Source organism: Rhodococcus sp. 1168, assembly GCF_002091955.1.
Taxonomy (GTDB): domain Bacteria; phylum Actinomycetota; class Actinomycetes; order Mycobacteriales; family Mycobacteriaceae; genus Rhodococcoides.
Genome location: NZ_MKKY01000018.1, coordinates 1 through 57,671 on the forward strand (window position 1 = coordinate 1; position 57,671 = coordinate 57,671).

Sequence of the window (57,671 nt, forward strand, 5' to 3'; positions counted from 1 at the left end):
GCCGATCTTCGACACCCACACCCTCCTTCAACTGCATTGTTGCGCTGACCCTTTGATTCTAAGAGTGTCTTTTTCACCATCTGGTCGTCACCGCCATGGTTTGCTGCCACGCACTCTCCATCTCCCGACGGTCTCATGCTTCGAGACGGTCGCGTAGGCGCTAGTCCGATTCGCCCGGCGGTGCGCTCCTGGGTTCGATCCCGCAAAAGCGGCTTGGGTCGTTCCTGTGGGTTTCGAATATGCCGTATAGCCTCTCGGCCGGAAGTGGATCGATGTGGCCAGTGAGGCGAGGAAGATTCGCTTCAGCGTAACCAGCGAGAATTCAGGACTCGCTGGTTCCCAGGGCGTTCGACAATTCCTGTAAGTGGGCACGAGTAAGCGACCGTGCCCTGTGCGCGTCACGCGCGGTTATCGCCTCGACGACCTTCGCGTGCGCGTCGTGGTCAGTGTCGTCGCCGAACTCGCCTGCAAGCTGCAGCATTTCGACCATCGCGTTCCGAAGCCGAGGAACCATGTGGTCGAAAAGGCCTAGTAGGACTTCGTTGTGCGAAGCAGCAACGATGCTCCGATGGAAAGTCATGTCCGAATCGACCAGTTCAGGAATCTGAGAACGCTGCTCGAAGCGTCGACTGAGCGCTCTACTGATCGCGTCGAGATCTGCGGGTGTTCGTCGCGTTGCCGCAAGTTCAGCCGCTTCCCCTTCGATAGCGAGGCGGGCTTCCAGAACTGCGTTGATGTGCGCCCGTCGGAGGATCAGGTCCCAATCCTCGCCGGCGTCATCGACAGCGCTGACGAAGACCCCAGACCCCTGGCGAGTTACCAGTACTCCACGGCCAGCGAGTTGCCGGATTGCTTCGCGCATCGTGGACCGGCCGACGCCGAGCTGAGGGGCCAAAGTGGTCTCACCAGGCAACTTGGCACCTATCGGCCACTCACCCGACCGTATTCGGGCGAGCAGCAGTTCGGCCGCTTGGTCTGCCAGCGATACTCGATGCACTTCGTTCACCACCGTGACAATACTCCTCAGCTTGTCTGAGGAGTTGTGGTAGGTTGCCCAGGTGCAGGCAGCTCGTGGCCAAGGCCCTCAGCGGCTATGGCGGGGCTGACAAAGCAGGAGCCCTCCAATGGGGCTCGAAGCCAGCTTGCCTACACTCGAACCGTCGACGAGAAGGTGTGCATCCTCGATGCCCGTATTTCCGATCATTGCTACCCCGGCCGGTCCCGTTTCCTCCGATGCGCCTGCTTGGAACCGACAACGTCGATCTCAGATGCCGTCGCACCGTTATCGCAACGTGTTCGACAAGGTCGACGTCCCCCTCGCCGAGCGCACTTGGCCCGACCGAAAGTTGACCGAGGCGCCCTTGTGGGTGCCGGTGGATCTACGTGACGGCAACCAGGCACTTCCAGAACCCATGGATCCTGCACGTAAAAAGCGGTTTTTCGAACTGATGGTTGCGATGGGTTACAAAGAGATCGAGGTCGGGTACCCGTCCGCTTCGCAGACCGATTTCGACTTCGTGCGAGTCCTCGCGCACACGGATCTCGCACCCGACGATGTCACCATCGTGGTGTTCACCCCCGCACGTCGCGACCTCATCGAGCGGACAATCGAGTCCATACGTGGGATTACCAACGACGTCGTAGTGCACATGTATACGGCCACTGCGCCGATATGGCGCGATGTAGTGCTCGGTCGGGATTCGGACAATGTCCGAGCGCTGATTCTCGCAGGTGCCACCGACGTCCTCGAATTGGCCGGCGATCTAGCGAATGTGCGGTTCGAGTTCTCGCCCGAAGTCTTCAACCTGACCGAGCCTGATTACGTCCTCGACGTGTGCGATGCCGTCACCACGCTGTGGGACGCGACGCGGCAGCGGCCCGTCATCTTAAATCTTCCGGCAACTGTCGAGGTGGCCACACCGAACGTGTATGCCGACCAGATCGAATACATGCACCACAACATTGCACGCCGCGATTGTGTGATTTTGTCTGTGCACCCGCATAACGATCGCGGCACCGGAATTGCCTGTGCAGAACTTGCCGTGCTTGCCGGTGCGCAGCGGGTCGAGGGTTGCATCTTTGGCAACGGCGAGCGCACCGGGAACGTCGATATCGCTACTCTCGCACTCAACTTGCACGCTCAGGGTATCGATCCGATGATCGACTTCTCAGATATCGACGAGATTCGCCGCACCGTCGAGTACTGCAATCAGCTCGAGATGCACCCGCGACATCCCTACGTCGGCGACCTGGTTCACACCGCGTTCAGTGGCACGCACCAAGACGCAATCAAGAAGGGATTCGTTGAGCATCATGCCCGGGCAGCGAAGGAGAGCCTGCCGGCCACCGCCGTCGAGTGGCGTGTGCCTTACCTGCCTATCGACCCCGCCGATATAGGACGTTCTTACGATGCCGTCATCCGAGTGAACTCGCAATCGGGCAAAGGAGGGATTGCCTACCTCCTCGAAACTGGCTTCGGCGTCGAACTCCCTCGGCGACTCCAGATCGACCTCGCCAGGCACGTGCAGCGCCGGACGGACCTGGATGGCACTGAACTCTCAGCCGACCAGCTCTGGCGGATCTTTCACGAGGTCTATGTCGGCGGAAAGGACGCCGCAGACGTCGCCTTGATCAGCTTCGATTCGCACGATGAGCATGAGCGGACAACAACGCGTGTCACGTTGGAGATCGAAGGGCAGCAGAGCAACAGCACGCACGAAGGCGTCGGTCCGGTCGAGGCGCTCATCGAGGCGTTGACCGTTCACAATCGTCACATCGAGATCCTCAGCCTGACACAGACCAGCGTGCGTGCCGGCAACGACAGTGACGCCCTCACCATGGTGGAATATCGCACGGTCGATGGGTCTGGCTGGGTTGCGGGAGTCGATCGCTCTGTCTTGACCGCAACGCTCAATGCTGTAGTTCGGGCCGTCAATTCGGCGGGGCACACCATTGCCGCCCGATGACGGCGCATTGACCTCGAAGCATATTTCGTGCTTCTTGTCAGAACTGCTTTCGCAGCCGCATCCCGAAAGGGCGACCGTCCGGATCGACGAACAACCTGTATGCCAACGATGCGAGTCGTTGCTGCCATTCCGGTGGCACGTCGATGTTGTGTGCGCGCAACCTTCCTGCCGGCCGTGGCGTCGCCCCCGGTGCGCGATGCCAGGCATCGAGACGATCGGCACTCGCACGGACAACGTCGAAAAACGAGCCGGGATCGAGAAGATCCGAGTCGTCCCCAGGCGCACGATCGAGGTGCTCACGCATCAACTCGAGGCGTAGTGAACGTGCGAATACCCGGGCATGATCGCCTTGACCACCCGGATCGACCGGATCTCGTCGATCGATATCTTCGTCGACGATCGCGGCCGTCAACTCCGAATCGTGCGTCCACGAGCGGCGATTGAAGTTGTCCGAACCGACGGCCGCCCACACGTCGTCGATGATGCAGACCTTGGAATGCACGTACACCGGTATGCCGCGGTCGTTTTCGATATCCAGCACCAGCACTCTCTCGCCACCCGCGTCACGAATGACATCGAGCGCCGCCGAGTGACCGAGCAGCGCCGACGGGATGGTGATCGCGCTGTCGTCGTCGAGATGTTTCGGTACGACGATGACGAGCCGAAGGTCGGGTGAACGCCGTAGGGCAGCGGCGAAGACGCGCGCGACGTCGACGGACCACAAGTACTGATCTTCCACGTACACCAGCTGGCGAGCGCGGCGAAGGGCTTTCGCATACGCGCGAGCGGCGCTGCGCTCACCCTTGGTGGCGAATGGATATGCCGGTCGACGGCGCGGGTACGTTCGGAGTAGCTGCACCGAGCACGAGCCCAGCGGCTCGGGTCCGGCCGGTGACTCCGGGAGCTCCGAAGGCTCGCGCGTCACTCCCCGAAGAATGTCCGGAAGTGCATGCCAGGGGAGACGCGACAACGCAGCGGGGTCCTCCCAGCGTTCTCGAAACACATCCTCGACGTCGCGGACTGCGGGGCCCTCGAGCTGTACCTGCATGTCGTGCCACGCGGGAGTCTCGCCGTACTCCGGGGGGAAGGGCCGACTGACCGGGTCGCCGAAGTGATCGGCGTCGTCCCGGCGGGCGCGTGCGAGATCGATGCCCCCGACGAACGCGACGTCCTCGCGGTCTTTGTCGACGTAGCGAATGACGACGAACTTCTGATGGTGGCTTCCCAACATCAGAACTCGTTGGTCGAGGACGACCTCGCCGCCCGACTCTTCCAGTCGCTCGGCGAGCTTACGGTTCTTACGTCCCGCGAACCCGAGAGTCTCGATGTGCGAGCGCCACACCATGCCTTTGACGACTCCGCCGCGCTCGGCGACGCCCGACAGTGCATCGTCTACTGTTTCGCCGTCGTCGGTGAGAAGCTGATCCGGATCGCCGCGCCAATCGGTGAAGAAGACCAGGTCGTCACGCCCCGCTTCGGACAAGGCCTCAGCGAGCCGCGCGAAGTACTTCTTCCCATGCACCAGCGACGTGACACTATTGCCCTCGGTCCACGCCGCGATCCGGGTATCGGGATTGTCGCGTTCCTCGGCGCTCAGAAACCACGGATGGGCCGAATCGAAGTCGCGAACCTCGTCGTCGAGGGCGGTGATACTGCGTCCGAGTCGCTTCGCCACCACGTCGATCATGCGGCGTGCTCGTTGCGTCATCACCCACGAGATTCTGTCAGAATCCGCCGCGAGATGCCGCATCCGGTGTGCGCGGTCATTCCCACGGCAGGCGCTGTCGACTGACTCAGTTCAGCGAGGTGATGTGTTCCCGGGCGAACGGGATGCGGTCGTCGAGACGTCCCTGCTGAACCTTGTTCACCCATTCGGGGTCGGACAGCAATGCCCTGCCGACGGCGACGATGTCGAACTCTCCACGCTCGAACTGCGCGAGCAGTGGGTCGAGACTGGTTGTTGCTGCGGTGGAATTTTTGCCCCACGCACCGGTGAATACCTGGTCGAGGCCGACCGAACCGACCGTGATGGTCGGCAATCCGGTGATCGACTTCGTCCAACCGGCAAGTCCACGTTCACCTTCCACTCCGGAAAGCTCAGGGAAGGCGGGCTCCCAGTGACGTCGCGTCGAGGGGTGCAGGACATCGACACCCGCGTGGACCAGCGGAGCGAGGATGCCTTCGAGTTGCTGCGGAGTCTGGGCCAGGCGGGCGTCGTAGTGGCCCGATTTCCACTGCGAGAAGCGGTAGACGATCGCAAACTCCGGTCCGACGGCAGCGCGAATGGCTGCGACCACCTCGGCAGGGAATCGGGTACGGGCCTCCAGTGAACCGCCGTATCCGTCTTCGCGAGTGTTGGTCTGCTCCCACAGGAACTCATCGAGCAGATATCCGTGTGCACCGTGTAGTTCGACGCCGTCGAATCCGGTCTTCTTTGCGTTGACTGCGGCATCGACCCAGTATTGCTTCTGCTCTTCCAGATCGGCGTCGGTGAACGCTCGGCCGACCGGCGAGCCGTCGAGAGCGATTCCCGACGGGCTGACGGTGACGACATCGGGGTTGAACCTCGGCGTGGCGCCTCGTTCGACACCGAGATGCCATAGCTGAGGAATGATCGCGCTGCCCTCGGCGTGTACTGCGTCGACGACGCCCTTCCAGCCCTCGAGGCTTTCGTCGCCGTGGATGCGGGGGACTCGGGAGTCCGGGCCCGCGGCCGGGTCGGGAATCAGTGTGCCCTCGGTGATGATCAGCGAGGTTCCCCCGGCGGCGCGCTTGCGGTAGTACTCGGCGACGTTTTCGCGGGGCACTCCGCCTGGAGAGAATGCGCGAGTCATCGGTGCCATTGCGAAACGATTGCGCATCTTCAACGACTTCACCTCGATGGGGGTGAAGAGTCCTGCTGCGTCTAGGTCTGGGTCGAGGTTGCTCACTGCGGGTTGGGTCACGTAGCGGTCCAACCGGTAGGACGTGGCCGCTATTCCTTCGAGCGGCAATGTGCGACGGGGGGCGTGCTATACCTGGGTGATGAAGGTTGCAGGAAAGGTCGCGATCGTTACCGGTGGTGGCGGAGGAATCGGTGGAGCGCTTGCCGAGCGAATGGTCGCCGGGGGTGCCCGCGTGGTCGTGTCCGATCTGGACGCAACGGCTGCTTCGGAGGTTGTCTCCCGAATCGAGCAGACAAACCCTGGAGCGGCGGTATCCCTCGGCGGGGACGCGTCCGTAGTCGAGGACATCACTGCACTCATTGCGCTTGCCGAGGATACTTTCGGACCGGTAGACCTCTATTTCGCGAACGCCGGGATCGGTGGCGCGCCGGGATTGGATGCCAGCGAGGCCGACTGGAATCTATCCATCGACGTCAATCTTCGTGCGCACATCAGAGCTGCGCAGCTGCTGGTGCCCAAGTGGATCGAACGCGGTGAGGGATACTTCGTCAGTACTGCCTCCGCTGCAGGGTTGCTTACTCAAATCGGTTCTGCCACATACTCGGTCACCAAGCATGCGGCCGTAGGCTTCTCGGAGTGGCTCAACATCACGTACGGCGATCGTGGTATCAGAGTCAGCTGCCTGTGCCCAATGGGCGTCAATACCAAGCTGCTGTACGAGGGGCAGGAGTCCGGAAGTGCATTGGGTTCCGCCGCGACCAAAGCAGTGTTGGCTGCCGGCGACGTCCTCGAGCCGGCCGATGTCGCCGAGGTCGTGCTCGCGGCGATGGACGCCGAACAATTCCTGATTCTCCCGCACGCCACCGTGCTGGATATGTACCGCAACAAAGGATCCGATTACGACCGGTGGCTTCGCGGAATGCGTCGCTACCAAACCGCCCTCATGGGCGAAAACAACTGAGGGGAAACACGTGTCGTTCTTCGAAACAACCGACCGGGCCAAGAAGTACGAAACCGACCTGCTCGAGTTCATGGACTCGCATATCTACCCGGCCGAGGCCGTGTACAGCGAACAGATGCGAGAACTCGGCGATCCGCACGGTCAACCCCAGATCATCGAGGACCTCAAGAAGGAAGCCAGGTCACGGGGTCTCTGGAATCTCTTCCACCCGCACCCCGAATGGGGGCCAGGGCTCACCAACCTCGAATATGCACCGCTCGCCGAGATCATGGGTCGAAGTCTGCTTGCACCGGAGGCATGCAACTGCAACGCCCCCGACACCGGAAACATGGAGGTGCTCACGCTTTTCGGAACCGAAGAGCACAAGGAAAAGTACCTGAAGCCCTTGCTGGACGGCACAATTCGATCCGCATTCGCTATGACCGAGCCTGCAGTTGCCAGTTCCGATGCCACCAACATCGAGATGAGCATGGTGGAAGACGGTGACGACTACGTCCTCAACGGCCGCAAGTGGTGGACGTCCAACGCGATGCACAAGAACTGCAAGGTGCTCATCGTTATGGGCAAGACCGATCCGAGCGCGGCCACCCACCGTCAGCAGTCGATGTTGGTCGTCCCGATCGATGCTCCCGGAGTCACGGTAGTCCGCAATCTCCCGGTCTTCGGCTACATCGACCGAGAAGGTCATGCCGAGGTGCTCTTCGAGAATGTTCGAGTGCCGTCGAAGGACGTACTGAAAGGCCCGGGTGAAGGTTTCGCGATCAGTCAGGCGCGTCTCGGACCCGGTCGCATCCACCATGCGATGCGTACCATCGGCGTAGCTGAGCGGGCTCTCGAATTGCTTTGTCGCCGTGCAGTATCGCGAGTCACGTTCGGAAAGCCGATTGCGACGCGAGCCAACATTCAGGACTGGATAGCCGAGGCGCGCATCGATATCGAGATGACGCGACTTCTGACTTTGAAGGCCGCATACTTGATGGACACGGTCGGCAACAAGCAAGCGCGTACCGAGATCGCAGCCATCAAGGTTGCTGCGCCCGAGATGGCTCTGAAGATCATCGACCGCGCCATCCAGGTCCACGGCGGTGGCGGCGTTAGCGACGACTTCCCGCTGGCCATGATGTACGCCCATATTCGGACGCTGCGACTCGCCGACGGTCCCGACGAGGTGCACAAGATGTCCATCGCGAAGATGGAGTTACGCAAATACATGTGAACTTTCATCCGGGTACTGACGCACGGAAGCGGAAATACGTCCTGGGGGAGGTATTTCCGCTCACGTGCTTCGGGTGCCTAGAAGTGGATGACACCTCGCATATTCTTGCCGTCGCGTAGGTCCTGGTATCCCTCGTTGACCTGCTCGAGGCTGTACGTCGTGGTGATCAACTCGTCCAGTTTCAGCTGCCCTGCGTCGTAGAGGCGCAGTAATCGAACGATGTCGTACTGCGGGTTCGCCGACCCGAACAAAGTGCCCTTGATCGTCTTCTGGTTGAGCGTCAGATCGGTACCCGACACATGCACGGTCAGGGCCGCAGGATCGGCAAGACCGGTGATGACGACGGTTCCGCCCTTACCGATCGCGGCGGTCGCAGCCTGGACGACCTCTTCGTCGACGGTTCCGACGAGGATCAGCGCTTGATCGGCACCCTGTCCCCAGGTGAGCTCGGTGAGCTTCTCCTGAGCTGATGCATAGTCTGCGAAAGCATGTGTGGCACCGAATTTCAGTGCTTGATTGCGTTTGAATTCGAGTGGGTCGACGACGATGACGTGCTTCGCGCCGGAGTGGACGGCGCCTTGCACGGCGTTGATGCCGAGGCCACCGATGCCGTAGATGATGACCGAATCACCCGCTCGGACTCCGCCGGCGTAGACGGCGGTTCCCCAACCGGAGGGGACGCCGCAGCCGACGAGCACTGCGATTTCCAACGGCAGCCAGTCGTCGACCTTGACGACCGAGTGCTGGGAAATGGTGGCGCGATCGGCGAAGGTGCCGAGCATGCACATGGCGCCGAACTCGGTGCCCTTGCTGTCACGACGGCGGAAAGTGCCATCGGTCATGCTGCCTTCGAGAATGGTCGCGCCCATATCGCACAGGCTTTGTCGGCCGGTCGAACAGTAGCGGCAGGTGCCGCAGTTCGGGATGAACGAGCACACGACATGATCGCCTGGCTTGACCTTGGTGACGCCGGGCCCGACTTCTTCGATGATGCCGGAGCCTTCGTGCCCACCGACGATCGGGAAACGCGGGGGTAGGTCCCCGTCGAGGAGGTGCAGATCCGAATGGCACAGCCCGGCGGCGACATACTTGATGAGTACCTCACCGGGCCCGGGGCCGTCCATGTCGAGTTCGATGATCTCGAACGGCTTGTGGGGCTCGAACAGAACGGCTGCTTTGATCTTCACGAAAATCTCCTACCGGTTGATGGCGCTCGTAAACCATCGTGACCTGGATCACACGCGATGAGTGTTCAGATATTGGACATCTTTTTTCAGCCCACGATGCCCAGGTCTTTCATTCGCTTGTAGAGCGTGGTCCGGCTGATTCCCAGCTGCTCCGCGGTGGTTCGCTTGTTACCGCCGTGGCGTTCGAGTTCGCGAACGATCGCCTCGCGCATTGCGGCGTCGAGGGTGCCCAGACGAGCGGCAGGAGCTCCCGATCTCGGTCTGATCAGATCCCGCGCCGTGATGTCGCCGACCGAACGGGTGGCGGCGACCTCGGTCACCTCGCTCCGCAGTTCGGCCAGATTGCCAGGCCAGTCGTAGCCCATCAGCGCAGTCATCGCTGCTGCCGTCATGCGACGGTCGGATCCACCCGGCACCTGCGCGAGGAAGGTGCGCACGAAGGCGGGGATCTCGTGCTTACGTGTTCGAAGTGGTGACAGTTCGATCGTCGAACTACATGCGGTGAGGAGTTGTCGGTGCTCGGCGGACACCGCCGACGTGGAACTCGAAGACAGGGCAAACCACGCGGTCGCGCTCTGGAGCTGCACATAGAGACTTCGCGCGATCGTCGGCGGAAGCAGGTGAACATGCTCGATCACCACCGCACCGGCCGGATCGGCGAGAGTGGCACCCACGAGCGTCAGCCATTCGTGCGGATCACTCGTCACGAGATCGACAGCGTCGAAGAACTTCGCATCCCCGGCTAGCTCGGACAACACCGTGGTTCGCCCGGTGCCGGGTTCGCCGCTGACACTCACCGTGGCCACCCGCTTCTTCTCGGCGCGGATCAACGGTGCAGCCGGTCTGATGCACGACCCTTCGCGCAGCGGATCGATCTCGATCACGATGCCCGCACCGGAAGCCGGACGCTCCCATCGCACCGCGGCTCGCACCCCCGAACTCAACGTCATCGATCGGACGACGCCTTGGCGGTGCATCGGATCGTCGGTCAGTGCCCGCAAGGCGGCGTGATCGACAGCATCGAGGAGCGTCCCGGCGCTGGTGTTCTCCAGAAATATTTCGTCGGCTATCGCGATGGCCGGTGCGCCGCGTCTGCGTGCCGAGGTGCGCTGGAACGCTCCGAAGAGTAGCTGTTCGCTCCACCGGGTTTCCTCGAACAGTCGGTCCTGGATATCCGAGACGGCATTGCCGAGCATCGGCTCGAGCAACGGATTGTCGTCCGGCTCGAGGAAGGTGATGTCGAGTACGCCCTCCATCCGGCGGGTGATGGGGTGGACGATCGGATATCCATAGCAGCTGAAGATCTTCATCGATTCCATGTAATGCTCGTCGCCACGCACCGAGATCGGCTTTTTGAGCTCGTGCACCGTCGCGATCGAATTGGTGCCCGAGGTGTTCTCGGTGAAAGTCCGACCCACCACCGTGCCTGTCGACTCCACGAGAGTGCGGACGGCGTCGGTACCGAATCTGATGTCGACGAGCTTGGCGTCGCGGTCTGCGAGGATGACGCAATAGCGACTGCCGCGCAGGACGCTGTCCATACGGTCGAGGACGGGGTCGGCGGCGGAGAGCAAGCGTGAGCGTCGGTCTACCTCGGAGACGCTGAAGTCCTCCAACGTGTCCGACGGGTCGAGGCCGCTGAGCCGCGCTCGACTCCACGACTGTGCGATCTGTTCACGAACCAGTTCCACGGTGATCTCCACTCGGTGCACCCTCCCCTGACGGTATCGAAGCCATACGAGCTCGCGGGGGCTTCTGCACAAACTCGCTTCTTCCTGTACGCATCCGGGTTCGCGGGTAGCGTTTTTCTCATGGCATACAGATTTCTGGGCAACAGTGGATTGAAGGTTTCCGAGATCACCTACGGAAACTGGCTGACACACGGGTCGCAAGTGGAGAACGACGTCGCCACGAAGTGCGTGTACGCGGCTCTCGACGCCGGCATCACCACCTTCGACACCGCCGACGTCTACGCCAACGGCGCTGCAGAATCGGTACTCGGGGAGGCTCTGAAAGGGGTACGTCGGGAATCGCTCGAGATCTTCACCAAGGTCTACTTCCCGGTGGGACCGAAAGGCCCCAACGACACCGGATTGTCACGCAAGCACATCTTCGAGGGCATCGACGCGTCGTTGCGCAGGCTCAGCACCGACTACGTCGACCTTTACCAAGCGCATCGATACGACGTCGAGACCCCACTGGAGGAGACCATTGCCGCGTTCGGCGACATCGTCCGCCAGGGCAAGGCGCTGTACATCGGTGTCTCGGAGTGGGACGCCGATCAGCTGCGTCGAGGTCAGTCGCTGGCGAGAGAAAACGGATTTTCCATCGTCTCCAATCAACCTCAGTACTCGGCGTTGTGGCGGGTCATCGAGAAAGACGTGGTCCCGACGTCGAAAAAGCTCGGTATCTCGCAGATCGTCTGGTCACCCATCGCGCAGGGCGTGCTCACCGGCAAGTACTTGCCTGGGCAGCCGCTGCCGGAGGGCTCGCGAGCGACCGACGACAAGGGCGGTGACAAGATGATCTCCCGCTACCTCGAAGACGAGACGCTCACACGGGTGCAGAAACTCGCGCCGATCGCCGCAGACCTTGGCATCACCATGGCCCAGCTCGCCGTCGCCTGGGTCCTGGCCAACGACAACGTGGCCGCGGCACTGGTCGGCGCCTCGCGGCCGGAACAGATCGCGGAGAACGTCAAAGCCTCCGAAGTAGTCCTGGACGCGGAGGTGTTGGGGAAGATCGACGACGCCCTTGCCGGATCCATCGTCACCGATCCGAAACTGACGCGGTCTCCCGACGCGCGCCTCTGACCCGCAGTAAGGTGTCGTTCATGCGCACATTCGGTCGTGGCTCCCGAACGAAAACGCCGCTGCCCCTGGCTCCCGCGAGGATTGTCGTCGTCGGAGGTGGGTTCGGTGGATTTCACGCATTGCGGCGTTTGCAGAAGCTTCTCGAACCCGAACGAGTGAGCCTGACGCTCGTCGCACCGACCGACTATCTCCTCTACAGCCCACTCCTCCCCGAGGTCGCGACGGGCGTGCTGGACCCGCGTGACATCGCCGTCTCCATCAGACAGACGTTGCGACGCACTCGCACCGTTCTCGGTCATGTCTCCTCGATCGACTTCGGCGATCACACGCTGAGCGTCGAGGGCAGGGATGGGATCACCGAAATCGAGTGGGACAAGCTGATTCTCTCGCCGGGATCGGTCACCAGACAGTTCGACATACCGGGTGTCGCCGAGAATGCGCACGGACTCAAGACATTGAGTGAGGCAACGTTCATTCGCAACCACGTCCTCGCGCAACTCGACGTCGCCGATTCGCTGCCCGATACTCCGGCCGGTCGCGCAGAGCGGGTCGAGCGGCTCACCGTCGTAGCTGTCGGCGCGGGGTACACGGGTACGGAATTCGTTGCGCAGATGCAGAACTGGGTCAAAGGGGTAGCGGCCCGTTGGGCGAGTATCGACCCGAGTGATGTGCAATGGCTTCTCGTCGACCTGGCGCCTGCGGTCCTGCCGGAACTGGGGGAGAAGCTCGGCAAGGAAGCGATGGACGTCTTGACCGCACGAGGGGTCGAGATCCGGCTCGAGGTGTCGGTAGCTTCGGCCACTGCGACCTCGGTGACGTTGACCGACGGAACAGTCGTGCCTTCGAGGACTCTCGTGTGGGGTGCCGGGGTTGCACCGAGTCCGCTGATCGCCAAGCTGGACTTGCCGACCGAAAAGGGTCGCCTCGTCGTGGAACCCGACATGACAGTTCCAGGAGTGCCGAACGTCTGGGCTATCGGCGACGCGGCTGCCGTGCCCGATCTCGCGTTGGACGCGTCGAAACCGACACCGCCGACCGCTCAACATGCGCAGCGGCAGGGGGTGCAGGTTGCGAAGAACGTGGCGGCAAGCCTCGGCGTCGGAGAATCGAAGCCGTATTTCCACAAGGATCTCGGACTCGTTGCAGATTTGGGCGGATTCGACGGTGTTGCAAAGCCTTTGGGGATTCCGCTGAAGGGGCCGGTTGCAAAGTTCGTCGCCCGCAGCTATCACTTGTATGCGTTGCCGACCGCCGCGGCGCGAGTTCGGGTTGCCACCGATTGGTTGTATTCGACGGTCCTGCCGACTCGGGTGGTAAACCTCGACCAAGTGCGCGCCGAGGACGCCTTGATCGCGAAAGCGCAGGGCCAGTAGCTCGCGAAAGCGCAGGGCCAGTAGCTCGCGAAAGCGCAGGGCCAGTAGCTCGAACGGTCTTGTGCGCACCCGAAGGTGCGCACAAGACTGCTGAAAGATTACTTCAGGTGATGCACTTCCTGCAGGCCGAAGGTCGGGGTGTCGATGCCCTCGTAGCGCGCCTTGATCTGCAGTGCCAGGTACAGCGAATAGTGGCGTGACTGATGGAGATTGCCGCCATGGAACCATAGGTTCTTCTGCTGCGTCGGCTTCCACATGTTGCGTTGTTCTCCTTCCCACGGCCCGGGATCCTTGGTGGTGTCCGAGCCGAGGCCCCAGCACTTGCCGACCTTGTCCGCGGTCTCCTGATCGATCAGGTCGGTGACCCAGCCGTTCATCGACCCGTATCCGGTCGCGTAGACGATGAGGTCTGCGGGTAGTTCTTTTCCGTCGGCCAGCACCACCCCGGTCTTGCTGATCCGATCGACTTGTCCGGCAACGAGTTTGATCTTTCCGTCCGCGACGAGCTCCGAGGCGCCGACATCGATGTAATATCCCGAACCCCGACGTAGGTACTTCATGAACAGCCCTGAACCGTCGTCGCCGAAATCGTGCTGGAAGCCGGCCTTCTCCAGCCGATCGTAGAAGTCCTTGTCCTTCTCCGCTATCTGCTGGTACACCGGGATCTGGAACTCGTGCATGATCCGGTACGGCAGTGAAGCGAACGTCAGGTCGGCCTTCTGCGTCGTCATCCCGGATTCGACGGCACGCTCGGAATACAGGTCACCGAGCGCGATCTCGCACAGCGAGTCGGACTTGACGATGTGCGTGGACGATCGCTGCAGCATCGTCACCTCGACGCCTGTTTCGTACAGTGCCTTGCAGATGTCGTGCGCTGAATTGTTGGATCCGACGACGACGACCTTCTTGCCGACATACGCGTCGGGACCGGGGTGTTCGCTCGAATGGTGCTGCTCGCCTTCGAACTCGTCCATTCCTGGGAAGTTCGGGACGTTCTTCTTACCGGACATTCCGGTGGCCATCACCAACTGCTTGGGTCGCAGGATCACTTCCTCGCCGTCGCGGTCGAGGACGACGGTCCATTCTTCGGCGGCCTCGTCGTATGTCGCGGACTTCGCGGTGGTCCGGCTCCAGTACGGAACCTCCATGACCTTGGTGTACATCTCGAGCCAATCGCCGATCTTGTCCTTCGGGGCGAAGACCGGCCAGTTTGCAGGGAACGGCAAGTACGGCAGGTGATCGTACCAGACCGGATCGTGCAGGCACAGGGACTTGTAGCGTCCACGCCACTGATCCCCGGGCCGGTTCGCGCGATCGACAACGATGGCGGGCACACCCATCTGGCGGAATCGTGCGCCGAGTGCGATTCCGCCCTGGCCACCGCCGACGATCAATGCGTACGGCTGGACCGAGTAGCCGAGCTCCTTTTCCTCGGTCTCCTTCTTCTCCGCCCAGTTCTGGGTATCGGCGTTGGACCCGTGCACCGCGCCCTTGATCCGGGTGTGGCCCTGGCGCTCCTCGTAGCCTTTGAGTTCCTGCATCGTGGTGAGCAGCGTCCAGGCCGTGTCCTCCCCAGTCTCCGGATCGCTCTTCAATCGCAGATGCCCCTTGCCGCGGCTGGTCGCGGTTTCGAACTCGATCCATGCCGAGGTGACTCCATCGGCTTCGTCCGGCGTCTCGATCGTCCGAAAGTTCGACGGGTCGGTGTCGTCGAGACGGGCCTCCAGCATGGCCGCGATGCCGTCACGGCCCTCGACGGTCTTCAGGTTCCACGTGAACGTGACCAGGTCTCGCCAGAAGCTGTCTACGGTGAACTTGGCAGTGACCCGCTCTATGTCCCGGGCCGTCAGTGCCGCCTCGAAGTCGGCCAACCAGGCGTCGACGCGTTCCTGCGGGCTCTGAAACCGTGTCGCTTCTACCGGCTCGATGGTCTGGGTCATGCCAACTCCTTGTTGCTCTTGTGCGTGCTCTGTGATCCAGCACACACCGTCGGTGCATGCTGGTCGAGAGTTGCAATGGGTTGCACGCGGCAGAGCTCGAAAGGGTTGAACCTCTCCAGGACGCCCTCGGTGTGGAAGCGACTCAGGCAAGCAACTCGGTCAGGTCGGCCCACAGTTGGGTTCGGGCTTCGGTGGTGATCGTGAGGGAGGGAATGGTCAGAAAGCCGTGGAAGATGCCGTCGTAGCGGCGATGGGTGGTGGGCACTCCGGCGGCGCGGAGTTGTTCTGCGTAGGCGGTGCCTTCATGATCGAGTGGATCGCATCCTGCGGTGATGACGATGGCAGGCGGCAGGCCTGCGAGGGTGTCGGCTCGGGTGGGGGAGATGTGGTGGGGGTTGTCGGCGACGTGGACGCCGCCGGGTGCGTATTGCTGCCAATACCACTGCATCGCGTTCCGAGTGTTGAAGTAGCCCTCGGCGTATTCCAGGTACGAGGGGGTGTCGAAGTCGTCGTCGATCACCGGGTAGATGAGGACTTGGCCGGCGATTGCGGGCCATGCGGCGTCGCGGTCCATCAGGGTTGTCACTGCCGCCAAGTTTCCGCCTGCGCTGTCTCCGGCGACAATGACCCGCTCGAGGTCTGCGTTCAGCTCTCCGGCGTGCATGCGAGCCCACTCGAGCGCCGCGTGTACGTCCATGGCTGCAGCAGGCGCGGGATGTTCGGGAGCCAGTCGGTAGTCGACCGAGACAACCACTGCGTCAACGGCATTGGCCATGTTTCGGCAGAACTCATCGTGAGTGTCCAGGTCGCAGAATACGAAGCCGCCGCCGTGTGCGAAGACGACGACGGGCCGCGTTGTTGCTGCATGCGTAGCGCTGGAGAGAGGCTGATAGATGCGTAGCTGGAGCGGGCCACCGGGGCCTTCGATGACTGTATTGGTCACCGAGCCAACCGGTTCCGGGTTCGGGGCAATCTGCTTGCGAGCCAGTACCGCGGCGCGTGCGTCGGCGCCCGTCATCTCTTCCACACGTGGAAATCCGGTGTTCAGTATATCGAGCAGGGTTTGGACCTCGTCGGTGAGACGCATGATGCTCCGTTTCTCGGGGTACTTTTCAGCGGGTCGAGTGGGGAATTCGGTGAGCGCGAGTTCAGTGGTGGTGGTAAAGAGCGCGAATCGTGTCGGTCAGGGGCACGCCCAACTCCTCGCATCTGGCCGGAGTCAATCGTGATGCTGGGCCGCTGATCACTATTGCACCCATAGGTGTTCCCGCGGCATCGAGTATCGCCGCACCGATGCTGTTCGACCCTTCGAGAACTTCGCCTGCGCTCGAGGCCCAGCCCCGTTGACGAATCTCGTCGTACTCTGCCTCCGTCATCAATTTCTCCGGTACCTGGGCTCGCGCCATACGCTGCGCCGGGTTCAAGTGGGCGAGGATCGCTCGGCCCGCGGAGCTTGTTTCGAATGGGTGGAGTTGCCCGACCGGCAGGGCGGTCCGAAGCACCTGCATACCCTCTGCGACGTCGGCTACGACGAGGTTGGTGCTGGTGAGTAGCGCGAGATGGACCGTCTCGCGGGTCGCATCACGCAGTGGTCCGAGGAGTTGGCGTGCCCGACCTTGCAGGGACGACGACTGACGTGCCCGTCCGGAGACGACGATCGGCTTGGCGCCGAGTTCCCACTGCGGTGATGAACCAGGAGCGGGTTGGATCCAACCCGCCTCGTGCAGCGTGGCGAGTGTTCGCTGAAGTGCGCTCTTGTCCTCGCCTGTCGCCGTGCACAGCGCGGTGAGACCGATCGGTTGGCGGGCAGCGATCGCCTCGAGAATCTCGAGTCCGCGCGTAAGACTGCGGATCGTCTTGACTGTGATTTGAATCCCACCTATCCTTCAGTGAAAGTGATACTCGGTATCACGTTACGATACCACAGTGTTTTCAGCCACAGTTTTTCATCCACAGTGTCGACCATCGGAGCCTTCCGGTCGTGAAAGGCCCTCAGGGCCGGCCATGCCCGTCGATGGACATTCGACGTGAATCGAAAAGGAGCCATCGATGGGATTCATCCCGACCGCCGATCGACTGATGCCCGAGCTCACCCCAGCAGAAGAGATCGTCATGCTGGCTCGCACTCTGTGGGCCGAAGGCTACTGTGACCATCTCGCGGGGCACATCACCTACGCGGTCGGCGACGGCACTTTGCTCTGCAACCCATGGCTACTGACCTGGGAAGAATTCGGTCCCGAGGATGTCCTCCGCATTGACATGGATGGAAATCTGCTCGAGGGCAACTGGCCGGTACCGCTGGGAATCCCGCTGCACCTGGCCCTGCACAAGGCGCGCCCGGACGTCACGTTCGCGTTGCACAATCACTCGGAGTACGGGACTGTCTGGGCCGATCTCAAAGAGATTCCGCCGATGCACGATCAGAGTTCCAGCCTGGGCGGAGGCGAGCTCGTCCTCGTCGACGAGTACGACGGCGGAGTGGACAACATGACCGCAGCCGCGGCTGCGATCCAGGGCGTCGGCGATGCGGATGTCGCACTCCTCGGTGGCCACGGCGTTTTCGTTCTCGGCAGCACCGCCCGCGCGATCTACCTGCGCGCGGTGAGCCTCGAGATTCGCTGCAAGAATGCTTGGCTGACACGCGTCGCGGGTGGACCAGCGAAGACCTCGCTGCCCGACTGGTGGGTGAGCAATCAGGCTCGTAGCGATGGGAACGGCTACCACGGTTTCTGGGAGGCAGCAGTTCGTGCGGCGTTGCGTACCGAGCCCGAGCTGTTGGGGAAGATTGCCTCGGTGTCGGAGTGACAGCTGCGCCCCCGAGCGCAGTCGTAGTACTGGTGCCGGATCAGCGGGGGATCGAAGCTTTCGATGGCCTGCCCGGAATCGAACCGATTCTCTGGGACTTGTCGAGTCCGCGCCCGGCCGGGGCCGACCGGGCCCAGGTCCTCGTGAGCCGCGGAGTCGCACCGGAGTTCGCCGCGCAGATGCACACCGAACTGCCGAACCTACGAATGGTTCAGCTGTTCAGCGCCGGACGAGACGCCTGGACCGGCATCGTCCCGGCAGGCGTGGTGATTTCCGGGGCGGATCGGGCACATGGCGGCCCGGTCGCGGAATGGGTTGTGGCGCAACTGCTCAACCACTATCGCGACCTGGTGGGTTACCGCGCGAAACAGCGCGCGCAGACGTGGGAACGGCACCCCACCGGCACCCTTGCCGGTAAACGAGTACTCGTACTCGGAGCCGGCGACATCGGGTCGAACGTCCAACAGAGAACTGTGCCCTTCGGCGCCGACGTGACGTTGGCGGCTCGCACCGCGCGAGAGGGCGTCGTCGATCTTGCGCAAGCGCGGGAGATGCTGCCCGAGCAGGACGTCGTCGTCCTGGCGCTCCCTCTCACAGCGGACACCCATCACTTGGTCGACGCATCGTTCCTGGCGGCAATGCGCCGCGGGAGTGTGCTGGTCAACGCGGGCAGAGGACCGCTCGTCGACACCGATGCACTGCTCGCCGCGCTAGAGGATCAACGGCTTCACGCCATCCTCGACGTCACCGACCCGGAACCACTGCCGTCCGGGCATCCGCTGTGGACCGCCCCGGGCGTGGTGATCACACCGCACAGTGCGGCCATCACCGATGACACTGCCAACCGCTGCTGGGACGCCATCGTTCGAAACGTCAGTGAATTCGTAACTCGGTAAATGTTGTCCGAACTCCAAATCCAGTGTGAAGTTTTCTACGAGAGGTACTCCGTGAAGATTCGAAAGCAAGGTACGGCAAAGGTTGTGGGGGCATCCGCCGCCGCACTCATGTTGTTGTCAGCATGTGGTGGTGGGGCAACCGGGGGCAGTACGTCCAACTCGTCAGGCGAGATCGACCGGGACGCGGTCCTGCGGGTGACCACCGCGGCCCCTTCTCGAAACCTCGACCCATATCTGCAGACCAGCTACAGCGGGGTCAGCTACATGACGCCGATTTTCGATCGGCTGACGATGATCGACGGTGACGACAACGTGGTACCCGGCCTTGCCGCATCGTGGGAATTCGCTCCGGACGGTTCCTACTTGGAACTCGCACTGCGCGACGACGTCACCTTCAACGACGGCACGCCGTTCGACGCCGCAGCTGTGGCCGCGAACATCCAGCGCGGCAAGACCTTGCCCGGCAGCACAGTGGTGAAATCGCTCAGTGACATCACCACGGTCGACGTCGTCGATCCCACCACGGTGCGCCTCAACCTCGCTCCCGGCTCCGGCGTGGAACTGCCGAGTGTGTTCGGCACCAATGTGGGAATGATGATCAGTCCCAAGACGATCGAAGCCGGCACCGACATCCAGAACGACCCCGGCAAGTCGGGTTCCGGCCCGTACGTCGTCTCCGCTTACATTCCGCAGGAGTCGCTGACGCTGACCCGCGCGGACGAGGACTACTGGGACGAGAATGCCGGCCGTCTGAAGGGTATCGAGATCGTCGGAATGCCCGACGCATCGACGCGGCTCAACGGTGTGCGTACCGGTGCGACGGATCTGACCTGGGTCAGCTCGGCGAACGAGATCGTGGAAGCGCAGAGCCTTGCCAAGCAGAGTTCCTTGGGTGTCGAAGAAGTCGAGTTCCGAAATGTCCTCGGTCTGATGATGCGCGCGCAGGGTGACTTGACCGACCCGGCCGTTCGACAGGCCGCGGCGCGGGCGATCGATCCGGCAGCCATCAGTGCGCTGTTCTCCGATACCTGCACCCCGTACCAGCAGATGTACCCCGAGAGCAGCTGGCCCGCGGACGGCTCCTACGAATACCCCTTCACCTACGACGAGGCCGAGGCCAAGAAGCTCGCCGGTGGATCACCGACGATTGCCCTCACCTTCGCTGCAGGTACGAACACCGAGAAGCCTGCCAACGTGATCCAGTCGCAGCTTTCGCAGGTGGGATTCAACGCGACGCTGAACCCGGCCCCGATCACTCAGACGGAGCCACGATTCATCGCCGGTGATTTCGAGGCGATGGTCACCAACAGCTTCAGCCCGAAGATCGATCCGGAGGAGACGGTGGAAACCTACGTCACCGGCGCCTACGGCTTCGGTAACGGCAACGCCGAGATCGCCGCGAAGGCAAAGCAGGCTGCGGATCCGACACTGGCACAAGATGATCGCGCTGCGCTGTACAAGGAAATCTGGGCGATGGTGTTGAGCGAGGCACTGTTCGTTCCGATCTGCCACCAGATGAACGCGACCATCTACTCCGACAAGGTCGTCGACGCGGAAAACATGCCTTGGGCCAATACCGGCACCTTCGATATCCGCACGGTGGCAATGGTCAAGTAGCACCCGTCTCACCCCCGTCCGACTATCTCGACCCGAGAGGCAAGCCATGTTGCGATACGGAGGCCGGCGACTGCTGGCCGCAGTGCCGCTGCTGCTGATAGTGCCGTTTCTGATTTTCGTGCTGATCGACCTCACTCCGGGAGATCCCGCCGTCGTACTCGCCGGTGAGAACCCCACTCCCGAGCGGTTGGCGGCGATTCGCGAGAATCTGCGACTCGACGACAATGTGTTCGTTCGCTACGTGGACTGGGTCGGGGGGGTACTTCACGGCGACCTGGGCATGTCGTTCCTGTCGAATCAGTCGGTCACCGAGCTGATCAGCCGCCGGATGGCCACCACGATGTCGTTGGTTCTGTTCGCGATGGTCATCGCGGTGCTGGTCGGCGGGCTTCTCGGGATCGTCGCGGCTATCCGGCCGGGCGGAGTGATCGATCGAGCGGTCAACGTGGTGGCATCCATCGCCATTGCAATCCCCGCGTTCTGGTTCGGGCTGGTCCTGGTTTCACTGTTCGCAGTGAGCAACCAGATCTTTCCCGCGTTCGGCTACGTACCGTTGTCCGAGGGCGTGGTCCCGTGGCTGCAACATCTGGTGCTACCGGGCATAGCGTTGGCGCTACTGCCCGCCGCCGAAGTGACGTTGCAGCTGCGGTCCGCGCTCGGCAAGGTGCTCGAGAGCGATTACATTCTCAACGCCGAGGCCCGCGGGTTGTCCAAGACCAGCGTGATGTTCAAGCATGCACTCAAGAACGCATGCATCCCCGTGGTCACCGTTCTGGGCTTTCGAGTCTCCGAGGTGCTCGGCGGTGCCGTGACCATCGAGATCATCTACGGCATGCCGGGACTGGGCAGTCTCGCTGTCGACAGCGTGCAGAACCATGACATCCCGGTGCTGTTGGGCTTCGTCTTGTTCACCACGATCGTGGTGGTGCTGGTGAACCTTCTGGTAGATATCTCCTACGGCTACTTCAATCCGAAAGTTCGCTCATGACAACGCAGTCAGACGAAGAGTCGAAGACCGCGCCGCGGAAAACCGGTGGTGTGCTCAGCGGGATGCGCCGACGGCCGGCTGCCCTGATCGCTCTGGTGTTCGTAGTTGCCCTGGCATTGATGGCCATCTTCGCGCCATGGATCGCCCCGTACGACCCGTACACGCAAGACCTGCTCGACAGGCTCTCGCCGCCGAGTGCCGAGCACTGGCTGGGCACCGATGACTACGGACGGGATGCGTTGAGCCGGTTGATCTTCGGCGCTCGAATTTCGTTGACTGCTGCACTGCAGGCGGTGGGCCTTGCATTGGTCCTCGGCCTGCCGTTGGGCGTGATCGCCGGTTACGTCGGCGGTTGGATCGACACCGTGCTGACCAGAATCATGGATGCGCTGATGAGTGCACCCGCATTGGTTTTGGCAATCACCATCGTGGCGGTGCTCGGCTCCGGAATCACCAATGCGATGGTTGCCGTCGGATTGGTCATGACGCCGCGGTTCTTCCGTGTCTCGAGGGCCTCCACGATGGACGTGCGACATGAGACGTACATCGAATCCGCTGTGGCACTGGGATGTCGGCCGATCCGTGTGATCGTGCGGCACATTCTGCCGAATGTGATGCCGCCCGTGGTGCTGGTGATTTCGGTGTCTCTCGGTTCGGCCGTTGCCGCCGAGGCTTCGTTGAGCTTCTTGGGTCTCGGCGCAAAGGCACCGGCCGCGAGCTGGGGTTCCATGCTCAGCACCGCGGCATCGAATATGCAGCTCGCCCCGTATCTCGTGTGGCCGCCCGGGGTCATGATCTTCCTGGCAGTACTTGCTTTCACCTACCTCGGTGACGGTGTGCGACGAGCGATGGTGAGGAGCCGAAGTGGTAGCGAAGATGCTTGACAAGAACTCGATGGAAAGCTCCGCCCGGAAAGACTCACCGCTCCTGCAGGTCCAGGACCTCACGGTGCAATTCCCCGCGGGTCGCGGAAAGTGGCTGACCGCGGTGGACGGGGTCTCCTTCGACCTCGCCGCCGGTGAATCCGTCGGATTGGTCGGTGAATCCGGTTCGGGTAAGACCGTGACCTCGCTCGCACTGATGGGGTTGACCGGCAGAACAGGTGGCAGGCTCGCACCGGGCTCCAAGGTGGTGTTCGACGGCCAGGATTTGACTGCGGCACCTGACCGAGTCTGGCGGGACCTTCGCGGCGGCGGAATGGGAATGATCTTCCAGCAGCCGATTCGTAGCCTCAATCCGGCGTTCACCGTGGGTGACCAGATCGCCGAATCGGTCCGCCGACACCTCGGACTGGGACGCAAGGCCGCGATGGCGAAAGCCGTCGAAATGTTGGAACTGGTTCAGATCCCCCGGGCCGCAGACCGAGTCAAAGAATATCCGCATGCGTTCAGCGGCGGCATGTGCCAGCGGGTCATGATCGCGATGGTGATGGCCAGCAATCCTCGAATGCTCATCGCCGACGAGCCGACCACCGCACTGGATGTGACGGTGCAGGCGACAATCCTGTCCTTACTTCGAGATCTGCAGGAGCAGACGGGTGTCGCGATGCTGTTCGTCAGCCACGACCTCGCCGTCGTCGCCGAACTGTGCCAGAAGGTAATCGTCATGTACGCCGGCGAGAGCGCCGAGGAGGGCACGATCGACGACGTATTCTTCCGGCCGGCTCACCCGTACACCTCGGGCCTGCTTGCCTCTATCCCGCAGCCGAACTCCGGCACACGGCGTCGGCTCTCCGCCATTCCCGGTGGCATTCCCGCCGCCGCGGACTGGCCGTCGGGTTGCCGGTTCTTCGATCGCTGTGAGTACGCGAAGCCGGGCCTGTGCGATGCGGTGCATCCGTCGATGACTCAGGTGGACGGCACCAGCCATGCGCGTTGCGTGCGCGCCTCCGAACTGACACTTGCCGGGGTGACGATCTGATGAGCCTTCTCGAAGTATCGAACGTGTCCAAGACCTTCGACTCGGGACGAAACTGGTGGGGTCGGCCGAAACCGGGCGCCCCCTCGGTCAGCGACGTCAGTTTCACGCTCGAGGCTGGCGAATGTCTGGCCGTCGTCGGGGAATCCGGCGCGGGCAAGTCGACGGTCGGGCGCATCGTGCTGCGGTTGATCGAGCCCGATACCGGCACGATCATCTTCGACGGTGAAGATGTGCGTGCTGCCAAACCAGCAGCACTGCGTCAGATGCGACGTGGAATGCAGATGATCTTCCAGGATCCCCACAGTTGCCTGAACCCTCGGATGACCATCGGGGAAGCTGTCGCCGAGCCGTTGGTCGTGCACACCGATCTCGATCGGGCCGCGCGTGCGAAGGCGGTGCGCGAGCTGTTGAGCAAGGTGCACATCGGCTCTCGCTACCTCGACCGCTACCCATCGGAGCTGTCCGGCGGGCAACTCCAGCGTGTCGCGATCGCCAGGGCGCTGACGCTGAGCCCGAAGATGATCGTCTGTGACGAGCCGGTGGCTGCATTGGACGTCTCGGTGCGCGCGCAGGTGCTCAACCTGCTCCGCGACCTGCAGGACGAGCTGGGGTTGGCCTACCTGTTCATCGGCCACGACCTCGCTCTGATCGAAGTGATCGCAGACCGGGTACTGGTGATGGCTGCAGGCAAAATCGTGGAGTCGGGCGTGGTGGCGGACGTCTTCGCGAATCCGCAGGAGCAATACACCCGCACACTGCTCGACGCGATCCCCGTCCCGATCCCTCGACTGGCCAGGACCGTCGAAACCAGTTGATTTCTTATTTCGAGTTTCACCCTATCGAAAGCTGTGAACATGGATTTCCAGTTGGACGCAGACCAGAAGCGCTGGCTCGAGGAGGTACGCACGTTCCTCGCCGAGAATGTCACCCCCGCCCTGCGCGCCGAAATGGCAGAGCACGACATCGAGTTCCTCGGTGGCGAGGTCACTGCGTTCCGTAAGAAGATCGGCGACAAAGGCTGGTTCGGGCTGAACTGGCCCAAGGAGTTCGGTGGGCTTGGGCTGGGCGCGGTGTACCAGCACCTTCTGGTCAGTGAGTTCGAGTACTGGGGTGTACCCGGGCCGGACCTCACTGTCACCTCGGTAGCACCGATGATCATGCGAAATGGCACCGCTCGCAACCGGGAAGAGTTCCTGCCGCCGATCGCGCGTGGTGAGATGACCTGTGCGGTCGGCTATTCCGAGCCCGACGCCGGTACCGACCTCGCCAGCCTGCGGACTACCGCGGTGCTCGACGGTGACGAGTGGGTGATCAACGGATCCAAGATCTGGAACAGCATGGCGCAGCGCGTCACCCATGAGTGGCTGTGCGTGCGCACCGACAAGGACGTGCCCAAGCACAAGGGCATCTCGGTGATCATCGTGCCCATCGACGCACCCGGCATCACCATCCGTCCGATCATGGCGTGGTCGGACTACCGCACCAACGAGACGTTCTTCGACAACGTCCGAGTGCCGGTGACAAACCTGATCGGTGAGGTCAACCAGGGCTGGCGCTACATCATCGGCGCACTGGACCTCGAGCGCGGCGCATTGACCAACGTCGGCGACCTGCGCCGCTCGGTGGACGAGCTCATCGGCCTGGCCAAGGACGAGCGCGCGGACGGCCTTCGCCCGATCGACGACCCGGCGCTACGTCGCAAGATCGCACAGCTCGACGCCGAGGTGGAGGCTGCCCGACTGATGGGCTTCGAAGCATCGTCACTGCTCGAGGACGGCATCATTCCGTCGGTACTGGTCAGCGCCGAGAAGATCTACTCGAGTGAGCTGCGCCAGCGCATCGCCGACGTCGGTACCCAGGTACTCGGCATGGCGGGTGTTCTCGCGATCGGTACCGAGGGTGCCCCGCTCGACGGAAAGTTCGAACGGCTCTACCGAGCCGCACCGCTGCTGCGGTTCGGTGCAGGCGCCAACGAAGTGCTCAGAGACGTCATCGCCCAGCGTGGGCACGGCTTGCCGCGCGGCGGACGATGACATTGAGCTGCGTAGACAAGATCAAGAGGAGAAAGTCATGAGACTCGTTCCCACGGAGGAGCAGTCGGAACTGCGATCGGTTCTCCGTTCGCTGTTCGTCAAGGAATGCACGCCCGAGCTGGTGCGTAAGTGGAAAGCTGCCGGTTCCGAATCGGCCGGGACAGTGTTCCCGGACTCGCTCTGGCGCGCACTGACCGAGATGGGCGTCTTCGGTTTGGCGCTCGAAGAGGAGCTCGGCGGGGCGGGTGCCACGCTCAACGAGCTCGGCATCTTCTACTCCGAGGCCGGGCGGGCGCTGTGCCCGTCCATCGTCTACAGCACGCTGGCTTTCGGCATCGCGCTGGACCGACTGGCCGGTCAGGAGATGCGCGAGCAGTACCTTCCGCGTGTCGCGGCGGGCGAACTTCGGGCCGGGGTTGCCCTCTGGGACGCTGCCGACGCCCACAATGTGAAGCCCACTCTGACGGCGACGCGCGCAGACGGAGGCTGGACGCTCAGCGGACTCCTGCCGTTCGTGGAGAACGCCGAGCTGGCCGAACTTCTCCTCGTGACGGCCACCGCAACCGTGTTCGCGGAGCCGGACCGAGTGCTCGGCTTGCTCGTCGAGCCCGGCGGGCAGGGTTGGAGGAGTACGTGGCAGCCGACTATCGCAGGTGAGCACCAGTACCGCGTCGAGCTCGACGGGCTCTTCGTTCCGGACGAGCGGGTTCTCGCCGGCAATGCCGGGCTGGCGCTCGTCGACGTGCGGTGGGTGGCAGACGTCGTCACCGCTTTGCAGTGCGTGGAAATGTCCGGCGGCGGCGCTGCCGTGCTGGAGCGGACCGTCGATTACGTGCGCACCCGCGAGCAGTTCGGACGCCCGATCGGCATCTTTCAGGCGGTCCAGCACATCGTGGCCGACATTCACATCGCACTCGAGGCGTCGCGACTGTCCGCCGATTCGGCAGTCTGGTGGCTCGCACGCGGTGAGCAGGCAGGCCGCAACGTGGCGATTGCCAAGATGCACGCCAGCGAGGCCTACAAGTGGGCAACGCTCAACGCCCACCAGGTCCACGGCGGAATGGGGTACGTCCGAGAGACGGACCTGCATCTGTGGTCCGAGCGGGCCAAAGTATCCGAGATCCGCGGCGGTACGGCAGACGTGGCCGCACGCTGGCTAGAGGAGGAGATTGGTCTTGTCCATTGAGCCGCAAGCACTTTCAGGACTGCGTGTCATCGACCTGTCTCGCTGGGTGGCGGGTGAGTACGCGACCAAGCTGTTCGCCGACTTCGGCGCGGAGGTCATCAAGATCGAACGGCCCGGCGAAGGCAGCCTGACGCGTCGATGGGGTCCTTTCCCCGGTGACTTGCCGGACCCCGAGGCCAGTGCGCTGTTCCTGCACTTGAACACCAACAAGCAGTCGGTGGCACTCGATCTACACGACCCCGCAGATGTGGAGGTCCTGCTCACCTTGATCGAGACCGCCGACGCTGTGGTCGAGTCGTTCCGTCCGGGGCATCTCGAGAGCCTCGGTATCGGTCCAGACGTGCTGCGCGCACGGAACCCACGGCTTGTGGTGACCCGGATCAGTGCCTTCGGCCAGGACGGGCCCAACCGGGACCGCGAGGCCACTGGCATCACTCTGCAGGCAGCCGGCGGCCCGATGAACGCAACGGGCGCGGCCGACCGTGCTCCGCTGCGCAAGCCGGGTCTGCTCGAGCATTACACGATCGGGCGTTCGGCGGGTGAGGCCACGATGGCCGGCATCTTCCATGCCCGACGTACTGGCTCGGGTTCGGTGATCGATGTGTCCGGACAGGAAGTATTGCTCGCAGGGGCAGACCGCCGCGCGTCGTACCTGCTCTCGGCGGCCTACTCGGGAATGGTGGCACCGCGAGGGGTCCGTAGCCCGCACCGGCATGGGGCGACCTTCACCGGGCCATTCCGCACCAACGACGGCTTCGTGATGATCTACGTGACCAATCAAGCCTTCTGGAACCGATTGATCGACCTCGCCGGAAAAGATGATCCTTCCTTCCACGAACGCTTCCACGGCCGCCAAACGGTGACGGGCCAGGATCGCGAGGACTTCATCGCTTACATCAGCGACTGGTGCCTGGCGCACTCGAAGATCGACCTGATGGAGCGCTGCGAGGCAGCTCGTATCCCGGTCACCGCATTCATGGAGGTCTCGGAGTTGTTGGAGGCCGAGCACTTTCGTGGACGTGACGCCTTCGTCGAGGTCGAGCATCCCGTCGCAGGCACGTTGTCCTACACGGCTGCGCCGTGGCGGATGCGTGGCGGTCATGCGATCAAAACGGCCGCGCCGCTGCTCGATCAGCACGGTGCACGGATTCGGGAGCAGAACGAGCAGAAGGTGAGCCAGGCATGAGCTATCCACTCGAAGGTATCCGCGTTGTCGATCTGACGGTTGTGTGGTCCGGGCCGGGTGCGACGGCACTGCTGGGTGATCTCGGCGCCGAGGTCATTCGGCTCGAGGGCAACAACCGCGCCAGCAGGCAGGTGTCCGCGAAGACGACCAAGGAACTCATCGCTTCTACCGGCTACCACGGCGGCACGTACCCGGACAAGGATCCGGGCGAACGACCGTACGAGCGGACCGCGCTCTTCAATTGGCACTCACGGAACAAGCTGGCCGCGTGCGCGAACTTGGAGACCGAAGAAGGCCATGCCGCCGCTATCGAGTTGATCAAGATCAGTGATGTGCTGGTGGAGAACAACTCCAACGGCACGCTCGAGAAGCTGGGACTGGGCCACGAGGCGCTGCTGGCGATCAACCCACGCCTGGTGGTGGTACGGATGCCGCCGATGGGAATGAGCGGGCCCATGAGCGACTACCTCGGCTACGGGCCGAACTTCAACTCGCTCGTCGGCATCGCAGCAATGGACGGGTACGAGGGCGAAGAGCCCGATTCGGCAGGCGAGAACTACCACATGGACGAGGCGGCTCCCGCGGGCGTCGCGTTCGCGGTGATGGCAGCGCTATGGGATCGCGAACGCACCGGGCTCGGCGGCTTGGTGGAGTTCCCGCAGGCGGAAGCGGTCATGGCCGACATCGGCGAGTTCGTGCTGGACTGCCAGATGAACGCGCGCAACCCGCAGGTGCTCGGCAACACCGATCTGCACATGCTTCAGGACGTGTTCCTCTCGGCGGACGAGGACCGCTGGCTCGCGGTGTCGGTGCGCGACGACCGAGATTGGGCCGCGATCGCAGCACTCGTCGACCCCGAAGGACTGGCGGGGATGGGCGAGACCGCCGCGCTGCGCGCGGAGAACTCCGCCGCAATCCGGGCAGTGCTGGCGGGTTGGTGCCGCAAGCGGTCGGCTGAGCAGGCTGTTCGAGAATTGCAGGATGTCGGCGTGCCTGCCGGCGAGGTCATGAGCGAAACTCGATTGCTCGAGGATCCGCACCTGGCTGCACGCGGCTGGTTCCAGGAGCGCAGCCACCCGTCGGTGGGCACGCACCTCTACCCCGGCCACCCTTGGCGAGCAGAGGGTTTCGACCTGGCATTCGGACGGGCGGTTCCGGGCTTCGGCGAGGACAACGAGTACCTCTACAAGGAGTTGCTCGGCTACTCCGCCGAGCAGTACGACGACCAGGTGGCTCGTGGCTTGATCACCGACCATCAGATTGCTTGACAGAGATATGCATTCGAATACAACACAGTTAGGCGGGCAACCGATGCCAGAAACAGCAGAGTCGTTGATCCCGGACGAGGTCGCGGCCCGGGTCGGAACGGTCGTAGCGACCGCGACAGGTGCTGTCGTTCAGCGTGATTGGCAGCGTTGGGCTGTGTCCGTACGCGAGGACAACCCGCTGTACTTCGACGGGGACTACGCACGCGAACACGGTTACGCAGACGTCATCTGCCCTCCGCTCTACGTTCAGTATGCAATTCTCGGCGTCACCCCGATCGACACCCTGCGCGTCGACGGCTCCTCCGGTGCCGCGTCCGGGAACCTGACGTTTCCCAAGTGCCCCAAGCGGATGGCGGGCGGCGAGAGCACCACGTTCTTGCGCCCCTCGTACGACGGCGACGTGATCACTTCGGTGCGCACAGTCGAGTCGATCGTGGAGAAGCAAGGCCGATCAGGGCGTTTCGTGCTGGTGACGTGGAAGACCGCGTACACCAATCAGCGTCGCGAACTGGTTGCCGAAGCTACGACGTCGATGATCGCGCGGCCATGAGAGAAGGAAAAGAGTTGAGGGAGAACGCAATGGCGGACCAGCTGCACTTCGAAGACGTCACGGTAGGGGACCAGATCACCACCCTGCGCACGAGCGTCGACGAGATCCAGATGTTCTTGTTCAGTGCTGCGACGTACAACGCGCACCGGATCCATTACGACAAGTCCTGGGCAGTCGATGTCGAGGGTTACTCGGGGCCGCTGGTGCAGGGGCCATTACAGGCCGCACTACTGGCTCGTGCCGTCACCGATTGGATCGGCGGCGCCGGCACTTTGGTGACGTACTCGGCCCAGAACCGCGCCGTCGCCTTCGCCGGCCAGGAGCTGGACTTCGTGGGAACTGTGACGGCCAAGCGCGAGGAAGACGGACGCGCGTTGGTGGACTTGGAGATTCGCGGTGAGCGCGACGGCGAGCTGCTGATGCCGGGCACCGCCACCGTCACCCTGCCACGCCGGACCGAGGCTGCGTGATGAGCGGACTACGCGGCGAAGCGGCCATCCTCGGCTTCTGCGAGCTACCGTCCCAGCGCAAGCAGACTCGGCCGGAGCAGTTCACCATCGAGCAGTGGGCGACATTGTCGAAGATGGCGATCGACGACGCGGGCATCGACGCCTCCCAGGTCGACGGCATCGTCGCGCACGGCCTGGCGGAGTCGGACATGTTCGTTCCGGCCACACTGTCGGAGTACATGGGACTGCCATTGAACTTCGGCGAGCGAGTGGACCTCGGCGGCGCCACTGCAGCCGGCATGGTGTGGCGTGCGGCTGCTGCCGTGGAGCTGGGCCTGTGTGAATCCGTGCTCGTGGTCGTCCCGGGCTCGTACATGTTGCCGCGCTCGCAGCAACGCCCGGCCAAGGATCCCGGTTACTTCGGCGCGTCGAGCAACAACTTCGGCTCGCCCCAGGCGGAGTTCGAGATCCCCTACGGCAACCTCGGCCAGAATGCGCCGTACGCGCAGATCGCCCGGCGCTACGCAGCCGAGTTCGGCTACGACCCGGAGGCGACCGCAAAGATCGCTGTCGACCAACGGACGAACGCATGTGCCACCCCCGGTGCGGTGTTCCACGGTAAACCGATCACTCTCGACGACGTGCTCGCCAGCCCGATGATCGCGGACCCCATCCGGATGCTCGAGGTCGTCATGCGGGTGCAGGGCGGCGCGGGTGTGATCGTCGGTAACGCCGACGTGGCGCGCAAGTCGAAGAACCGTCCAGTGTGGGTCAAGGGCTTCGGCGAGCGTATCTCGTTCAAGACCCCCACCTACGCCGAGGACATGGTCCGCACCCCGATCAAGGCGGCCGCGGACAGAGCCTTCGCGATGGCGGGCGTCGAGCGCTCCGACATCGACGTGGCGTCGATCTACGACTGCTACACGATCACCGTGCTGATGAGCCTGGAAGACGCGGGGTTCTGTGAGAAGGGCACCGGTATGGAGTGGGTCAAACAGCGTGACCTCACCTTCCGCGGTGACTTCCCGCTGAACACTGCGGGTGGCCAGCTCTCCTTCGGGCAGGCAGGCATGGCAGGCGGCATGCACCACGTAGTCGACGGCGTCCGGCAACTGATGGGACGAGCAGGCGAGGCGCAGGTCGAGGACTGCAACACGGCGTTCGTCACCGGCAACGGCGGAATCATGAGCGAGCAGGTCGCTTTGATCCTGCAAGGAGAATGAGTATGAGCACCGCAGAAAAGCCGTTTCCCGAGCCCACCCCGGTCACCAAGCCGTTCTGGGACAGCCTTCGCGAGCACCGGATCGAGATCCAGTACTCGCCGTCCTCGGACGAGTACGTCTTCTACCCGCGGGTACTGGCACCGCGGACCCTGGCAGACGATCTCGAATGGCGCGAAATCACCGGGCTGGGCACGTTGTACACCTACACCGTGGCCGACCGCCCCACCGCGCCGCCATGGGCGGACTCGCTTCCGCAGATCCTGGCCGTCGTCCAGTGGGACGTGGGCCCGCGGCTGAGCACGGAGATGGTGGAGGTCGACCCCGCGGACCTGGAAATCGGCATGCGCGTCGAGCCGGTGTTCTGCGACTATCCCGACCGCGACATCACGCTTTTGCGTTATCGTCCAGCCGCCAACCGAGACTGACGAGAGGAATCACAGATGTCACGGATGGCCGGCAAGGTCGCGTTGATCACCGGCGCAGGCGGAGGAATGGGCCGCACCCACGCGGTGCGGTTGGCCCAGGAGGGCGCGGACATCATCGCGCTCGATCTCGTAGAGGCAGGCCTTGCCGAGACAGCGGCGCTCGTTCGGGCGGAGGGCCGTCGAATCGTCACCGATGTTGCGGACGTGCGTAACCTGGCCGCGACGAAGGATGCAGTCGCACTGGGCGTGGCCGAGCTCGGCAGGTTGGACACGGTGGTCGCCAATGCCGGAGTGACCGAGAACATCGGCCCGTCGTGGACGATCGACGAGGCCCTGTGGGAGCGGTCGATGGCCGTCAACCTCACCGGGGTCTGGCACACCGTGCTGGCGGGCGTGGCTGCGCTGGAGGTCGCCGGCGGTTCGGTGATCATCATCAGCTCGACGGCCGGCATCAGCGCGGCTCCTGGAGCCTCGCACTACAGTGCCGCCAAACATGCGGTGGTCGGACTGGCCAGGACGCTGGCCAACGAGCTCGGCCCGCGGTCGATTCGCGTCAACACCGTCCACCCAGGCGCGGTGGACACGGCGATGACACTCAACCCGGCCACGTTCGCTCGGCTGCGCCCGGACCTCGAGGATCCGAAAGCCGAGGACGTCGTCGATGTCCTCGCCGCGCGGCACCTGTTGCCGGTGCCCTGGGTGGAGTCGGTGGATGTGAGCAACGCGGTGGTGTTCCTGGCCTCGGACGAGGCGCGGTACATCACCGGCACACAACTGGTGGTCGACGCCGGACTTACACAGAAAGCGATGTCATGAGTGGGCGATTGGCGGGCAAGACCGCATTGGTCACCGGTGGAGCCCGGGGGATCGGACGCGCGCAGGCGGTGCGATTCGCTCAGGAGGGTGCCGACCTGATCGTGGTGGACTGCTGCACCGCGGTAGCGCACTCGACGACCCCCGCCGCGAGCAGTGCGGACCTGGCGGAGACTGTCCGACAGGTCGAACTGCTCGGGCGACGGATCGTCGCCATCGAGGCCGATGTCCGCGAGCAGAGCGCGCTGGATGCGGCGGTAGCCAAGGGCGTCAGCACACTGGGTCGGCTCGACATCGTCTGCGGAGGAGCCGGAATCAGTTCCACCGGTAGAACCATGGAGCTCTCGGCAGAGGTCTGGCAGACGATGCTGGATGTGAACCTCACAGGAATGTGGAAGACCTGCAAGGCCGCTATTCCACACCTGATCGAGGGTGGGCGCGGTGGCTCGCTCGTCCTGGTCAGCTCCACGGCAGGCGTGCGAGGTTTGAACAGCATGGGCCACGTCGCCGCTGCCGAGCACGGGCTGGTCGGGCTGGTGCGATCGCTGGCGAAGGAGCTAGAGCCGCACAGTATTCGAATCAATATCGTGAACCCTTCCATGAGCACGGACGGAAAGGCGAGCCTGGACGTCGCCGACGTGAGCCTGTTCCTGGCCTCCGACGAGGCCCGCTCCATCACTGGGATCACGATGCCTCTCGACATGGCCTACGCGTGACAGCGGCGATCTGCGTGCTAGTCAAACCAACACACTCTCCAGAAAGAAGGAATCGATCATGACGCGAACCAATGTGGACGTGGTGGTTGTCGGAGCGGGCCTCGCCGGCCTGTACGCGATGCACAAGTTCCGCGGGCAGGGACTCGCCGTCCAGGGCTTCGAAGCAGCCTCCGGGGTCGGTGGCACGTGGTACTTCAACCGCTACCCGGGTGCTCGCTGCGACGTGGAAAGCGTCGACTACTCGTATTCCTTCGACGAGGACCTGCAGCAGGAGTGGGACTGGTCCGAGCGCTACGCCACACAGCCCGAGATCCTGGCTTACCTCGAACACGTCGCGGACCGATTCGACCTGCGCAGCGGCTTCGAGTTCGACACCCGAGTGGTGTCCGCGACGTTCGACGAGCAGGCCGCACAGTGGAACATCGTCACCGACAAGGGCGATAAGGTGACGGCGCGATTCTGCGTGCTGGCCACCGGCGCGCTGTCCACGACGAACCTGCCGAACATCCCGGGCCGCGACAGCTTCGGCGGCGAGATCCTGCATACCGGTGACTGGCCGCGTACCGGCGTCGATTTCGCCGGTAAGCGTGTCGGTGTCATCGGCACCGGATCCTCGGGCATCCAGTCCATCCCGCTGATCGCCGAGGAGGCCGCGACTCTCCACGTCTTCCAGCGCACCCCGAACTTCTCCGTACCGGCGAGCAACCGTCCACTGGACGAAGAGACTCGCCGTGAGCAGAAGGCCACCTACGCGGAGCGTCGACGCAAGAGTTGGGCAAGCGGTGGCGGCTCTCCCTTCGTCTCGAACCCGAAGAGTGCGCTCGAGGTTCCCGCCGAGGAGCGGGAAGCGGAGTTCGAGCAGTACTGGGAGCTCGGCGGGGTGTTGTTCGCCAAGACTTTCGCGGACCAGATGAGCGACATCGCGGCCAACGACTTGGCTCGCGACTTCGCCGAGCGCAAGATTCGTTCCGTCATCGAAGATCAGGCTCTGGCAGACGTGCTGATCCCGACGGACCACCCGATCGGGTCCAAGCGGATCGTTACCGACTCCGGCTACTTCGCGACCTACAACCGTGACAACGTCACCCTGGTGAACCTCCGCGAGGCACCGATCACCGCGATCGACGAGACGGGTATCGCGACTGGCGACGCGCACTACGACCTGGACATGATCGTCTTCGCCACGGGCTTCGACGCGATCACCGGGTCACTGGATCGCATCGACATCCGCGGACGCGACGGGGTTCTGCTCCGTGAGAAGTGGGCGGCAGGACCGCAGACCTTGCAAGGCATCGCTGCACCCGGCTTCCCGAACCTGTTCGTGGTCACCGGACCCGGCAGCCCCGGTGTGCTGGCAAACATGGTTCTGGGCTCCGAACAGCACGTGAACTGGATCGCCGACGCGATCGCGTACCTCGACAACAACGATTACGCGGTCATCGAGGCGAGCGAGCAAGCTGCCGCGGACTGGATGGCCGAATGTGCCGCCGTCGCCGCGAAAACTTTGTTCCCGCAGGCCAACTCCTGGTACATGGGTGCGAACATCGAGGGCAAGCCGCGCGTCTTCATGATGTATGCGGGTGGCTTCGGCAATTACGGCAAGAAGCTCGCAGAGGCTGCCGCGGCGGGGTACAAGGGGTTCGAGCTCTCCGCGCTCGCTGCAAGTCAGGAGTGACGTCACGGCGGGCCCGCATTGGGGATGCGGGCCCGCTTGACGGTGATCTGAATCTCTTTTACTCTTTGGTGTGTAATGAGATACCAAGTATCACTCAGTGATTCACGCTCTCGAGTCGGCTCCGTCTGCTCACCGCAGGTATTGCCCCCGGACCTCTCCTTTCGTTCGCCGGTGAAACCTTCCAACGCGAAAGTTCCTGCTGCGCACCGTGTTCGCTCGAACGTCACGACCAGGATGCGTGGAGCTGTGATTCGACTCGAAACTGATCTGGGGGAGTGCCATGACCGTCGTTGACATGAACAACGCAAGGTTCGCCGGCAGGGCCATCGCTAGGCAGTCCAAGAGGGACTTGCCGCCGTCGATGGTCGAACGCATGACCCTGATCCTGGACGCGTTCGACGGTCGAGCAGCCCGGCTGTCCCTCGAAGAAATCTCGTTCTGCACTCAGCTTCCGCGGTCCACTGTTCACCGCATTCTCGATCAGCTCGTCCGGCTCGACTGGGTGGACCACGCTTCGGTCGGCTATGGCCTCGGCGCGCGTGCACTCGGACTCGGCGGCGGCGACGGCGGACGTAGCCAGATTCGCGAGGCTGCAGCACCGATCCTGCACGAGCTGCACATGCAGACCGGGATGGTCGTCCACCTGTCCGTTCTCGACGGGTCCGAAAGCGTTTGTCTCGACAAGGTCGGCGGACGGTTCGCGGCCGCACTGCCCTCCCGCGTCGGTGGCCGAGTCTCGGCACATTCGACGGCAGGTGGAAAGGCGATGCTGGCGTGGCTGGATCCTGAGCATGTCGACACCCTGTTCGGCCCGGCCCTTCCCCGTTTCACCGACAGCACCATCACCGAGCGGGCGGTTCTGCATCTGGAGTTGAACCGTATTCGTCAGCGCAAGGGGTTGGCGTTCGGTCTCGGTGAGTCGGTCCGTGGGATCGCATGTGTTGGGTCGGCGATTCGTGGTTACGAAGGCCCGGCCGGCGGTATCGCGCTGTGTGGGGACATGCGGACTGCGCAACTCGAGCGAGTTGCGCCGTTGGTGATGGATGCCGCTCGTAAGGTCACGCGCACTCTGTTCCCCGAACTGGGAGCTCCTCGACGTGCCCGCAAAACTTTGTCGATTCAGGTGAACTGACCCCAGGTCTGCGCAGTTATGTGAGATGGCGCACAATTGTCGGCAATGACTCAGTCGACAGGCCCCGAGCCTGCGCTGGCGGCAGGCGAAGACCCGCGCCGTTACGCGCAGATACTGACGGCCGTCTACGACGCGACGATGGCAGGCGGTAAAGGCCCCGCCCGGCCACGCGAGGTGATCGGCGACTCGTGGCGTCGGTTGCAAACCCTCGGTATCGATCCCGAGCAAAAATCCGTCTCACCCTCACTCGTAAACGTCTCCGATCTCGAGCGGAGCCGCAGGGATTCGGGTCTGTTCGACGTCCTCGACGATCTGGCCAGAGGTCTGGAATCGGTCGTTCAGGACGGCAACAACATCCTCGTCGTGGCGGACCGACACGGGCGGGTGCTGTGGCGCAGTGGCTCGACGTCGGTGCTCGATCGCGCCGACGGGCTCGGATTTGTCGAGGGTGCCAGCTGGGCCGAGGATGCGGTGGGTACCAATGCCATCGGTACTGCGTTGGTCTCGCGTCGGGCCGTGCAGATCTTTTCCGCGGAACACTACGTGCGCAGCCACCATCCGTGGACCTGCGCAGGCGCGCCCATCAAGGACCCGCGCACCGGGCATGTCCTCGGCGCACTCGACGTCAGCGGGCCCGCAAACACCGTGCACCCGACGACCCTTGCACTGGTCGATGCCATAGCGCGTCTTACCGAATCCCAATTGCGTGAACATCATCGGCAGAACCTGGATCGGCTGCGTTCGGTCGCTGCCCCCATGCTCGCTCGGTTGCATGCCCCGGCATTGGCCGTCGACGCCAACGGGTGGGTAGCGGCCACCTCGTCCGTAGCGTTGCGCACTCGAGTTCTTCTGCCCGAGGACCTGGCCACGGGCAGATTCTGGATGCCGACGCTCGGTGTGTGTGAAGTCGAGCCGTTGCCCGGCGGATGGCTCGTCCGGCCGACCGGGGTGGCGGAGCACGCATCGGTCTCCGAGACGGCCGGTGCCACGACGATCTGCATCGATCTACGTCATCCACAGCACACGCGGGTACAGATCCGTAGCGAGGTAGGGGAGTGGGCACACGAGCCGACGCCACGTCACGCAGAGATTCTCTACCTCCTGGCCGTCCATCGGGAGGGACGGACTGCGGCACAGATGGCGGCGGACCTCTTCGGCGACGGAGGGAGGGCGATCACCGTGCGAGCCGAAATGTCACGCCTCCGAAAGCACTTGTCTGGCGTGGTCATGACCCAGCCCTACCGGTTCGACGCGTCGGCGACCGTCGAGATTTTGCTGCCCGAGGACATCAGCAGACTGCTGCCGCATTCCTCGGCACCGGCGGTTCGGGCCCGACGTATCAGCTGACGACATGTGTGAGCCTCGGTAGGCGCGCTCGAACGCTACCTGAACCTCTCGTGCATACTGCTGGACGAAGCACTCAGCAAGCCAGTCGCAGGGGGAAGCCGGTCGAAATCCGGCACTGACCCGCAACGGTAGGCCGTCTCACTCGTGGAGACGGCGAGTCCGATTACCCAGCGGCTGTGTGTGCGACACCTATTCGTCGTGGTCTACGAATCGGCAGTCCAGCGCGTGGCCGATTTTGTGCTGCGCGGCGACTCTCATTTCGTGGCTCTGATCTCCAAGTGAGGTTCATATGTCACCAGCTACCCCCTCCATCATCCGAATTGTCGCGGTCGGGTCCGCAGCAGCGCTGCTCTTCGCGGGCTGCTCGCGTGGCGATTCGGTGGACGCCACCTCGACCGGAGTCGCGTTCGAGAAGCCGGTCTCCATCTCCAACTGCGACCTCACCCAGCAGTTCGATACCCCTCCTCAACGCATCATTTCCATGAACGACCATGTCACCGAGGTGCTCATCGAGATGGGTGTCGCGGACCGGATCGTCGGGATGGGTTATCAGAACGCCTCACCCACCGCGGAGACGGCAGACGCATTTGCTGGAATCACCGGCCTCGCCGATGAATACCCGACGAAAGAACAGATCCTCGATCTCGACCCCGACCTCGTCGTGGGCGGCATGCGGAGCGCATTCAACGACAAGGAGGGCCGCTCCCGCGAGTCGTTCGCCGAGGTCGGTATCGCGACGTTCCTGTTCTCCGAGTATTGCGGATCGGGATTCCCCGACATCGGGATGCTCGAAAACGACTACACCCAGCTCGGTGAAATCCTGGGAACCGAGGACGCCGCGAAGGACGTCACCGACGGGGTCGTGTCGGGCCTGAACGCAGTGGGCGCGAAATTGACCGGCGTGGCTCCCACCCCGACGTTCTTCTACGACTCCGGTGAAGACGTTCCCACGACCATCGGGGGCGTCGGCGTCGGGCAACTCATCGGAAATTACGCCGGGGCAGGAAACATCTTCCCCGAAGGCGAGCTTCCCTACCTCAAAACCACCTGGGAGATCATCGGTGAACGCGCCCCGCAGGCGATCGTCGTCCTCGACTACGGCGATACCTCGGCGCAGGCCAAAATCGATTTCCTGAAAAGTCATCCGATCGTGGCGACGACGCCTGCCGTCCGAAGCGACAATTTCATCGTCGTACCCCTCGACGACTTCTTCGAGAGCCCGCGTCTGGTGACCAGCGTGGACACGATCGCGCACGCTTTGCACCCGGACCGGTTCCAGGACTGATGGCCACCGCTATCGAAACCCGAACCGCACCCGCCGAACCCACGAGAATTCGGCGTTCACGCTTTCGCCTCGGAGTTGTTCTTGTGCTGCTGACGATCGGGCTTCTGGCTGCGATCGCCGCAGCAGCATCGTTCGGATCGGTACGGATTCCGGTCGGCGACGTCTGGGCGATCGTGATGCACAAGGTGATGCCCGGAGCGTTCGAATCCTGGTGGACCGAGGCCCGCGAAGTGATCGTCCTCGACTCACGTCTGCCGCGGTCGTTGACGGCAGCGGTCGTCGGTGCCTCGCTTGCGATTGCGGGCGGCGTCGCACAGGCCGTCACGCGCAACCCGCTGGCCGATCCGTACCTGTTGGGAGTTTCCTCGGGAGCAGGCTTCGGCGTCGTGGTGGTGATGGCGCTCGGTATCGGAGCGGGTGCGCTCGGGGTCTTCACCATTCCAGCGGCGGCATTCATCGGGGCAATGGTCCCGTTGTTCCTGGCATTGTTGATCGGTGGCAGGTACCCGCAGTCGACGGCCATCGTCCTCGTCGGCGTCGCGATGGGCGCCATATTCTCGGCGCTCATCACCTTCACGCTCTTGGTGTTCGCTGACGAACACACCCTGAGTGGCGTATTGCACTGGCTTGCAGGGGGATTCGGCGACGCGCGCTGGTCGACGCTGGCTTTCCCCACGGTCGCGCTCCTGGTAGTCGGTACGGGGTTGCTGCTCAGTGCGCCGCGAATGGACCTGCTCAAGACTGGCGACGATGGGGCCGCGGCGCTGGGTCTCAATGTGCAACGGTTCCGTGTAGTGCAACTTCTCGCAGTCTCGATGCTGGCCGGCGCTGCCGTATCCGTCGGTGGCGGAATCGGTTTCGTAGGATTGCTCGTACCTCATCTGTCGGGATACATCGTCGGTACCCGGGCAGTCCGACTGCTCCCCGTGGCGGCCCTGCTCGGGGCGATTGCGTTGGTAGGGGCTGATACGTTCGCACGATCGGTTTCCAGCAGCACCGAGGTTCCGGTGGGAGTGGTCACCGCACTGGTCGGCGCACCGATCTTCGTGTTCATGCTCTCTCGCCAATACGGAAGGGCGGAGCGATGACTCTGTCGTTGCACGAGATCACCGCCCGGCTGGGTTCGCGAGAAGTTTTGCACAGCATCAACTTCAAAGTCCGTCCCGGAGAAATCCTTGGGCTCGTCGGACCCAACGGATCAGGCAAGACGACGGCACTGCGCTGCTGCTACCGGGCGCTGGCACCGGCGTCCGGGTCCGTCCTCGTCGACGATGTCGACGCGCGGTCGATGAAGCGCTCGGAACTCGCGCGGACCGTCGGCGTCGCAGCGCAGGAGCCCGAGGCATCCGTGGGGCTGACGGTCCGAGAATCGGTCGCGCTCGGAAGGGTGCCGCACCGCGGCTGGTTCTCTCCCCCGACCGCATCCGACGACGAGGTCGTGGAATCCTGCCTGCGTCGAGTGGACCTGCTCGCTCTGGCCGACCGTGATGTCGGAGCATTGTCCGGCGGTGAGCGCCAACGCGTCTCCATTGCCCGCGCGGTGGCCCAACAGCCGCGAGTTCTGCTGCTCGACGAGCCGACCAACCATCTCGATCTGCGCCATCAACTTATCGTCATGAGTGCCATTGCCGACCTGGCTGCCGACGGGCTCGCTATCGTCATCACTGTGCACGATCTGCGTCTGGCCGTCGAGTACTGCTCCTCGCTGGCGGTTCTCGACGGCGGATCGGTCGTTGCCTCGGGCCCGACCGCCGAAGTTCTGACCGACTCGTTGCTGGCGGAGGTATTCGGAATTCGCGCGACGGTGCGTACCCACCCGAGGCCCATCATCGACGTTCACGGGCTGGCATGAGCGTCTATGCGCGTGCCGCGGCGCGAGTACCGGGGCTCGACGAATATCTCGAAGGTCCGTTCGATCTCCCTGCGTCGGTGATGCTCGACGCCGCTTGGATACGGGCACGCGTCGTGGACACCGGAGTGCGGTGGAACTGCTCCGACGACCGAGTCAATGGCACTCTGTGGTGGTATTCAGCCAGCTCGACGCTCGCCTTCGTTGCCGTCGCCACCGCGCTGGTGACCGATGAGGCCGCGGATCCAAGGCTCGATACCGCGCACTGCTTCCTGCGGCCCAATGGTTATCTGGGTGGAGTGCGAACCGAGCTGACCATCTCGACCGAGCAGTTGGCACCCGCACTGGACGCAACCTTCGCGGGCATCATCGACGTACTCGCCGAGGCGTCGGGAGCCCGCCGACAGGCGTTGTGGGCAATCGCGACGGACTCTCTCGCGAACCGCAGCCTCGACGTCGGGGCAGCGCTCGGGGACAGGGCCGTCGGCAGCCGCTTCGCCACGTCGCTGATCGCGAACATGCAGGAAACGCTGCCGTCGCCGAGATTTGTCGACGTAGGGGGCTGCCGGTTCACCCGGCGCTGCTCGTGTTGCCTTCTGTACGAGACCGCGGGAGCCGACAAGTGCACCAGCTGCCCTCGGCGAACGCCAGAGGATCGTCGGCGTGGACTCGAGATCGCCGCCGACTACTAGGGGCTGTAGTAGTCGGCGGTATGGTGTCCTCATGACTTCCCGGCCAGACGGTTGCGCACGCGTGCGCGGTGCATTCGTCGGCGCCGCATCCGGTGCGCTGAGTGTCGCTGCGCACGGTGTCGGTGGGGGAGCCATGGTGCCGAGCGAATCGGCGCTGATTCTGCTTCTCGCGGTCAGCGCCGCGGTGGGTGGAGCGGTCGTAGCTCTCGGCGAGCGTGGGGGATGGGCTTCGACGCCGGTGACCCTGATGGTCGGCCAGTTGCTCGGCCACACGATTTTGACGATCGCCGCCGAACATGATCACGGGTCTTTCCTGACACCCACGATGGCGGGTGCGCACGCATTCGCAACGGTGTTGTGTGCGTTACTGATTCGAGCGGCCGTTCTGGGACATGGGCACGCACTGTCCATCCTCCGTCGCATTCTCCCGGTGCTGAACCTGTCGATTCCGGTGCAGCAGTTCCCTTGCCCCGGAGCACCCGAGTACCGTCCCGACGTCGTTCTCCGGCTGTTGGTGTCTTCCGGGGTCGGTACGCGCGGGCCTCCCCGCCCCGCCTGACCTTCCCTTTTTCGAAGCGGCACGCCACTGAGGGCGGAGTCTTGCTTCGGCATATCCACATTCGGTCGTATCGAGCACGACCACACGACCATGCGATCGCACGGTCGGCAGCGTCGTCCTCGGGTGGTTCGTGCCACTACTCGGCCATTCAGCCTTTCTCGCCATCGACGCCGTACTCGGATTTCGGCATCGAACGAACACTATGGAGACATCATGAAACTCGGAAAAGCACTGCTCGTAGCCCTCGCAGCCGGAACGCTGCTCGTCGGCTGTTCCTCGAACGACGCACCGACGCCCGAGGCGGACTCCGTCACCGTCAGGGAAGCGTGGGTCAAGGCCGCCGACGAAGGCATGACCTCGGCATTCGCCGAAATTCAGAACACCGGGGAGGGTCAGGTACGCGTCGTATCCGCGCAGTCGCCTTCGTCTCCGATGGTGGAATTGCACGAGGTCGTCTCCAGCGCAGATGGTTCCATGGTCATGCAACCCAAGGATGGTGGCTTCGCTGTCGCAGCTGGTGACACCAAGGTGCTCCAGGCAGGCGGAGACCACCTCATGCTGATGGGGGTGACCTCGCCGCTGACCCCAGGTAGTGACACCGAGTTCACACTGACCTTCGAGGACGGGTCGACGTCGATGTTCACGGCGCAGGTCCGCGAGTTCGCGGGCGCCCAGGAAAACTACGGTGGCTGAGCGGACACCTCCGCATCGCACGAGAATCAGTCGGCGACACCTCCTCGGTGGAGGTGTCGCCGCACTCGGCGCTGCCGGATTGACCTACGGAATCGCCAGGGAGCCGGCTGAAATCGAATTCGGAGCCCTGACAGTTCCCTACTACGGTGAGCACCAGTCCGGGATCGCCACCCCACCGCAGGCCCACGGAATGTTCGTAGCTTTCGACTTGCGCGCGGGCACAACGCAGTCCGATGTCGTCGGCATCATGAAGATGTGGACAGCCGATGCTGCGCGACTGACGCAAGGATTGCCGGCGTTGGCCGACACCGAGCCCGAATTGGCACTGGATCCAGCCAGACTCACCGTCACTGTCGGATTCGGCCCCGGCGCATACGACGCCTCCGGCATAACCAAGCCGGGGTGGTTGGCCCCATTGCCCGAGTTCGGTATCGACCGACTCGAATCACGCTGGAGCGGAGGTGATCTACTGCTACAGCTGTGCGCCGACGACCCTGTTTCCCTCGCGCACGCAGTCCGCGTGTTGGCCAAGAATGTGCGCTCGATGGCGTCGATCCGCTGGGTTCAACGTGGTTTTCGAGCAGCACACGGAGCACAGCCCTCTGGCACCACGATGCGGAATCTGATGGGGCAGATCGACGGTACGGAGAATCCGGATCCAGCAACAGATTTCGATGCTTTGGTGTGGGACAGCACCGGCGGAACTTCACTGGTGTTGCGCCGAATTGCCGTCGAACTCGATACGTGGGACGAGTTGGATCGCGGGGGAAGGGAGTTCGTAATGGGTCGGCGACTCGACAGCGGGGCGCCGCTGACCGGGGAGTCCGAACGTGACGTCGCGGACTTCGACGCTACCGACAGCTTCGGAATACCGGTGATCTCACCGGCTTCGCACATCGCCCGTGCGCACCACACGCATGGCGGTGAGCGCTTCTTCCGTCGCGCCTACAATTACGACGACCCACCGTCGGATGACAAGACCAGCAATTCGGGTCTGATCTTTGCGGCTTTCCAACGCGATATCGATAGTCAATTTCTGCCGGTGCAGCAACGTCTGGACGCCCATGACGCGCTCAACGAGTGGACGACCCCTATCGGGTCCGCGGTCTTCGCGATTCCGCCGGGGGTCGAGGAAGGCGGCTATCTGGGTGAGCAGGTGTTCCGATAGCTTCGAGAACCTAAGGAACCCACCAGTGACCGTTGCCGCGGACGATCGTCCAGCCGCCCGGAATGTCGGTCCACGCCGAGACGTCACCCGATCCGGTGCGGATGGGCCCGGTGTCCAGCGGTCCGGGGAATGCGACGCCACCGACCTGGGTGGTGTTGTTGAACCAGTTGATGGCGCAGTTGCACCAGTTGTTGAGGGAGAAGTCGGTCAATCCTGGGAGTGCGGGATCGACCCGTACGAAGATCGGTTGGTTGATGAAAACCTGATCGAGCCGCCATTCGAGAACCCCGGCAGGATCGAAGCCGACGGTTGGGCTGATCTCGCCTGCAGGTACGAAGCGTGCAGGTGCGGCTTGCGCGGTAGCCGATCCCATCAGCGAGGCGACGAGGACGAACAGGAGGGAGAACAGAACAGCTGCGCTGCTGCGGCCGTGTCGCTCGGTCATGGGGTGCCTCTCGAAGGGGTGAACTTCCGCAATGATGTTACCCGAGCTCAGGACCACACACCTGGCGGTAGCCTCGGTGTAGTGAAAACTTCGAGAGCCTTCGCAGGGTGTATCGCATCGGCATTCGTCTTCGCGTCTCTGAGCGGCTGTTCGTCGCCCGAACCCGAACAAGCTCCGGCGCCGGTGGCGAACCAGGTGACGGTGAAAGACCGCACCTACTCGCCCGCGAGCATCACCGTCGACGTCGGCGACACGGTGACCTGGTTGTTCGACGACGGCGGCATGGCTCACGACGTCGTCGCCGATGACAAGTCCTTTCGTAGCCCGCTGATGACCTCGAATACCTTCACCCACACCTTCACCGAGCCCGGAACATACACGTATCACTGCACCCCGCACCCGGACATGATGGGAACCGTTCTCGTTCAGGGCTGAGTTGTAGTAGTCGGTCGGATGAGCTGGGCTCGCATCACCGATATCGTGGAGCAGGTGATCTCACTCGACCTGCGTAACGGGACAAGAGCGCCGCTGGCTGTCGGCGGCCTCGCCGTCGCGGCCGGGGCATTGTTGTACATCCGGGACCCGCGGACCTCGACGTATCTTCCGTGCCCGATCCATGCCGTCACCGGGTTGTGGTGTCCAGGGTGTGGCGCGACACGGGCCCTCGGTGACCTGGTGCGAGGTGACCTACAGCCCGCGCTGACCACGAACGTCCTGGCCGTCGTACTCGTTCTCGTGGGGGTTGTGGTGTGGGGCGTGTGGCTAGGCGCCCGTGCACGTGGCAGGGCATTCGGCAGCAGACGTCCGCCGACGTGGCTGTTCGTCGCGAGTGTCGCCGTCGTGGTGGCGTTCACGATTCTGCGCAACGTCCCAGCCGGCAGTTGGCTCGCGCCGGCGTCATAGTTTCCACTCTCGACTTTCCCGAAGGAGTAAGCGCATGTTGCTCGAAGTGTTCTCGGTCGTTGTTCTAATAGGGGCGCTGGTGGTCCTCATTCCGGTTGCTCGGCGCGTGTTCAAGAAGGGCGAGGACGAATAGCGATTCCATGTAGGGGTGTGGGGACGAAGCCTCGAATTGGGCGGAGAAGCGTCGGCATCTAGTATCTATGTTGTGTCTATCCCCGCATCGAGCCCGGTCTCGGCATCGGAGCAGGCTTACCTGACCGTCAAGGAACTCATCGTCACCGGTGAACTTCCCGGCGGTGAGCTGGTCAGCGAAGGTGACATCGCCGGACGCATGGACGTGAGCCGGACTCCGGTTCGCGAGGCGTTCCTCCGACTTCAGGCCGAAGGGTGGATGCGGCTCTATCCCAAGCGAGGGGCGCTAGTCGTGCCGATCGCGCCCGGCGAGGCCGAACATATCGTCTCGGCACGTTGGATCGTCGAGACTGCCAGCGTTCGCTCTGTCGTCCGTGACGAACGCGCCCGAATTCAACTTCTCGCTGATCTTCGCAGCAACCTCGAGTGCCAACTCAGCCTCGTCGAAACGGGCACGGCGGCCGAATTCAGCGCCGCCGACGCGGACTTCCACCGGTTGATAGTGCGTGCAGCCGGAAACCCACTTCTCGACGAGTTCTACACAGGTCTCCGCGAGCGTCAGCGACGGATGACGGCGCATTCGCTCATCCGCGATCCCGGACAGATCTCGCGGATCGTCGACGATCACGCCGAGCTCGCCGACCTGATCGAGGCAGGGGACGTCGACGGTTTCGCTGATGCGGTCGAGCAACATATGAATCGGGTGCATGGATTGACCGAGGGTGTTCGGAAATGACCGCACTCTCCACCGGGTCGAACGTCACCAAGGTCGGTACTGCTCGTTGGCTACTCGTCGCAGCAGGTATGTTCGCAGTGGCGTGGGGCGGAAACGAATTCACCCCACTTCTGGTGATGTACCGGCTCGAGCACGGCTTCTCTGCCGTCACGGTCGACATGTTTCTGTTCGCGTATGTCATCGGGATAGTGCCCGCGCTGCTCATCTGTGGGCCACTGTCCGACCGGCTGGGTCGACGGCCGGTGATGTTGCCCGCGACGGCCGTGGCCGCTGCCGGATCGATTCTCATCTCGCTCGGCGCAGACAGTGCAGGCGTGCTGTTCAGCGGCCGGGTTCTCAGTGGCGTCGCACTCGGCATCGGGATGGCAGTCGGAGGAAGTTGGGTGAAAGAGCTTACCGCTCTTGACTCTTCGGCCGCAGCCGGCGCGGGAGCACGTCGTGCGGCGATGAGTTTGACCGCAGGCTTCGCGCTCGGTGCCGGCGTTGCGGGCATTTTGGCCCAGTGGGCGCCTTGGCCGACGCACCTCGCGTACCTCGTTCATGTGGGCATCTGCGTCCTCGCGGGGATTGGCATGGCCTCGGTGCCGGAGACGCGTGCTGCCGTGCCGGCTGCCGATCGTGAACCGCTTCGCAACGATCTGTTGATCCCTGCAGCGTCGCACCGCAGGTTTCTGCTGGTCGTCGTTCCGTTGGCGCCGTGGGTGTTCGGTGCCGCGAGTGTCGCGTACGCGGTGCTGCCGTCGTTGATGGCCGACAGTAGTGGGGGTTATCCCATCGCACTATCGGCACTGATGTCGGTGATCGCGCTCGGCTCCGGCTTCGCCATCCAGGCGGTCGGCCGCAAGATCGACACTCCGACCCACGCCAGAGGAGCACTCGTTGCGCTCGCCATTCTGGTAGTCGGGATGTTGCTCGCAGCGTGGGCCGCGGCGGTATTGACAATCGCCGCCGCCCTCATCGCAGCGGCAGTGCTCGGTTGCGGGTACGGCATGGCGTTGGTCTCCGGATTGCAAGAGGTGCAACGTATCGCCGGGCCTGATGATCTCGCCGGACTGACCGCCGTCTTCTATTCACTCACGTACCTGGGGTTCGCGATTCCGGCGATCCTGTCCGCGCTCACCGAGCAGTGGCCGGGGGTCGTGACCTATCCCGCCGTCTTCGTCTTCGGTTCGGTTCTCGCCGCACTCTGCTGGGTGTTCGTTCGCACTCGGTCGAGAGCGCACCTTCCCTGAGTTTTGCGAGGACCGGCGATCTACTCCGCCATTCGGAATCCGTACCCCCTGCAGAAGGTACGGATTCCGAATAGCGGAGTAAATTTGCTGCGGCGGCGGAAGCGGCTGCTACGGGAGCGGCGGCATCTCCGCCTGATAAAGCCAACTGTCCCAAAGGGTTCGCGGACAACCGAAGCGCGATGCCAGATCGATGAAGTCCTGGCTCGATACCGTCGAATAGCGATATTCTTTGGTCCACAGCTGAATCAGTGCGAAGAACCGCTCGTCGCCTACGGTCCGCCGCAGTGAGTGCAATGCCAGCGCGCCACGCTTGTAGACCCGATCATCGAACAGCTTGGCCTTGCCTGGATCTCCGAGTATCAGATCCTTGGGCAATCTCTGCTGCATGGCGTATGCGCGCTGCGCCTTGTCGTGTGCGCTTGCGCCACCAGAGTTTTCGAGCCAGATCCATTCGGAGTAGCACGCGAAGCCCTCGTGCAACCAGATGTCCGCCCAGGTTCCGAGTGTGAGACTGTTGCCGAACCACTGGTGCGCAAGCTCGTGTGCGACAAGGCGTTCGAAGCGGCGATCACCCGAACAGTGGTTGGCGCCGAAGATCGAAATGCCTTGCGCCTCGATCGGGATTTCCAGTTCGTCGTCGGTGACGACAACGGTGTACGCGGCGAACGGGTACGGGCCGTACAGGCGTACGAAGGTTTCCATCATCTGAGCTTGACGGCCGAAGTCGTGATCGAAGTGCTGACGCAGCCGTGGAGGAATGATCGCCTCTATCGGTACGGGCTCGGTGCTGGTGACACGCTTGTCGTAATGTCCGATCTGGATGGTGGCAAGGTACGTCGCCATCGGCTCGGGTTGCTCGTACACCCAGGTCGTCCGGCTCGCCCGAGTCTGCTTGCGTACCAAGGTTCCGTTGGCCACCGCATAGTAGGGCGAGTCGGTGGTGATCGTGATACCGAAGCTCGCTTTGGATCCCGGATGGTCGTCGCAGGGAAACCAGGACGCGGCCCCATTGGGTTGGCTCGCGACGATGGCCCCTTCGGCGAGTTCGTCCCAGCCGACTTCACCCCAGAAACTGTTGATGGGCTTGGGGATTCCGCCGTAGTGCACGGTTACGACGAGCGCCCCACCCGAGAGGATCGGCTTGGCCATGGTGATCTTCAACTTGCCGCGCTGCTGCGAAAACTTCACCGAGCGGGACCCGTTGACCGACACCTTGGACACCCTCAGCGCAGGCCCGAGATCGAGCGCGAACTTGGCGATGGTCGCCGTGGTGACGGCGGTGATCTGTGCTGTTCCCGTCAGTCGATTGCTGTCGACCTTGTATTCGAGATCCAACTCGTACCGCGAGACCCGATATCCACGGTTGCCGCTCTCGGGTAGATACGGGTCGATCGGCGCATCGTTGGCGTCGAGGTCGAACAACGGTGTCACCGTTTTCGGTCCAGGTTTCACAGCGTCGCCTCGGCCGCCGCAGTGATCCGGCGGTACGGATCGCCCTTTGCCCACGGGGCGATCGGATTACCCTGCCAACGCGTGTGCGCAGGCACGGTATCGCCGCGCATCACCAGAGATGCAGGCCCGACGGTCGCGCCGTCGCCGATTCCGGCGGCTGGAAGTGCGACGCAATGCTGCCCCAGGGTGGCTCCTCGTCCGAGGGTGACGCTGTCCATGGACATGATCCGATCATGGAACAGGTGCGTCTGCACAACGCACCCACGGTTGACCGTCGCGCCGTCAGCAAGTGTCACAAGATCGGCTTCCGGCAGCCAGTAGGTCTCACACCAGACCCCGTGGCCGATGTCGGCACCGAGCCAACGAAGCCACATGTTGAGCACCGCCGTGCCTTCTGCTGCCCGCGCGAACCACGGGGCCGCGACGGTTTCGACGAACGTGTCGGACACTTCGTTGCGCCACACGAACGAGCTCCACAGCGGGTGTTCCACCTTGCCTATACGGCCGACCCAGGCCCACTTCGCCAGCGCGGACACCGCAGCGGCGACGGCACCGGCGATCTGCAGTACGACTCCGCTGAGTAGCGCGGCAAGCCAATACCCATGACTGTCGGCCAGTGCGAGGAGCCCGAACAACACACCAAGGCCGATCGCAAATGTCACCACCACCGGAATCAGTCGGCAGGTTTCGACGAATGCCCGAGCGATCTTGAGCTTCGTCGGCGGATCGAACGTGCGCGAGGAGTCGGTCTTCCCGGAGGTGCGACGCAACCGCACGGGTGGGCTGCCGAGCCAGGAAGATCCGGATTTCGCCTTGTCCGGGGTAGCCGACAGCACGGCGACCAGACCGTTCTTCGGGACCGAGCGTCCCGGACCCGTCATGCCGGAGTTACCGAGGAACGCCCGCTTGCCGACCTTGGCATCCCCGAGGCGCATCCAGCCGCCGCCGAGTTCGTAGCTGGCGATCATCGTGTCGTCGGCGAGGAATGCGCCGTCGGCGACGGTGGTGAATCTCGGAATCATCAGCACTGTCGACGCCTCGACGTCCTTGCCGATCTTGGCGCCGAGAAGTCGCAGCCAGCCCGGCGTCAACAAGCTGGCGTAGAGCGGGAAAAGGAAGGTGCGCGCGGAGTCCATGAGTCGTTCCGTTGCCCACACCTGCCAGCCGATTCGACTGCGAACCGGGTGGTAGCCCTCGGTCAGGCCGATGCTGCACAGACGCACCGCGACCACGGTGATCAGTGCGAAAGTCGCGAGCGAGACCATCGTGGCGACGGGTAGCAGCAGTAGGCCGCGGCCGAGTGCGCCCAGCAATGTCGTCGCTGTGTGCAACCACCAACCCATCAGCACCAACGAGACACCGATGGAAAAGATCGCCATACCCGACAGGAACAGCGACGCGACGCCGTACGCAACGATCCACCGGGTCGCGCGAGGAGGTGTCTCCTCGGGCCACGGGTGCTCGGCCTTGCCGATCTTCGTGGCAGGGGAGCCCGCCCACATCTGACCGGCTTTGACGCGTCCGACGACGGCCGAACCGGCGGTGACGACGGCGTTCTTGCCGACCGAAGTGCCTGGGAGGAGCGTAGATCGTGCGCCGACGGTTGCCCCCGCACCGATTCTGATCCCGCCGATGTAGACGATGTCACCGTCGATCCAGTGACCGGTGAGGTCCACCTCGGGTTCGACGGAGCAGCCGTCGCCCAGCTCGAGCATTCCCGTCACAGGGGGCATGGTGTGCAGATCGACGCCCTTGCCGATCTTCGCGCCGAGTGCTCGGGCGTAGTAGACCATCCACGGCGCGCCGGACAGGTTGGAGGCGCCGCTGGCGTCGGTGAGGCGTGTTGCCGTCCACAGGCGCAGATGCACGCTGCCGCCGCGGTCGTAGGCGCCGGGTTTCACTCCGGTCAGCAGCAGTCGCGAGCCGACGACCGAGATCGCCATCCGGCCGACCGGCGTGATGAACAGCAAGAATGCGACCAGGAGCCACCACCAGGACACCGTCGGTGCCCATGGCACGTCGGCGAACCACGACATGACGTTGGTGAGAATGCCGAGCCAAGTGACCCACTGCAAGCCGGTCAGTGTGGTCAGCGGCACCGTTGCGGCGATCTGGATCCACTGAGCCCGACGCGGCGTCGGGCTCACCTCACGCGGCACGACCTCGACCGGCGGTGCGAGGTCGTCGAGCATGCGGGCAAGTGAGCCGAGTCGCGGATGGTCGTACAACTGCGCGACGGTGACCTCGGGAAAACGTTGACGCAGCGCTGTCACCAACTGTGCGGCAGACAACGAGCCGCCGCCGTTCTGGAAGAAGTCGGCGTTCTCGTCGGAGACCTGCGCACCGAGAATTTCGGTCCACAGTTCGGCAACCCATCCTGCGGTTCCGCTGAGTCCGGACTGTTCGCCCATGCCTGGAAGTGGCCACGGGAGCGCGTTTCGATCCACCTTGCCCGACGTCCGTGTCGGTAGCTCGTCGACGAGGGTGAGCCGCGGAACCAGCGCCGACGGAAGTTGTTGCGCGAGTGAATTGCGCGCGCGTTCGAGATCGAAGTTCGGGTCGGTGCTGGACAGATAGCCGATGAGAACGGAGTTGCCCGCGCCCGTAGTGCGGATTGCAGCTGCAGCGCCGGCGACACCGGGGAGGGCCTGTAGTGCGTTGTCGATCTCACCGAGTTCGATGCGTCGCCCGCCGAGTTTGATCTGATCGTCGGCGCGCCCCTGGAAAAGTAGACCTTCGAGCTCGAGCTTGACGAGGTCTCCGCTGCGGTATGCGCGCTCCCAGCCGAGTGTGGGCATGGGCGCGTACTTTTCGGCATCCTTCTCGGGGTCGAGGTAGCGGGCGAGTCCGATACCCCCGATCACCAATTCGCCGACCTCGCCGATGGCTACGGGATTGCCTGCAGCATCGACGACGGCGAGATCCCAGCCGTCGAGCGGTAGTCCGATGCGCACCGGACCCTTGCCGTCCATGATCGATGCGCAGGCGACGACGGTGGCCTCGGTCGGACCGTAGGTGTTCCACACTTCGCGCCCGTCCACGGCGAGACGCTCGGCCAACTCGGGCGGGCAGGCCTCGCCACCGAAGATGAGCAACCGGACTGCTTCGAGGGCAACGGCGGGCCACAGGGCCGCCAGAGTGGGGACCGTCGATACGACGGTGATGTCGCGCGAGACGAGCCACGGACCCAGGTCCAGGCCGCTGCGCACGAGCGATCGGGGAGCGGGCACCAGCGCGGCGCCGTGACGCCAGGCGAGCCACATCTCTTCGCACGACGCGTCGAAAGCCACGGAAAGGCCTGCCAACACACGGTCGCCGGGCCCGAGCGGATCGTCCTGCATGAACATCCGCGCTTCTGCGTCGACGAATGCGGCAGCGTTGCGGTGACTGACAGCCACGCCCTTCGGGGTCCCGGTCGACCCGGAGGTGAAGATGACCCAGGCGTCGTCGTCGGGTGTCGGGGCGCCCACATCCGAAGCTGGTGCAGTGTTCTTTTCGGCAGTACCTGCAATGATTCCGTCGGCAGTCACCACCGCGGTGACCTGGGCTTCGCCGAATACGAGTTCGGCGCGCTCGTCGGGGTCGTCCGCGTCGACGGGTACGTATGCCGCACCGGCGTTGAGAATCGACAGAATGGCGACGTACAGGGCGAAGGATCCCGACGGCATCCGGATTCCGACGCGATCACCGTGGCGAACACCGGCCCGATACAGCCACTGTGATCCCTCGTCGATTTCTACGAGCAATTCGCTGTAGGACACCGCGACAGTGCCGTCGTCGATTGCGGGTGCGTCAGGGTATTGCTCTGCTGTGGCGCGGAGAATATCGATGAGCGTGCGCTGCTCGGGCGCGTGCTCGGAGCGCAAGAAGTCGGTGGGTACGTTGGCCGAAGGCAGCTCGGGGGCCGAATCCGATTGTGGTTGCACAGAAAACCGTGTGTCCTTCTTCTCGTTGGTTCCGAATTACGAGTGAACCTCGATAGTCGTTATCTCATGTTCGGGTGGCCGAAAGGTGAACGGACGGATGGATCGGTGAGGCTCGACTCCGCGCAAATTCTACTCGGGATCCGGGTCCGGCTCGGCTGGCGACGCGATTTCCTACCGGTGGGGTTGACAACCTTGTGGACCGTTTGCCATCCTCTTCACAGGTCATGAGTACCAGCATCGAGCCCCGGCTTGCTGGTCGGCAACCCTCCTCCGCGGTGGGGTGCTCCGGGTGACGACCTGGCTGACGCCGGAATACCGGCGCGGCAAGCGCGGACTCGATTGTTCTTCTTCGATACTTCGAGTCCCTTGGTCTACAAGGGGATATTTGTCATGACTGCTGTTATCGAAAGCCCATGCGCGCCGTTCGCCGTGGTCAGTGGGGCGGATCTCCAGGTCCCGCTGGTCGACGGCACAAGCTGCACTTATGCGAACTTCGACTACGCCGCCAGTGCTCCTGCTCTCGCTGCGGTGACCGATCGGATCGTCGAGTTGCTGCCCTACTATTCGAGTGTGCACCGCGGCGCTGGTTACGCCTCGCGTGTGTCGACGGCGGCGTACGAGAAGGCTCGTACGACTGTGTCGAATTTTGTTGTTGCACCGATTGATTCAGTGACGATCTTCACCAGGAACACCACCGACTCGCTCAACCTGCTGGCGCGGTGCGTGCCCGGTGAGACGGTCGTCCTCGATATCGAGCACCACGCAAATCTGTTGCCGTGGCGGCACCGCCGTGTCGTCGTTGCCGCCGACACCGTCGCCGAGTCAGTGGCGCGCATCGAGGTCGAGCTCGCCGCGAAACCTGCTGCGTTGCTTGCTATCACGGGTGCTTCGAATGTCACCGGTGAGGTGTTGCCCATTCGTGAACTCGCAGAGCTGGCTCATCGGTACGGTGCCCGCATACTCGTCGACGGCGCCCAGTTGGTACCGCATCGCCGGATCGACATCAGTGATCTCGGCATCGACTATCTCGCCTTTTCCGGCCACAAGCTTTACGCCCCGCACGGCGCGGGAGTGCTCGTGGGTCGTCGCGACTGGCTCGACGCGGCTCGGCCGTACCTCGCCGGTGGCGGCGCCGTGCGCAGTGTGAGCGTGGAATCCACTGCATGGGCGCGCTCGCCCGCGCGTCACGAAGCCGGCACGCCCAACGTCCTCGGCGTCGCTGCAGTGGCTGCGGCGTGCGAGGCGCTCGCCGAGCACGAGAGGGCTGGATCCGTCGAACACGAGCGTGCTCTGTCGGACCGTTTGCGTGCCGGACTGACGGCGACTCCCGGCGTGCGCCTGCTCGAGGTATGGAAAGACGCTCCGGATACTGTGGGGATCGTCACATTCATCATCGACGGCTTCGGGCCCGGCGAGATCGCCGCCTACCTGTCGGCCGAGCATGGCATCGGTGTTCGAGACGGCAAATTCTGTGCGCATCCTCTTCTTGCGCGCCTCGGTCGTCCCGACGGGGCCGTGCGGGCGAGCCTCGGTCTGGGAAGCTCCAGCGCCGATGTCGATCGCCTGCTCGGAGCCATAACGAAGCTCGTGCACGAGGGCGCTTCATGGACGTACGCGGAGGAGGACGGATGGTGGAACCCGGTGCCCGATCCGCGTCCCTTCCCCGATCTGGTGGACGGGAAGGCAGGAGTGGGATCTCCCTGTGTTCCGGCCACGGTGCCGGTGAGCGCCCTCGGGGAGTCAGGTGCCGCTGAGTGGGACAAAGCCCCATCGCCGGCTGAAGCGGTTAGCATCGGAATATGACAGCCATTGTCTTCTGGCGCAACCGTCGCTGGTGCGACAGGTACGTCGATCTATGCCGGACGTCGTCTGGATCTTGTAGGCGCTCGGGTTAGACCCCATACAGAAGCCGCATCCCTTGCCTTGTACGAAGGACACGATCGCATGTCGCACAGTTCCGATACCAACTCCGATCACTCCCACGCTGTCCCTATCCGAGTGGCCCTCGACCTGAATGGGCAGTGGACCGAGCTCACCGAATCCACTCCGTCGTCGGAGATGGTGAGAATTCGAGCCGAAGACTTACGGGAAGCGCAGAATCTTCGCACTCGGCTACGCGCCGAGGCCGTCGAAACGGGCAAGGACGCCGACGATGTGGCCGTGTTCCTCGATATCGAGATTCACATTGCGGACGATGCACGCACTGCCCGTCGAGAGTTTGCAAGCCTCGACGCCCCGGTAGTTCCGGCCTCGATTCGCTATATCGGGACACCGGTCGGGCTGGCAGGTCTTATAGCCGATGTGAAAGCTGCTGACGTCGCCGATGGCGTCACCCTGATCGCAGTGGGTTCCCAGGAGGCGAATTTCGGCAAGGTTGCGTACGGCGTCGTGCCGTGGCTCGAAGATCGTGGCGTTGCGTTCTCGGCGTCGAAGGTTGCAGGAGCCACCGGAGTCCGACCCGCCTCGCGAGTGCTCGCCTCGTAGCTCGCACTATCAACCGCTCCGCATCTGCCCTCATGTCCCCGCAGCCTCTGCTGTCATGTAATGGACAGGGCAAGTCCAGCAGTGATGCGCAGCAGTTCCGAATAAGTCGTCCGGAAGATCGTGTTCGGATGCCCTGCGGCAGCCCATAATTCGGGATACTCGGCCAGGTGCTCGTCGATGTAGGTGGGCAGATTCGTCGGGTGACCCACCGGTGCGATGCCTCCGATCGGTTGACCGGTGCAGTGCTCGACCAGATCGAGCGGAGCTTGCGACAACGTGCCCTCCAGTCGGCGGCCTGTCCGATCGAGGTTCACGCGGTGCGCACCGGAGACGAGCAGTAGCACTGGGTCGTCGTCGAGCAGAAACACCAGGGACTTCACGATCGCGCCGACATCGACGTCGACGCCGAGAGATTCGGCGGCGGCGTCGGCTGTCGGCAGTGGCGCGGTGACGACCACCCCGTGATGTCCACGCGAGATCAGGACGTCCGCGACGTGGGCTGCGTTCGGGTGAAGAAGCCGGTGCATAGGGCAAGCGTATTGCCAAACGGCAGTTCGTGCCTCGTACTAGGCGTCGACTGGAAGGTTGGACGGTTTCGGTTGTTTGCGGTAGGTGAAGCCGAAGAACAGGGCGAGACCGACCACCGTGTAGAGGAGGAGCGCCAGTGCGGGCTGCCCGAGGCCGTTGCCGGCGAAGTAGACGATGCTCCGAACGCCTTCGGTGCCGACCCCCGGTGTGATCCAGCGGCCGACGGTCGAATAGAACTCGGGAAGGATATTCGGACCGAATGCACCTCCGGCGCTTGGGTTTCCGAGAATGACGAACACGATGATCGCGATCGGCACAGCGGCAACGCCCACCGCGGCGCGTAGCCCGAGCGTGAACAGGGCTGTTGCCAGAACCACGGCTGTTCCCAGTAGCGAGAGAGGGAACCAGTGGCCGGTGAACGTTCCGAGAACATGCGTGGTGATGAACGCGCCGAGGATGCCGGAAAGGATCGAATAGCCGACGAGTACCCCGAATTGAGTCGACGCTTCGCGTAGCGACTTCGGTGCGCCGATGAGGAGTCCGATTGCCGCGGCGAGGAGATACCCGCCGACGACCCAACCTACGGAGAGGTAGAAGCCGGACAAGCCGCGGTTGTCATGGATGCCCACGGGAATATCGTCACGTACGACGAAGGTGCGGTTCTGACTCTGGTCGATCTTGGTGAATATCGCGTCGAGCGAGGTGGCAATGGAACTGCCTGCGGCGCTGGCAGTGATGAGGGTGTCCGTGCCCATCGGGCTCAGAACGTAGGCGCCGAGCACCTCTCGATTGCGGATGAGTGCACGCGCATCGCCGGTGCTGTCGGCGGTACGGGCATCGAGGGGGGTGCCTTCGATGGCGTTGAGCTTGTCGGCGGTATCGGAGTCCAGTCCTGCAGGAAGTCCTTGTCCGGCAACGACAGCGATAGGAATCTCACGCGGTGTGGGCTGATGGAAAGCTGCTACGTAACTGAGGATGAAGCCGAGTTGGAGTATCAGCACTCCGGCCGCTAGCCAGACAACCTTGCGCATGGATCGGAACTCCCCCGTCGAATGAATTGTCGATACCTAAGGTATTGAATACCCTAGGTATCGTGACGGTCGATGGTCAAGAAGAGTGGTTGTCGACACAGATGGCGTCGGCCAGGCCTGCGCGCGAGAATGTGCGTGAACGGCTGCTCGACGCCGCAGCCGATGAGTTCACCGAACACGGGTTCGCTGCGGCCAAACTCCAGGACATCGCCAGCCGGGCAGGCTTCACCAAGGGTGCCGTCTACTCCAACTTCGAGTCCAAACAGGCGTTGTTCGCCGAGCTGCTCTCGCGCCGTTCGCTGGAACTCGCCGCACGAGTCGTCGACGACGTATCCGACCTCGGCCCCGGCGATGCTGCCGGAGCGGGCGGTAGCGCCATCGCGTCGTGGATCGTCGCCGAGCCTCGGTGGCCACTGCTGGTGACGGAGTTCGGTATCCATGCAGGTCGAGACCCAAAGTTGGCGGAGAGCTACCGCCGTGAGCGTCGAGCACTTCGGGAGGAACTCGCCACCCTGATCTCCGCAAGGGCGAAGGCGTGGGGAGTAGCGGACACCCTCGATGCGCGACGGATCGCGACGTCGCTGCTGGCCCTGATCTCCGGCCTGTCCGTCGAGCATTCCGTCGATCCGGACGAGATCGACGAACGAACTATCGGTGCTGCGATCACCGAGCTCTTTGCGGGAGCAATCGCCCGGGCGACCCCGCAAGATTGAGGCGGGTCGCATCGGGTACCCGACCCCTCATGAGTGCTCAGAACCCCGACCCGGACGAAACAGCAGGATTGGAACCAGGCGGCGGTGTTCAGCCCGGAGATACGCCTCCGGCTGAAACCGGCGTCGGTGGTCCGCATCACGAACCGCCGCAACGGGGGTTGGCATTGCCGATCGTGTTTCTCGGGCTCATCGGGCTGGTCGTGATTATCGTCGCGGCTGGTCTGATCGGTCGAATCTTCGGTCTCTACTAATAGGTGGCCGCGGACATGCCGC

Annotated in this window: 53 protein-coding genes and 2 riboswitches; of the genes, 40 read left to right on the forward strand and 13 right to left on the reverse strand. The window is 63.4% G+C overall.

Annotation, left to right across the window (positions count from 1 at the left end):
• Positions 1–322: 322 nt before the first annotated feature.
• Positions 323–1,009 (reverse strand): FadR/GntR family transcriptional regulator, encoded by a 687-nt coding sequence (locus BJI47_RS00665; RefSeq protein ID WP_217808488.1) that lies wholly within the window; start codon positions 1,007–1,009, stop codon positions 323–325.
• Between the two features lie 175 nt (positions 1,010–1,184).
• On the opposite strand from BJI47_RS00665, the gene BJI47_RS00670 reads away from it, so the two are divergent.
• Positions 1,185–2,966: a 2-isopropylmalate synthase gene (locus tag BJI47_RS00670; protein WP_088941902.1), complete on the forward strand. Its 1,782-nt coding sequence runs from the start codon at positions 1,185–1,187 to the stop codon at positions 2,964–2,966.
• A 37-nt stretch (positions 2,967–3,003) separates the two neighbouring features.
• Here BJI47_RS00670 and BJI47_RS00675 read toward each other — a convergent pair whose 3' ends face one another.
• Together BJI47_RS00675 and BJI47_RS00680 are read right to left on the reverse strand one after the other, a co-directional pair.
• A complete protein-coding gene (locus tag BJI47_RS00675; protein ID WP_088941961.1) occupies positions 3,004–4,674 on the reverse strand; it encodes a phospholipase D family protein in 1,671 nt (556 codons plus the stop codon).
• A gap of 85 nt (positions 4,675–4,759) precedes the next feature.
• Complete coding sequence (locus tag BJI47_RS00680) at positions 4,760–5,911, reverse strand: NADH:flavin oxidoreductase (RefSeq protein ID WP_254900316.1); 1,152 nt, start codon at positions 5,909–5,911, stop codon at positions 4,760–4,762.
• 79 nt (positions 5,912–5,990) lie between these two features.
• Between BJI47_RS00680 and BJI47_RS00685 the strand changes: the two genes are divergently transcribed.
• Together BJI47_RS00685 and BJI47_RS00690 are read left to right on the forward strand one after the other, a co-directional pair.
• Positions 5,991–6,812, forward strand: coding sequence for an SDR family oxidoreductase (locus BJI47_RS00685; protein ID WP_088941963.1), 822 nt, complete (start codon positions 5,991–5,993; stop codon positions 6,810–6,812).
• Positions 6,813–6,822: 10 nt separating this feature from the next.
• Positions 6,823–8,028 carry an acyl-CoA dehydrogenase family protein gene (locus tag BJI47_RS00690; RefSeq protein ID WP_088941903.1) on the forward strand — a complete coding sequence of 402 codons (1,206 nt, stop codon included), beginning with the start codon at positions 6,823–6,825 and terminating at the stop codon, positions 8,026–8,028.
• 77 nt (positions 8,029–8,105) lie between these two features.
• Here the strand turns inward: BJI47_RS00690 and BJI47_RS00695 are convergent, their stop codons facing one another.
• Both BJI47_RS00695 and BJI47_RS00700 read right to left on the reverse strand, forming a co-directional pair.
• A complete protein-coding gene (locus BJI47_RS00695; protein ID WP_088941904.1) occupies positions 8,106–9,215 on the reverse strand; it encodes an NDMA-dependent alcohol dehydrogenase in 1,110 nt (369 codons plus the stop codon).
• Between the two features lie 86 nt (positions 9,216–9,301).
• On the reverse strand, positions 9,302–10,918 hold the full coding sequence (locus BJI47_RS00700; protein WP_254900317.1) for a helix-turn-helix domain-containing protein: 1,617 nt from the start codon (positions 10,916–10,918) through the stop codon (positions 9,302–9,304).
• A 108-nt stretch (positions 10,919–11,026) separates the two neighbouring features.
• Here BJI47_RS00700 and BJI47_RS00705 point away from each other — a divergent pair, with 108 nt between their 5' ends.
• Both BJI47_RS00705 and BJI47_RS00710 read left to right on the forward strand, forming a co-directional pair.
• On the forward strand, positions 11,027–12,028 hold the full coding sequence (locus BJI47_RS00705; RefSeq protein ID WP_088941905.1) for an aldo/keto reductase family protein: 1,002 nt from the start codon (positions 11,027–11,029) through the stop codon (positions 12,026–12,028).
• A 20-nt stretch (positions 12,029–12,048) separates the two neighbouring features.
• Positions 12,049–13,401, forward strand: a complete 1,353-nt coding sequence (locus BJI47_RS00710) for an NAD(P)/FAD-dependent oxidoreductase (protein ID WP_088941965.1) — start codon at positions 12,049–12,051, stop codon at positions 13,399–13,401.
• 98 nt (positions 13,402–13,499) lie between these two features.
• Here the strand turns inward: BJI47_RS00710 and BJI47_RS00715 are convergent, their stop codons facing one another.
• The 3 genes from BJI47_RS00715 to BJI47_RS00725 form a co-directional block, all read right to left on the reverse strand.
• Entirely contained in the window at positions 13,500–15,341 is a 1,842-nt protein-coding gene (locus tag BJI47_RS00715; RefSeq protein ID WP_088941966.1) for an NAD(P)/FAD-dependent oxidoreductase, read from the reverse strand.
• 142 nt (positions 15,342–15,483) lie between these two features.
• Positions 15,484–16,428, reverse strand: coding sequence for an alpha/beta hydrolase (locus BJI47_RS00720; RefSeq protein WP_088941906.1), 945 nt, complete (start codon positions 16,426–16,428; stop codon positions 15,484–15,486).
• 61 nt (positions 16,429–16,489) lie between these two features.
• Positions 16,490–17,224 carry an IclR family transcriptional regulator gene (locus tag BJI47_RS00725; protein ID WP_368655866.1) on the reverse strand — a complete coding sequence of 245 codons (735 nt, stop codon included), beginning with the start codon at positions 17,222–17,224 and terminating at the stop codon, positions 16,490–16,492.
• Positions 17,225–17,390: 166 nt separating this feature from the next.
• Here BJI47_RS00725 and BJI47_RS00730 point away from each other — a divergent pair, with 166 nt between their 5' ends.
• The 27 genes from BJI47_RS00730 to BJI47_RS00860 all read left to right on the forward strand — a co-directional run bounded on the left by BJI47_RS00730 (position 17,391) and on the right by BJI47_RS00860 (position 43,816).
• Positions 17,391–18,146 carry a class II aldolase/adducin family protein gene (locus BJI47_RS00730; protein ID WP_088941908.1) on the forward strand — a complete coding sequence of 252 codons (756 nt, stop codon included), beginning with the start codon at positions 17,391–17,393 and terminating at the stop codon, positions 18,144–18,146.
• Complete coding sequence (locus BJI47_RS00735) at positions 18,143–19,042, forward strand: NAD(P)-dependent oxidoreductase (protein ID WP_088941909.1); 900 nt, start codon at positions 18,143–18,145, stop codon at positions 19,040–19,042. Before BJI47_RS00730 ends, BJI47_RS00735 begins: the two co-directional genes overlap by 4 nt.
• A gap of 51 nt (positions 19,043–19,093) precedes the next feature.
• Positions 19,094–20,659, forward strand: a complete 1,566-nt coding sequence (locus BJI47_RS00740) for an ABC transporter substrate-binding protein (protein WP_254900318.1) — start codon at positions 19,094–19,096, stop codon at positions 20,657–20,659.
• Positions 20,660–20,705: 46 nt separating this feature from the next.
• Complete coding sequence (locus BJI47_RS00745) at positions 20,706–21,647, forward strand: ABC transporter permease (protein ID WP_088941911.1); 942 nt, start codon at positions 20,706–20,708, stop codon at positions 21,645–21,647.
• Entirely contained in the window at positions 21,644–22,531 is an 888-nt protein-coding gene (locus BJI47_RS00750) for an ABC transporter permease (protein WP_088941912.1), read from the forward strand. Before BJI47_RS00745 ends, BJI47_RS00750 begins: the two co-directional genes overlap by 4 nt.
• Positions 22,524–23,567 (forward strand): ABC transporter ATP-binding protein, encoded by a 1,044-nt coding sequence (locus BJI47_RS00755; protein ID WP_088941913.1) that lies wholly within the window; start codon positions 22,524–22,526, stop codon positions 23,565–23,567. The genes BJI47_RS00750 and BJI47_RS00755 overlap by 8 nt, the downstream gene beginning before the upstream one ends.
• Complete coding sequence (locus tag BJI47_RS00760; RefSeq protein ID WP_088941914.1) at positions 23,567–24,382, forward strand: ATP-binding cassette domain-containing protein; 816 nt, start codon at positions 23,567–23,569, stop codon at positions 24,380–24,382. The genes BJI47_RS00755 and BJI47_RS00760 overlap by 1 nt, the downstream gene beginning before the upstream one ends.
• Before the next feature lie 39 nt (positions 24,383–24,421).
• Entirely contained in the window at positions 24,422–25,600 is a 1,179-nt protein-coding gene (locus tag BJI47_RS00765; protein WP_088941915.1) for an acyl-CoA dehydrogenase family protein, read from the forward strand.
• A gap of 37 nt (positions 25,601–25,637) precedes the next feature.
• Positions 25,638–26,786, forward strand: coding sequence for an acyl-CoA dehydrogenase family protein (locus tag BJI47_RS00770; RefSeq protein ID WP_125458624.1), 1,149 nt, complete (start codon positions 25,638–25,640; stop codon positions 26,784–26,786).
• Complete coding sequence (locus BJI47_RS00775) at positions 26,776–27,972, forward strand: CoA transferase (protein WP_176224612.1); 1,197 nt, start codon at positions 26,776–26,778, stop codon at positions 27,970–27,972. The genes BJI47_RS00770 and BJI47_RS00775 overlap by 11 nt, the downstream gene beginning before the upstream one ends.
• On the forward strand, positions 27,969–29,240 hold the full coding sequence (locus BJI47_RS00780) for a CaiB/BaiF CoA-transferase family protein (RefSeq protein ID WP_088941918.1): 1,272 nt from the start codon (positions 27,969–27,971) through the stop codon (positions 29,238–29,240). Before BJI47_RS00775 ends, BJI47_RS00780 begins: the two co-directional genes overlap by 4 nt.
• 43 nt (positions 29,241–29,283) lie before the next feature.
• Positions 29,284–29,790 carry a MaoC family dehydratase N-terminal domain-containing protein gene (locus BJI47_RS00785; RefSeq protein WP_088941919.1) on the forward strand — a complete coding sequence of 169 codons (507 nt, stop codon included), beginning with the start codon at positions 29,284–29,286 and terminating at the stop codon, positions 29,788–29,790.
• Positions 29,791–29,819: 29 nt separating this feature from the next.
• Entirely contained in the window at positions 29,820–30,260 is a 441-nt protein-coding gene (locus tag BJI47_RS00790; protein ID WP_088941967.1) for a MaoC/PaaZ C-terminal domain-containing protein, read from the forward strand.
• On the forward strand, positions 30,260–31,462 hold the full coding sequence (locus BJI47_RS00795) for a thiolase family protein (protein WP_088941920.1): 1,203 nt from the start codon (positions 30,260–30,262) through the stop codon (positions 31,460–31,462). Before BJI47_RS00790 ends, BJI47_RS00795 begins: the two co-directional genes overlap by 1 nt.
• A gap of 2 nt (positions 31,463–31,464) precedes the next feature.
• The gene (locus tag BJI47_RS00800; protein WP_088941921.1) at positions 31,465–31,887 is read left to right on the forward strand and encodes a Zn-ribbon domain-containing OB-fold protein; all 423 of its coding nucleotides are present in this window, start codon (positions 31,465–31,467) and stop codon (positions 31,885–31,887) included.
• Between the two features lie 15 nt (positions 31,888–31,902).
• Positions 31,903–32,703, forward strand: a complete 801-nt coding sequence (locus BJI47_RS00805; RefSeq protein ID WP_088941922.1) for a mycofactocin-coupled SDR family oxidoreductase — start codon at positions 31,903–31,905, stop codon at positions 32,701–32,703.
• The gene (locus BJI47_RS00810; RefSeq protein WP_088941923.1) at positions 32,700–33,416 is read left to right on the forward strand and encodes an SDR family NAD(P)-dependent oxidoreductase; all 717 of its coding nucleotides are present in this window, start codon (positions 32,700–32,702) and stop codon (positions 33,414–33,416) included. Before BJI47_RS00805 ends, BJI47_RS00810 begins: the two co-directional genes overlap by 4 nt.
• 58 nt (positions 33,417–33,474) lie before the next feature.
• Complete coding sequence (locus tag BJI47_RS00815; RefSeq protein ID WP_088941924.1) at positions 33,475–35,091, forward strand: NAD(P)/FAD-dependent oxidoreductase; 1,617 nt, start codon at positions 33,475–33,477, stop codon at positions 35,089–35,091.
• 280 nt (positions 35,092–35,371) lie between these two features.
• Positions 35,372–36,223: an IclR family transcriptional regulator gene (locus BJI47_RS00820; protein ID WP_088941925.1), complete on the forward strand. Its 852-nt coding sequence runs from the start codon at positions 35,372–35,374 to the stop codon at positions 36,221–36,223.
• Positions 36,224–36,268: 45 nt separating this feature from the next.
• Complete coding sequence (locus tag BJI47_RS00825) at positions 36,269–37,570, forward strand: GAF domain-containing protein (protein WP_088941926.1); 1,302 nt, start codon at positions 36,269–36,271, stop codon at positions 37,568–37,570.
• A gap of 41 nt (positions 37,571–37,611) precedes the next feature.
• Positions 37,612–37,760: riboswitch (cobalamin riboswitch) on the forward strand.
• A 99-nt stretch (positions 37,761–37,859) separates the two neighbouring features.
• Complete coding sequence (locus BJI47_RS00830) at positions 37,860–38,855, forward strand: ABC transporter substrate-binding protein (protein ID WP_088941927.1); 996 nt, start codon at positions 37,860–37,862, stop codon at positions 38,853–38,855.
• On the forward strand, positions 38,855–39,943 hold the full coding sequence (locus tag BJI47_RS00835) for an iron ABC transporter permease (protein WP_088941928.1): 1,089 nt from the start codon (positions 38,855–38,857) through the stop codon (positions 39,941–39,943). Before BJI47_RS00830 ends, BJI47_RS00835 begins: the two co-directional genes overlap by 1 nt.
• Entirely contained in the window at positions 39,940–40,707 is a 768-nt protein-coding gene (locus tag BJI47_RS00840) for an ABC transporter ATP-binding protein (protein WP_088941929.1), read from the forward strand. The genes BJI47_RS00835 and BJI47_RS00840 overlap by 4 nt, the downstream gene beginning before the upstream one ends.
• Complete coding sequence (locus tag BJI47_RS00845; RefSeq protein ID WP_088941930.1) at positions 40,704–41,396, forward strand: (2Fe-2S)-binding protein; 693 nt, start codon at positions 40,704–40,706, stop codon at positions 41,394–41,396. The genes BJI47_RS00840 and BJI47_RS00845 overlap by 4 nt, the downstream gene beginning before the upstream one ends.
• Positions 41,397–41,427: 31 nt before the next feature.
• Positions 41,428–41,955 (forward strand): hypothetical protein, encoded by a 528-nt coding sequence (locus tag BJI47_RS00850; protein WP_254900319.1) that lies wholly within the window; start codon positions 41,428–41,430, stop codon positions 41,953–41,955.
• A gap of 213 nt (positions 41,956–42,168) precedes the next feature.
• Positions 42,169–42,648, forward strand: a complete 480-nt coding sequence (locus BJI47_RS00855) for a copper chaperone PCu(A)C (RefSeq protein ID WP_088941931.1) — start codon at positions 42,169–42,171, stop codon at positions 42,646–42,648.
• Positions 42,641–43,816, forward strand: coding sequence for a Dyp-type peroxidase (locus tag BJI47_RS00860; protein WP_254900320.1), 1,176 nt, complete (start codon positions 42,641–42,643; stop codon positions 43,814–43,816). The genes BJI47_RS00855 and BJI47_RS00860 overlap by 8 nt, the downstream gene beginning before the upstream one ends.
• A gap of 10 nt (positions 43,817–43,826) precedes the next feature.
• Here the strand turns inward: BJI47_RS00860 and BJI47_RS00865 are convergent, their stop codons facing one another.
• A complete protein-coding gene (locus BJI47_RS00865) occupies positions 43,827–44,261 on the reverse strand; it encodes a hypothetical protein (protein WP_088941970.1) in 435 nt (144 codons plus the stop codon).
• A gap of 81 nt (positions 44,262–44,342) precedes the next feature.
• Between BJI47_RS00865 and BJI47_RS00870 the strand changes: the two genes are divergently transcribed.
• The 4 genes from BJI47_RS00870 to BJI47_RS00885 all read left to right on the forward strand — a co-directional run bounded on the left by BJI47_RS00870 (position 44,343) and on the right by BJI47_RS00885 (position 47,264).
• Positions 44,343–44,696 (forward strand): plastocyanin/azurin family copper-binding protein, encoded by a 354-nt coding sequence (locus BJI47_RS00870; protein ID WP_176224613.1) that lies wholly within the window; start codon positions 44,343–44,345, stop codon positions 44,694–44,696.
• An 18-nt stretch (positions 44,697–44,714) separates the two neighbouring features.
• The gene (locus BJI47_RS00875) at positions 44,715–45,164 is read left to right on the forward strand and encodes a DUF2752 domain-containing protein (protein ID WP_088941932.1); all 450 of its coding nucleotides are present in this window, start codon (positions 44,715–44,717) and stop codon (positions 45,162–45,164) included.
• A gap of 205 nt (positions 45,165–45,369) precedes the next feature.
• Positions 45,370–46,032 carry a GntR family transcriptional regulator gene (locus BJI47_RS00880; protein ID WP_254900321.1) on the forward strand — a complete coding sequence of 221 codons (663 nt, stop codon included), beginning with the start codon at positions 45,370–45,372 and terminating at the stop codon, positions 46,030–46,032.
• Positions 46,029–47,264 (forward strand): MFS transporter, encoded by a 1,236-nt coding sequence (locus BJI47_RS00885; protein ID WP_088941933.1) that lies wholly within the window; start codon positions 46,029–46,031, stop codon positions 47,262–47,264. Before BJI47_RS00880 ends, BJI47_RS00885 begins: the two co-directional genes overlap by 4 nt.
• Before the next feature lie 108 nt (positions 47,265–47,372).
• On the opposite strand, the gene BJI47_RS00890 is transcribed toward BJI47_RS00885, so the two are convergent.
• Entirely contained in the window at positions 47,373–48,716 is a 1,344-nt protein-coding gene (locus BJI47_RS00890) for a M1 family metallopeptidase (RefSeq protein WP_088941973.1), read from the reverse strand.
• Positions 48,713–52,642: a Pls/PosA family non-ribosomal peptide synthetase gene (locus BJI47_RS00895; protein WP_088941934.1), complete on the reverse strand. Its 3,930-nt coding sequence runs from the start codon at positions 52,640–52,642 to the stop codon at positions 48,713–48,715. The genes BJI47_RS00890 and BJI47_RS00895 overlap by 4 nt, the downstream gene beginning before the upstream one ends.
• Positions 52,643–52,862: 220 nt before the next feature.
• A riboswitch (SAM riboswitch) is annotated at positions 52,863–52,978 on the forward strand.
• Positions 52,979–53,032: 54 nt separating this feature from the next.
• Here BJI47_RS00895 and BJI47_RS00900 point away from each other — a divergent pair.
• Positions 53,033–54,445, forward strand: a complete 1,413-nt coding sequence (locus tag BJI47_RS00900) for an aminotransferase class V-fold PLP-dependent enzyme (RefSeq protein ID WP_088941935.1) — start codon at positions 53,033–53,035, stop codon at positions 54,443–54,445.
• A 141-nt stretch (positions 54,446–54,586) separates the two neighbouring features.
• The gene (locus BJI47_RS00905) at positions 54,587–55,126 is read left to right on the forward strand and encodes a hypothetical protein (RefSeq protein ID WP_088941936.1); all 540 of its coding nucleotides are present in this window, start codon (positions 54,587–54,589) and stop codon (positions 55,124–55,126) included.
• Positions 55,127–55,179: 53 nt separating this feature from the next.
• Here the strand turns inward: BJI47_RS00905 and BJI47_RS00910 are convergent, their stop codons facing one another.
• On the reverse strand, positions 55,180–55,653 hold the full coding sequence (locus BJI47_RS00910) for a YbaK/EbsC family protein (protein WP_088941937.1): 474 nt from the start codon (positions 55,651–55,653) through the stop codon (positions 55,180–55,182).
• Between the two features lie 39 nt (positions 55,654–55,692).
• Positions 55,693–56,685, reverse strand: a complete 993-nt coding sequence (locus BJI47_RS00915) for a hypothetical protein (RefSeq protein WP_088941938.1) — start codon at positions 56,683–56,685, stop codon at positions 55,693–55,695.
• Between the two features lie 131 nt (positions 56,686–56,816).
• Between BJI47_RS00915 and BJI47_RS00920 the strand changes: the two genes are divergently transcribed.
• Together BJI47_RS00920 and BJI47_RS00925 are read left to right on the forward strand one after the other, a co-directional pair.
• Entirely contained in the window at positions 56,817–57,398 is a 582-nt protein-coding gene (locus BJI47_RS00920) for a TetR/AcrR family transcriptional regulator (protein ID WP_088941974.1), read from the forward strand.
• 29 nt (positions 57,399–57,427) lie between these two features.
• Positions 57,428–57,649: a DUF6480 family protein gene (locus tag BJI47_RS00925; protein ID WP_088941939.1), complete on the forward strand. Its 222-nt coding sequence runs from the start codon at positions 57,428–57,430 to the stop codon at positions 57,647–57,649.
• The last annotated feature ends 22 nt before the right edge of the window (positions 57,650–57,671 follow it).

Bases quoted from the DNA above. Each gene is read 5' to 3' on its own strand.
- BJI47_RS00910 (WP_088941937.1), bottom strand. From the start codon at position 55,653: ATGCACCGGCTTCTTCACCCGAACGCAGCCCACGTCGCGGACGTCCTG.
- BJI47_RS00820 (WP_088941925.1), top strand. From the start codon at position 35,372: ATGACCGTCGTTGACATGAACAACGCAAGGTTCGCCGGCAGGGCCATC.
- BJI47_RS00825 (WP_088941926.1), top strand. From the start codon at position 36,269: ATGACTCAGTCGACAGGCCCCGAGCCTGCGCTGGCGGCAGGCGAAGAC.
- BJI47_RS00710 (WP_088941965.1), top strand. From the start codon at position 12,049: ATGCGCACATTCGGTCGTGGCTCCCGAACGAAAACGCCGCTGCCCCTG.
- BJI47_RS00815 (WP_088941924.1), top strand. From the start codon at position 33,475: ATGACGCGAACCAATGTGGACGTGGTGGTTGTCGGAGCGGGCCTCGCC.
- BJI47_RS00875 (WP_088941932.1), top strand. From the start codon at position 44,715: ATGAGCTGGGCTCGCATCACCGATATCGTGGAGCAGGTGATCTCACTC.
- BJI47_RS00715 (WP_088941966.1), bottom strand. From the start codon at position 15,341: ATGACCCAGACCATCGAGCCGGTAGAAGCGACACGGTTTCAGAGCCCG.
- BJI47_RS00905 (WP_088941936.1), top strand. From the start codon at position 54,587: ATGTCGCACAGTTCCGATACCAACTCCGATCACTCCCACGCTGTCCCT.
- BJI47_RS00750 (WP_088941912.1), top strand. From the start codon at position 21,644: ATGACAACGCAGTCAGACGAAGAGTCGAAGACCGCGCCGCGGAAAACC.
- BJI47_RS00840 (WP_088941929.1), top strand. From the start codon at position 39,940: ATGACTCTGTCGTTGCACGAGATCACCGCCCGGCTGGGTTCGCGAGAA.
- BJI47_RS00770 (WP_125458624.1), top strand. From the start codon at position 25,638: ATGAGACTCGTTCCCACGGAGGAGCAGTCGGAACTGCGATCGGTTCTC.
- BJI47_RS00755 (WP_088941913.1), top strand. From the start codon at position 22,524: ATGCTTGACAAGAACTCGATGGAAAGCTCCGCCCGGAAAGACTCACCG.
- BJI47_RS00795 (WP_088941920.1), top strand. From the start codon at position 30,260: ATGAGCGGACTACGCGGCGAAGCGGCCATCCTCGGCTTCTGCGAGCTA.
- BJI47_RS00670 (WP_088941902.1), top strand. From the start codon at position 1,185: ATGCCCGTATTTCCGATCATTGCTACCCCGGCCGGTCCCGTTTCCTCC.
- BJI47_RS00675 (WP_088941961.1), bottom strand. From the start codon at position 4,674: ATGACGCAACGAGCACGCCGCATGATCGACGTGGTGGCGAAGCGACTC.
- BJI47_RS00865 (WP_088941970.1), bottom strand. From the start codon at position 44,261: ATGACCGAGCGACACGGCCGCAGCAGCGCAGCTGTTCTGTTCTCCCTC.
- BJI47_RS00835 (WP_088941928.1), top strand. From the start codon at position 38,855: ATGGCCACCGCTATCGAAACCCGAACCGCACCCGCCGAACCCACGAGA.
- BJI47_RS00900 (WP_088941935.1), top strand. From the start codon at position 53,033: ATGACTGCTGTTATCGAAAGCCCATGCGCGCCGTTCGCCGTGGTCAGT.
- BJI47_RS00785 (WP_088941919.1), top strand. From the start codon at position 29,284: ATGCCAGAAACAGCAGAGTCGTTGATCCCGGACGAGGTCGCGGCCCGG.
- BJI47_RS00845 (WP_088941930.1), top strand. From the start codon at position 40,704: ATGAGCGTCTATGCGCGTGCCGCGGCGCGAGTACCGGGGCTCGACGAA.
- BJI47_RS00855 (WP_088941931.1), top strand. From the start codon at position 42,169: ATGAAACTCGGAAAAGCACTGCTCGTAGCCCTCGCAGCCGGAACGCTG.
- BJI47_RS00800 (WP_088941921.1), top strand. From the start codon at position 31,465: ATGAGCACCGCAGAAAAGCCGTTTCCCGAGCCCACCCCGGTCACCAAG.
- BJI47_RS00925 (WP_088941939.1), top strand. From the start codon at position 57,428: ATGAGTGCTCAGAACCCCGACCCGGACGAAACAGCAGGATTGGAACCA.
- BJI47_RS00760 (WP_088941914.1), top strand. From the start codon at position 23,567: ATGAGCCTTCTCGAAGTATCGAACGTGTCCAAGACCTTCGACTCGGGA.
- BJI47_RS00915 (WP_088941938.1), bottom strand. From the start codon at position 56,685: ATGCGCAAGGTTGTCTGGCTAGCGGCCGGAGTGCTGATACTCCAACTC.
- BJI47_RS00805 (WP_088941922.1), top strand. From the start codon at position 31,903: ATGTCACGGATGGCCGGCAAGGTCGCGTTGATCACCGGCGCAGGCGGA.
- BJI47_RS00720 (WP_088941906.1), bottom strand. From the start codon at position 16,428: ATGCGTCTCACCGACGAGGTCCAAACCCTGCTCGATATACTGAACACC.
- BJI47_RS00745 (WP_088941911.1), top strand. From the start codon at position 20,706: ATGTTGCGATACGGAGGCCGGCGACTGCTGGCCGCAGTGCCGCTGCTG.
- BJI47_RS00780 (WP_088941918.1), top strand. From the start codon at position 27,969: ATGAGCTATCCACTCGAAGGTATCCGCGTTGTCGATCTGACGGTTGTG.
- BJI47_RS00705 (WP_088941905.1), top strand. From the start codon at position 11,027: ATGGCATACAGATTTCTGGGCAACAGTGGATTGAAGGTTTCCGAGATC.
- BJI47_RS00850 (WP_254900319.1), top strand. From the start codon at position 41,428: ATGACTTCCCGGCCAGACGGTTGCGCACGCGTGCGCGGTGCATTCGTC.
- BJI47_RS00790 (WP_088941967.1), top strand. From the start codon at position 29,820: ATGGCGGACCAGCTGCACTTCGAAGACGTCACGGTAGGGGACCAGATC.
- BJI47_RS00810 (WP_088941923.1), top strand. From the start codon at position 32,700: ATGAGTGGGCGATTGGCGGGCAAGACCGCATTGGTCACCGGTGGAGCC.
- BJI47_RS00730 (WP_088941908.1), top strand. From the start codon at position 17,391: ATGGGATTCATCCCGACCGCCGATCGACTGATGCCCGAGCTCACCCCA.
- BJI47_RS00885 (WP_088941933.1), top strand. From the start codon at position 46,029: ATGACCGCACTCTCCACCGGGTCGAACGTCACCAAGGTCGGTACTGCT.
- BJI47_RS00765 (WP_088941915.1), top strand. From the start codon at position 24,422: ATGGATTTCCAGTTGGACGCAGACCAGAAGCGCTGGCTCGAGGAGGTA.
- BJI47_RS00830 (WP_088941927.1), top strand. From the start codon at position 37,860: ATGTCACCAGCTACCCCCTCCATCATCCGAATTGTCGCGGTCGGGTCC.
- BJI47_RS00685 (WP_088941963.1), top strand. From the start codon at position 5,991: ATGAAGGTTGCAGGAAAGGTCGCGATCGTTACCGGTGGTGGCGGAGGA.